General features: G+C 71.2%; 50 protein-coding genes and 1 pseudogene (1 of these 51 cut by a window edge). 18 read left to right on the top strand and 33 right to left on the bottom strand.

Features of this window, described 5'->3' with window-relative positions; all coding sequences use genetic code 11:
- The 6 genes from ACYVD5_RS07720 to ACYVD5_RS07695 all read right to left on the bottom strand — a co-directional run.
- A protein-coding gene (locus tag ACYVD5_RS07720; protein WP_461000239.1) for an SDR family NAD(P)-dependent oxidoreductase crosses the window boundary here: on the bottom strand, positions 1-825 show its 5' portion. 99 nt of this gene lie to the left of the window's left edge; 825 of the gene's 924 nt are visible here — the first part of the coding sequence; its start codon is at positions 823-825; its stop codon lies beyond the left edge, outside the window.
- A gap of 74 nt (positions 826-899) precedes the next feature.
- Complete coding sequence (locus tag ACYVD5_RS07715) at positions 900-1,469, bottom strand: TetR/AcrR family transcriptional regulator (protein ID WP_461000238.1); 570 nt, start codon at positions 1,467-1,469, stop codon at positions 900-902.
- Positions 1,470-1,618: 149 nt separating this feature from the next.
- The gene (locus tag ACYVD5_RS07710) at positions 1,619-1,843 is read right to left on the bottom strand and encodes a hypothetical protein (protein WP_461000237.1); all 225 of its coding nucleotides are present in this window, start codon (positions 1,841-1,843) and stop codon (positions 1,619-1,621) included.
- Between the two features lie 37 nt (positions 1,844-1,880).
- Entirely contained in the window at positions 1,881-3,224 is a 1,344-nt protein-coding gene (locus tag ACYVD5_RS07705) for a TRAP transporter large permease subunit (protein WP_461000236.1), read from the bottom strand.
- Between the two features lie 238 nt (positions 3,225-3,462).
- A complete protein-coding gene (locus ACYVD5_RS07700) occupies positions 3,463-4,377 on the bottom strand; it encodes an HpcH/HpaI aldolase/citrate lyase family protein (protein ID WP_461000235.1) in 915 nt (304 codons plus the stop codon).
- On the bottom strand, positions 4,374-5,561 hold the full coding sequence (locus ACYVD5_RS07695; RefSeq protein ID WP_461000234.1) for a CaiB/BaiF CoA transferase family protein: 1,188 nt from the start codon (positions 5,559-5,561) through the stop codon (positions 4,374-4,376). Before ACYVD5_RS07695 ends, ACYVD5_RS07700 begins: the two co-directional genes overlap by 4 nt.
- Positions 5,562-5,884: 323 nt before the next feature.
- On the opposite strand from ACYVD5_RS07695, the gene ACYVD5_RS07690 reads away from it, so the two are divergent.
- Positions 5,885-6,634, top strand: a complete 750-nt coding sequence (locus ACYVD5_RS07690) for a GntR family transcriptional regulator (protein WP_461000233.1) — start codon at positions 5,885-5,887, stop codon at positions 6,632-6,634.
- Positions 6,635-6,733: 99 nt separating this feature from the next.
- Here ACYVD5_RS07690 and ACYVD5_RS07685 read toward each other — a convergent pair whose 3' ends face one another.
- Positions 6,734-7,852, bottom strand: a complete 1,119-nt coding sequence (locus ACYVD5_RS07685) for an MFS transporter (RefSeq protein ID WP_461000232.1) — start codon at positions 7,850-7,852, stop codon at positions 6,734-6,736.
- Between the two features lie 176 nt (positions 7,853-8,028).
- Between ACYVD5_RS07685 and ACYVD5_RS07680 the strand changes: the two genes are divergently transcribed.
- Together ACYVD5_RS07680 and ACYVD5_RS07675 are read left to right on the top strand one after the other, a co-directional pair.
- A complete protein-coding gene (locus ACYVD5_RS07680) occupies positions 8,029-8,673 on the top strand; it encodes a TetR/AcrR family transcriptional regulator (protein ID WP_461000231.1) in 645 nt (214 codons plus the stop codon).
- A 395-nt stretch (positions 8,674-9,068) separates the two neighbouring features.
- A complete protein-coding gene (locus ACYVD5_RS07675; RefSeq protein ID WP_461000230.1) occupies positions 9,069-11,351 on the top strand; it encodes a S9 family peptidase in 2,283 nt (760 codons plus the stop codon).
- A 107-nt stretch (positions 11,352-11,458) separates the two neighbouring features.
- Here the strand turns inward: ACYVD5_RS07675 and ACYVD5_RS07670 are convergent, their stop codons facing one another.
- The 3 genes from ACYVD5_RS07670 to ACYVD5_RS07660 form a co-directional block, all read right to left on the bottom strand.
- Positions 11,459-13,387, bottom strand: coding sequence for a S9 family peptidase (locus ACYVD5_RS07670; protein ID WP_461000229.1), 1,929 nt, complete (start codon positions 13,385-13,387; stop codon positions 11,459-11,461).
- 63 nt (positions 13,388-13,450) lie between these two features.
- Positions 13,451-14,203, bottom strand: coding sequence for a MerR family transcriptional regulator (locus tag ACYVD5_RS07665; RefSeq protein WP_461000228.1), 753 nt, complete (start codon positions 14,201-14,203; stop codon positions 13,451-13,453).
- Complete coding sequence (locus tag ACYVD5_RS07660) at positions 14,190-15,410, bottom strand: MFS transporter (protein WP_461000227.1); 1,221 nt, start codon at positions 15,408-15,410, stop codon at positions 14,190-14,192. The genes ACYVD5_RS07665 and ACYVD5_RS07660 overlap by 14 nt, the downstream gene beginning before the upstream one ends.
- 294 nt (positions 15,411-15,704) lie before the next feature.
- Between ACYVD5_RS07660 and ACYVD5_RS07655 the strand changes: the two genes are divergently transcribed.
- Complete coding sequence (locus ACYVD5_RS07655; protein ID WP_461000226.1) at positions 15,705-17,276, top strand: IS701 family transposase; 1,572 nt, start codon at positions 15,705-15,707, stop codon at positions 17,274-17,276.
- A 152-nt stretch (positions 17,277-17,428) separates the two neighbouring features.
- Here the strand turns inward: ACYVD5_RS07655 and ACYVD5_RS07650 are convergent, their stop codons facing one another.
- Positions 17,429-17,743 (bottom strand): DUF397 domain-containing protein, encoded by a 315-nt coding sequence (locus ACYVD5_RS07650; protein WP_461000225.1) that lies wholly within the window; start codon positions 17,741-17,743, stop codon positions 17,429-17,431.
- Entirely contained in the window at positions 17,740-18,603 is an 864-nt protein-coding gene (locus tag ACYVD5_RS07645; protein ID WP_461000224.1) for a helix-turn-helix domain-containing protein, read from the bottom strand. The genes ACYVD5_RS07650 and ACYVD5_RS07645 overlap by 4 nt, the downstream gene beginning before the upstream one ends.
- Positions 18,604-18,831: 228 nt before the next feature.
- On the opposite strand from ACYVD5_RS07645, the gene ACYVD5_RS07640 reads away from it, so the two are divergent.
- Together ACYVD5_RS07640 and ACYVD5_RS07635 are read left to right on the top strand one after the other, a co-directional pair.
- The gene (locus ACYVD5_RS07640; RefSeq protein ID WP_461000223.1) at positions 18,832-19,386 is read left to right on the top strand and encodes an ATP-binding protein; all 555 of its coding nucleotides are present in this window, start codon (positions 18,832-18,834) and stop codon (positions 19,384-19,386) included.
- Positions 19,387-19,676: 290 nt separating this feature from the next.
- Positions 19,677-20,240, top strand: a complete 564-nt coding sequence (locus tag ACYVD5_RS07635) for a hypothetical protein (RefSeq protein WP_461000222.1) — start codon at positions 19,677-19,679, stop codon at positions 20,238-20,240.
- 84 nt (positions 20,241-20,324) lie between these two features.
- Here the strand turns inward: ACYVD5_RS07635 and ACYVD5_RS07630 are convergent, their stop codons facing one another.
- Positions 20,325-20,939: a TetR/AcrR family transcriptional regulator gene (locus ACYVD5_RS07630; RefSeq protein WP_461000221.1), complete on the bottom strand. Its 615-nt coding sequence runs from the start codon at positions 20,937-20,939 to the stop codon at positions 20,325-20,327.
- Between the two features lie 123 nt (positions 20,940-21,062).
- Between ACYVD5_RS07630 and ACYVD5_RS07625 the strand changes: the two genes are divergently transcribed.
- Complete coding sequence (locus tag ACYVD5_RS07625) at positions 21,063-22,271, top strand: amidohydrolase family protein (protein WP_461000220.1); 1,209 nt, start codon at positions 21,063-21,065, stop codon at positions 22,269-22,271.
- Between the two features lie 118 nt (positions 22,272-22,389).
- On the opposite strand, the gene ACYVD5_RS07620 is transcribed toward ACYVD5_RS07625, so the two are convergent.
- The 6 genes from ACYVD5_RS07620 to ACYVD5_RS07595 form a co-directional block, all read right to left on the bottom strand.
- Complete coding sequence (locus ACYVD5_RS07620) at positions 22,390-23,040, bottom strand: DUF6518 family protein (RefSeq protein ID WP_461000219.1); 651 nt, start codon at positions 23,038-23,040, stop codon at positions 22,390-22,392.
- Between the two features lie 79 nt (positions 23,041-23,119).
- Positions 23,120-24,490: a transporter gene (locus ACYVD5_RS07615; protein ID WP_461000218.1), complete on the bottom strand. Its 1,371-nt coding sequence runs from the start codon at positions 24,488-24,490 to the stop codon at positions 23,120-23,122.
- Positions 24,487-25,233, bottom strand: a complete 747-nt coding sequence (locus ACYVD5_RS07610) for a hypothetical protein (protein ID WP_461000217.1) — start codon at positions 25,231-25,233, stop codon at positions 24,487-24,489. Before ACYVD5_RS07610 ends, ACYVD5_RS07615 begins: the two co-directional genes overlap by 4 nt.
- Positions 25,230-27,491 carry a hydantoinase/oxoprolinase family protein gene (locus ACYVD5_RS07605; protein ID WP_461000216.1) on the bottom strand — a complete coding sequence of 754 codons (2,262 nt, stop codon included), beginning with the start codon at positions 27,489-27,491 and terminating at the stop codon, positions 25,230-25,232. The genes ACYVD5_RS07610 and ACYVD5_RS07605 overlap by 4 nt, the downstream gene beginning before the upstream one ends.
- Positions 27,492-27,588: 97 nt before the next feature.
- Entirely contained in the window at positions 27,589-29,211 is a 1,623-nt protein-coding gene (locus tag ACYVD5_RS07600; RefSeq protein ID WP_461000215.1) for an FAD-dependent oxidoreductase, read from the bottom strand.
- A 112-nt stretch (positions 29,212-29,323) separates the two neighbouring features.
- A complete protein-coding gene (locus tag ACYVD5_RS07595; protein WP_461000214.1) occupies positions 29,324-30,421 on the bottom strand; it encodes a LacI family DNA-binding transcriptional regulator in 1,098 nt (365 codons plus the stop codon).
- Between the two features lie 215 nt (positions 30,422-30,636).
- Here ACYVD5_RS07595 and ACYVD5_RS07590 point away from each other — a divergent pair, with 215 nt between their 5' ends.
- Entirely contained in the window at positions 30,637-31,710 is a 1,074-nt protein-coding gene (locus ACYVD5_RS07590) for a glycoside hydrolase family protein (protein WP_461000213.1), read from the top strand.
- Between the two features lie 287 nt (positions 31,711-31,997).
- Here the strand turns inward: ACYVD5_RS07590 and ACYVD5_RS07585 are convergent, their stop codons facing one another.
- Together ACYVD5_RS07585 and ACYVD5_RS07580 are read right to left on the bottom strand one after the other, a co-directional pair.
- The gene (locus tag ACYVD5_RS07585) at positions 31,998-32,231 is read right to left on the bottom strand and encodes a hypothetical protein (RefSeq protein ID WP_461000212.1); all 234 of its coding nucleotides are present in this window, start codon (positions 32,229-32,231) and stop codon (positions 31,998-32,000) included.
- Positions 32,232-32,355: 124 nt separating this feature from the next.
- Positions 32,356-33,291, bottom strand: a complete 936-nt coding sequence (locus ACYVD5_RS07580; RefSeq protein WP_461000211.1) for a DUF389 domain-containing protein — start codon at positions 33,289-33,291, stop codon at positions 32,356-32,358.
- 265 nt (positions 33,292-33,556) lie between these two features.
- On the opposite strand from ACYVD5_RS07580, the gene ACYVD5_RS07575 reads away from it, so the two are divergent.
- Positions 33,557-34,483: an AEC family transporter gene (locus ACYVD5_RS07575; RefSeq protein WP_461000210.1), complete on the top strand. Its 927-nt coding sequence runs from the start codon at positions 33,557-33,559 to the stop codon at positions 34,481-34,483.
- Positions 34,484-34,569: 86 nt separating this feature from the next.
- Here ACYVD5_RS07575 and ACYVD5_RS07570 read toward each other — a convergent pair whose 3' ends face one another.
- From ACYVD5_RS07570 to ACYVD5_RS07545, 6 genes are all read right to left on the bottom strand, one after another.
- Positions 34,570-34,872 (bottom strand): winged helix-turn-helix domain-containing protein, encoded by a 303-nt coding sequence (locus tag ACYVD5_RS07570; protein WP_461000209.1) that lies wholly within the window; start codon positions 34,870-34,872, stop codon positions 34,570-34,572.
- Positions 34,873-34,875: 3 nt separating this feature from the next.
- The gene (locus tag ACYVD5_RS07565) at positions 34,876-35,346 is read right to left on the bottom strand and encodes a hypothetical protein (protein ID WP_461000208.1); all 471 of its coding nucleotides are present in this window, start codon (positions 35,344-35,346) and stop codon (positions 34,876-34,878) included.
- A 158-nt stretch (positions 35,347-35,504) separates the two neighbouring features.
- Positions 35,505-35,981, bottom strand: coding sequence for a DUF5980 family protein (locus tag ACYVD5_RS07560; RefSeq protein ID WP_461000207.1), 477 nt, complete (start codon positions 35,979-35,981; stop codon positions 35,505-35,507).
- A 190-nt stretch (positions 35,982-36,171) separates the two neighbouring features.
- On the bottom strand, positions 36,172-37,635 hold the full coding sequence (locus tag ACYVD5_RS07555; RefSeq protein WP_461000344.1) for an endo-1,4-beta-xylanase: 1,464 nt from the start codon (positions 37,633-37,635) through the stop codon (positions 36,172-36,174).
- A 492-nt stretch (positions 37,636-38,127) separates the two neighbouring features.
- Positions 38,128-38,523 (bottom strand): VOC family protein, encoded by a 396-nt coding sequence (locus ACYVD5_RS07550; protein ID WP_461000206.1) that lies wholly within the window; start codon positions 38,521-38,523, stop codon positions 38,128-38,130.
- A gap of 199 nt (positions 38,524-38,722) precedes the next feature.
- Positions 38,723-39,433 (bottom strand): pyridoxine/pyridoxamine 5'-phosphate oxidase, encoded by a 711-nt coding sequence (locus ACYVD5_RS07545; protein WP_461000205.1) that lies wholly within the window; start codon positions 39,431-39,433, stop codon positions 38,723-38,725.
- Positions 39,434-39,967: 534 nt separating this feature from the next.
- Here ACYVD5_RS07545 and ACYVD5_RS07540 point away from each other — a divergent pair.
- Positions 39,968-40,585: a DUF1349 domain-containing protein gene (locus ACYVD5_RS07540; protein WP_461000204.1), complete on the top strand. Its 618-nt coding sequence runs from the start codon at positions 39,968-39,970 to the stop codon at positions 40,583-40,585.
- Between the two features lie 172 nt (positions 40,586-40,757).
- On the top strand, positions 40,758-41,726 hold the full coding sequence (locus ACYVD5_RS07535; protein WP_461000203.1) for a TIGR03557 family F420-dependent LLM class oxidoreductase: 969 nt from the start codon (positions 40,758-40,760) through the stop codon (positions 41,724-41,726).
- Positions 41,727-41,866: 140 nt separating this feature from the next.
- Here the strand turns inward: ACYVD5_RS07535 and ACYVD5_RS07530 are convergent, their stop codons facing one another.
- Positions 41,867-42,610 (bottom strand): phosphatase PAP2 family protein, encoded by a 744-nt coding sequence (locus ACYVD5_RS07530; protein WP_461000202.1) that lies wholly within the window; start codon positions 42,608-42,610, stop codon positions 41,867-41,869.
- Positions 42,611-43,306: 696 nt separating this feature from the next.
- On the opposite strand from ACYVD5_RS07530, the gene ACYVD5_RS07525 reads away from it, so the two are divergent.
- The 7 genes from ACYVD5_RS07525 to ACYVD5_RS07495 all read left to right on the top strand — a co-directional run bounded on the left by ACYVD5_RS07525 (position 43,307) and on the right by ACYVD5_RS07495 (position 51,532).
- Positions 43,307-43,984, top strand: a complete 678-nt coding sequence (locus tag ACYVD5_RS07525) for a GntR family transcriptional regulator (protein WP_461000201.1) — start codon at positions 43,307-43,309, stop codon at positions 43,982-43,984.
- A 368-nt stretch (positions 43,985-44,352) separates the two neighbouring features.
- Positions 44,353-45,483, top strand: coding sequence for a pyruvate dehydrogenase (acetyl-transferring) E1 component subunit alpha (gene pdhA, locus ACYVD5_RS07520; RefSeq protein ID WP_461000200.1), 1,131 nt, complete (start codon positions 44,353-44,355; stop codon positions 45,481-45,483).
- Positions 45,484-45,497: 14 nt separating this feature from the next.
- Positions 45,498-46,496: an alpha-ketoacid dehydrogenase subunit beta gene (locus tag ACYVD5_RS07515; RefSeq protein WP_461000199.1), complete on the top strand. Its 999-nt coding sequence runs from the start codon at positions 45,498-45,500 to the stop codon at positions 46,494-46,496.
- 14 nt (positions 46,497-46,510) lie between these two features.
- Positions 46,511-47,797, top strand: coding sequence for a dihydrolipoamide acetyltransferase family protein (locus tag ACYVD5_RS07510; RefSeq protein ID WP_461000198.1), 1,287 nt, complete (start codon positions 46,511-46,513; stop codon positions 47,795-47,797).
- Positions 47,798-48,284: 487 nt separating this feature from the next.
- Positions 48,285-48,803 (top strand): NUDIX hydrolase, encoded by a 519-nt coding sequence (locus ACYVD5_RS07505; RefSeq protein WP_461000197.1) that lies wholly within the window; start codon positions 48,285-48,287, stop codon positions 48,801-48,803.
- Positions 48,804-48,917: 114 nt separating this feature from the next.
- Positions 48,918-50,798, top strand: coding sequence for a S9 family peptidase (locus ACYVD5_RS07500; protein ID WP_461000196.1), 1,881 nt, complete (start codon positions 48,918-48,920; stop codon positions 50,796-50,798).
- A gap of 2 nt (positions 50,799-50,800) precedes the next feature.
- On the top strand, positions 50,801-51,532 hold the full coding sequence (locus tag ACYVD5_RS07495) for a GntR family transcriptional regulator (RefSeq protein WP_461000195.1): 732 nt from the start codon (positions 50,801-50,803) through the stop codon (positions 51,530-51,532).
- Between the two features lie 97 nt (positions 51,533-51,629).
- Here the strand turns inward: ACYVD5_RS07495 and ACYVD5_RS07490 are convergent, their stop codons facing one another.
- The 5 genes and pseudogenes from ACYVD5_RS07490 to ACYVD5_RS07470 all read right to left on the bottom strand — a co-directional run.
- Complete coding sequence (locus ACYVD5_RS07490; protein ID WP_461000194.1) at positions 51,630-52,688, bottom strand: aspartate-semialdehyde dehydrogenase; 1,059 nt, start codon at positions 52,686-52,688, stop codon at positions 51,630-51,632.
- Positions 52,685-53,956, bottom strand: coding sequence for an aspartate kinase (locus tag ACYVD5_RS07485; RefSeq protein ID WP_461000193.1), 1,272 nt, complete (start codon positions 53,954-53,956; stop codon positions 52,685-52,687). The genes ACYVD5_RS07490 and ACYVD5_RS07485 overlap by 4 nt, the downstream gene beginning before the upstream one ends.
- Before the next feature lie 248 nt (positions 53,957-54,204).
- On the bottom strand, positions 54,205-54,804 hold the full coding sequence (gene recR / locus ACYVD5_RS07480; protein ID WP_461000192.1) for a recombination mediator RecR: 600 nt from the start codon (positions 54,802-54,804) through the stop codon (positions 54,205-54,207).
- A gap of 201 nt (positions 54,805-55,005) precedes the next feature.
- Positions 55,006-55,374: a YbaB/EbfC family nucleoid-associated protein gene (locus ACYVD5_RS07475; protein ID WP_461000343.1), complete on the bottom strand. Its 369-nt coding sequence runs from the start codon at positions 55,372-55,374 to the stop codon at positions 55,006-55,008.
- A gap of 193 nt (positions 55,375-55,567) precedes the next feature.
- Positions 55,568-56,509: pseudogene (locus ACYVD5_RS07470) on the bottom strand (DNA polymerase III subunit gamma/tau); the annotation flags it as partial.

Genomic DNA, 56,509 nt, shown 5'->3' with positions numbered 1-56,509 from the left:
GCCCTCCTCGTCGAAGTAGCCGCCGGTCGTGTCCGACCCGTTCAGCACGGCGTCCGTGACGACCTGCGCGGCGCGTTGCGGGGTGCTCCAGAACCTGATGTACGGGGCGAGCGCCGCCAGGACGTACTTCGACAGCAGGCGCACGGCGAGGTTCGCGTCGCGCGAGAGGCCGGTGGCCGGGCTGTAGCCGGGTTCGACGGCGTTGAAACGCAGCCGCGGGGTCTCGCGCGCGAACGCCAGCACCGTCGCGAGGTTGCACTGTTTGGAGGTCGCGTAGGCGTCGGCGCCGGACATGGCCGAGCCGCCGGCCGCCCACTCGCCGCGCGCGCTCGCCGCGGCGGAAATGTATCGGGCGCCCCGGAATCCAGCGGTCACGGCGGGTTTGCGCTCGGGGTCCTCGACGGCGGAGCAGAGGAACACCACGTTGGCGCCGTCGGGCAGGTGCGGCAGGAGTTCCTCGGTGAACACGAACGGTCCGAGGTGGTTGGTGGCGAACGCCGTGTCCAGGCCCTGGGCGTTCTGCGTGGGGGAAGTCGGCATGACGCCCGCGTTGTTGACCAGGCCCGCGAGCGGCAGGCCGAGTGCGGTGATCTCGGCGGCCGCGCGCCGTACGCTCGCGAGATCCGACATGTCGCCCACGACCGGCACCGCACGCCGGCCCGCGCCTTCGATCGTCTGCTGCACCCGGTTGAGCTTTTCCCGGTTGCGGCCGACCAGGACGACCGTGCCGTGCTTCGCCAATTCCAGAGCCGTGCGGTAGCCGATGCCCGATGTCGGGCCGGTGATGATGTACGCCTTGCGCTCGTCCTGACTCGGGTGCGCCATGAGTGCTCCTTTATTGCCTGTCTAGTCAGTCATGAATTGCCAAAAAACAACCACCGCCGCTCGCCTGCCAAAGCTCAGCAGCCCAGCATCCGACACAGGGCACCGAGCCCGGCCTCGCGGTGTTCGGCGGCATTGCCGGGGTCCTTGATCATGAAGTCCATCGTCGTTTCGGCCAGCGAGTTCATCAGCTCGCTGACGAAATCCATCGGCACGTCCCGCATCGGCCCGCCGGCGCGCACCCGCTGCAGGATGCCCGCGATTTCCGACATCGCCTGATGCGCGGCGGCGCGGGTGTCCGCAGTGATGTCGTCGGAGACGTCCAGCAGGGCGAGTGCCCGCCGCTCGCGGGGGTTGGCGGTCGCCCACTGCATCCAGTTCGACCACATGAGGCCAAGCTGCTCGCGCGGCGGGGCATCGGCGGCGAACCCGGCCTGCGAGGCGGTGGCCATCCCGGTTTTCAGCTCCAGGTAGAGCTGGTTGAAGAGTTCGGACTTGGTGGCGAAGTAGGTGAACAGCGAGCCGTTCGAGATGCCCGCTTCCTTGGCGATGACCGCCGTTGGCGCACTGAGGCCCTGCGCGACGATGACGCGGGTGGCCGCTGCCATCAGCGCGTCCCGCTTGTCCTTGCTCTTCGGTCGGGCCATGGACCAAGCGTATGAATGAGTGCCCAGTCAGTCAAATAGTCCGAGGGCGGTACTTCCCCCGCACTGCACGCTTCCGCACCCCGCGCACCCGCCCCGCGGTGCTGCGGCGGGGCGGGTGCGCGGTTGTGCGGCGGGCTTCGGGTTCCCCGTTACTCGCCGGGCTGCCAACCCTCCACGTAGGAGCGGATGAACGCGATGACACCGGTGATACCGGCCGCCGCGTACACCACCGGGCCGACCGTCTCGGCCGCCGCGGTCACCAGGCCCGCGGAACCCGCGACCAGGCCGGCGGCCTGGACCGCGACCAGCGCCCCTCCGCCGAGCAGGAACGCCGCAAGTCCGACGCGGAAAACGTAGTCGAGTGCTCTGGTCATGGGCACACCTTTCGGATTCGTCGGGTGGGGGCCGCGCTCAAACCGGCACCGGCAGGAAGCCGATCGCGACCAGCGTGGTGATAAGCAGCGTCGGAACCACGTACCAGAGCAGCAGCGGCACAAAGGTCCGGGTCGGGTCGACACCGGCGATCCCGCTCGCGATGTAGATCGGCGCCGCGCCGGGCGGCGAGGCGCCCTCGGTCGAGGCGAACATCAGCACGGCCACCGCCGCGAGCGTCGGCGAGATCCCGGCACTGACCAGCGCGGTGAAAGCGACCGAACCCACCGCGACCATGGTCGCCGTCGAGGTCAGCGGGGCCGCGGCGGCGAGCACGATGACGCCCACGATCAGCGTCAGCACGAACGCGGGCGCGTCGATCCGGGACAGCTGGGTCGTCAGCTCCTCGCCCATGCCCAGTTCACCGAGGATGGTCGAGGCCGCGAAGGCGAAGAACAGCACGGCCCCGACGACCCCGTACTTGGGCCCGGCGTCGCCGAGCATCCGCCACCAGCCGCCCGCATTGCGCGGCAGCTTCTTGCGGCCCACGATCAGCGCCACCGCGATCACCAGCACCGGAATCCAGGTGATGATGCTGACGGCGTCCGCCGCACCGTCGCCGGCGTAGGCGTCCACCCAGGTGGCGACCGCGCCCGTGGTCAGCACCACTGGAACCGCGATTCCCAGAAAGATCAGCAGCGAGTGCCAGCCCTCGGAGAACGTGCGGCCCAGCGGCCGGATGTGTTCGGCGTCGACCGGGCCGATCTTGTAGCGGCGCACCAGCACCCAGGTCAGCACCAGCCGGTACAGCAGCAGCCACGCCCCGCCCGCGAACAGCGACAGGAACAGCGCCTCGGCCGAGATGAGCTGGCTGACCGCGCCCAGCCCGGTCAGGATGAACAGCGACGAGCTGGGCGGGAACGCGATCCCCAGGCCCGCGTTGCCTGCGACGACGGTGGCGGCCAGCCGCGGCTGGATGTTCGCGCGCATCATCCAGGGGATGGTGATGGAGCCGACCGCCGCCGCGTTGCCGGACCCCGAACCGGAGATCGTGCCGAACATCGCCGAGGCGACCGTCGACACATAGGCCGGGCCGCCGCGCCGCTTGCCGAGCACCGAGTTGAGCATATCGACCAGGCGATCCACCAGCCCGGTCCGGCTAAGCAGGAAGCCCATGAACACGAACGCGGAGGCGGCGAAGACGACCTCCTCGGTGGCCGCGGCCTTGATACCGGCCCACATCAGGGCGGGGGCCTGGGCACCGCCGAACAGGGCGACGACGATGAAACCGAGGATCATCGCCTCGCCGATGCCGCGCTTGACCACGACGTTCCACAGGATGATGACGCTGATGTAGGCGACGAACGCCCAGAGACCGAGCATGTCCCTACCTTCCTTCGCGCAACGGGCGGCGGCTCGGCCGGGGGGTCGGGCACGGCCTGCGCGAAGGGCCGGACGGCCCGCCGGAGCGGTCGGCCCGGCAGCGCCGGGGCTGTGACGGGAACGGGCGCGGGGGTGGTGGCTGCGGCATTGGTGACTCCTTGTCGCCGGGCCGGGGGATCGGGGACGCGCGGTCCCCGGGGATGGCGGGCGCGGGCGGCACCCGCGCATGGGCCCGCCCCTACTCGGGGGTGGGGCCGAGGTGATCGGCGAGCGCGATGGTGCGCAGCGCCGAGTCGACGACGGGTGCGTCGATGAACCGCCCGTCGGCGAGTGCGAGGGCTCCGGCTCCGTCGGCCGCGCCGGTTTCAGCGGCGGCGGCGATCTCGCGTGCCCGTTCGACCTCGGTCGCGGTAGGCGTGAACGCGCTGCGGATGACCGGGATCTGGCGGGGATGGATGGCGGTGCGCCCGAACATGCCCAGGTCGCGTCCCTCCCGGCAGGAGGCGCGCAGCCCTTCGGTGTCGGTGACATCGATGTAGGCGGACATCGCGGGCGCCGGCAGGCCCGCCGCGGCGGCGGCCACCACGGCCGCGGACCGCAGCCACGTGTAGGCGGCGTCGCCACGCAGGCCCAACTGGGCGGCGAGGTCGGCCTCGCCCAGCGCCAGCGCGCGGGTGCGCGGGTGCGCGGCGATGTCGGCGGCGTGCTGCATGCCCAGCGCCGATTCCAGCAGGCAGTGCACCTCGGTGCCGGGGTGCAGCCGCTGCGCGGCAAGGTCGACGTCGGCTGCCCCTTCGACCTTGGGCACGCGCACCGCATCGGGCACGGCGGCGCCGGGGTGGGCGGGTCCGGTGCCGACGGGGCGGGCGGGGCCGGTCAGCTCCGCCAGTACCTCCAGGTCGCGGGCGCCGTGCTCGCTCCGCGGCGGGTTGATGCGCACGTGCACCTGCGGCGAACCCGGCTCCGGTGCCCCCCGGTCCGCGAGGAAGCCGCGCACGTTGCGCCGCGCCGCGTCCTTGGAGCCGGCGAGCACGGCGTCCTCCAGGTCCAGGATGACGGCGCCGGCGCCGCTGGCCAGGGCCTTGGCGAACCGGTCCGGGCGGTCGCCGGGCACGTAGAGCCAGGTGACCACGGGTGCCTGCACGGTACTCACGCGATCACCCCCGACTCGCGCAGCCGCGCGAGGTCGGCGGGGGTGTAGCCGAGCCCGCCGAGGACCTCGTCGCTGTGCGCGCCCAGCGGCGGGCCGGCCCAGCGGATCTCGCCGGGGGTTTCCGACAACCGGAACGGCACGTTCTGCATGGCGACCTCACCGAGTTCGCCGTCGGGCAGCCGCACGATGGAGCCGAGCGCGGCGTACTGCGGGTCGTTGGCGATGTCGCGCACGTCGTAGACCGGCGCGACGGCGGCCTGCGCCTCCTCGAACGCCGCGACCACTTCGTCGGCGTCGCGTTCGGCGATCCACGCGCCCACCGCGGCGTCGAGCTCGTCGGCGTGCTCGGCGCGGCTGCGGCCGGTGGCGAACCAGGGTTCGTCGATGAACTCGGGGCGCCCGACCAGGCGCATCACCCGCTCCGCGATGCTCTGGGCGCTGGTGGAGATCGCCAGCCACCGGCCGTCGCGGGTGCGGTAGGTGTTGCGCGGCGAGTTGCTGGTGGAGCGGTTGCCCACCCGCTGCGGGACCGTGCCCAGCGCGTGGAACGCCGTGATCTGCGGGCCGAGGACGGTGAGGATGGGTTCGATGATCGCCAGGTCCACCACCTGGCCGCGGCCGGTCTGCTCGCGGGCCTGGATGGCGACCATCACCGCGTAGGAGACCGCGAGGGCGGCGATGCCGTCGGCCAGCGCCAGCGGCGGCAGGGTCGGCGGGCCGTCGGGCTCGCCGGTCATCGACGCGAAGCCGCTCATGGCCTCGGCGAGCGTACCGAACCCGGGCTGGCCGGACATCGGGCCGTCCTGCCCGAACCCGGTGACCCGGGCGATCACCAGCCGGGGGTTGATCTCCCAGAGGCGTTCCGGCGACAGGTTCCACCGCTCCAGCGTGCCCGGGCGGAAGTTCTCGATCAGCACGTCGGCCTCAGCCAGCAGCCGCAGCGCGACCTCCTGGCCTTCGGGAGTGGAGAAGTCGATCGCGGTCACGCGCTTGTTGCGGGACAGCAGCTTCCACCAGAGGCCGACACCGTCCTTGGCCTGGCCGTGCCCGCGCGAGGGGTCGCCGCGCTGCGGGTGCTCGACCTTGACGACATCGGCGCCGAAGTCACCGAGGTAGGTGGCCGCCATCGGCCCGGCGAACAGCGTCGCGGCGTCGACGACCCGGATGTTTCCCAGGGGTTTCATGGGCTGCATCTTATAAAATATGAGATATAGGTCAATAGCCGGTGTGATGCGCGGCTCGGGGGCGCGGGGCGCGCAGCGGGCCGCCGATCCGCCGGACGCGCCGTAGACTGGCGCCGTCGGCATCGGCCGGGAAGTTGGGGCGGGTACCGGGACCGGTACGGGAATCCGCACGGGCGCCGGGCGCCCGAGCCGTCCGGAGGACCGGTCGGATCCGGGTCGGGAACCGGGCGGAGATTGGCCGGACGTCGGTCGGGAACCGGTCGGGAACCGACCGAGGACCGGTCGGGGACCAGTCAGGGATCGCGCAGGGAGGAGACGGCCTTTTGGCTCGCGGCAGGACCGGCGGCCCGGCGCGGGAAACCACCAGCCGCCCGCCGGGCAGCAAGGCCGACTACGTCCACGAGGCGCTGCGCCAGGAGATCCTCACCGGTGCGCTGTCACCGGGAAGCGCCATCGGCCAGGAGGAGATCGCCGCCCGCCTCGGTGTCTCGATCACACCGGTCCGCGAGGCGCTGCGGCGCCTGGAGAGCGACGGCCTGATCTCCTACCGCGCCCACCACGGCGCGACCGTCTCCGAACTCGGCGCCGAGGCCGCCGAGGAGCTGTACCTGCTGCGCGCGGCCGTCGAAGGGCTGACCGCCAGACTGGCGGCCACCCGCATCACCGCCGAGCAGCTCGAATCGCTGCGCGAAATCCACGAACGGATGCTGTCCGCCGACCCCCACAGCCTCGCCCAGGACAGCAGGCTCTTCCACCAGACCATCGCCGACATCGGCGGCCCGGCGTTCCTCGCCTCGCACGTGCGGTCCATCCGGCAGAACAACCCGGTACCGCTGTCGGTGTCACTCTGGAACGACCCGGCCAACGCGCAGGTCTTCCTGGACGCCCACGCCCGCCTGCTCGACGCCCTCGCAAACGGCGACGCCGAGGCGGCCGAACACATCATGGCCGAGCACATCCAGGCCAGCGCCGTAGCCCGCACCACGGGAAACCCCGACCCGGACACCGACGGCGCCGGCAGCACCGGCACCCCAACCGAGCCGCAACGCCCGGCACCCACTGCCGACGTGTAAACCCTGGAGCCTGCCGATGTGCGATGGGGCTGCCCGGTGCTTGCTGGTGAACATCGGCCGGCAGCGGCGGGGCAGGGCCGATGCCGTGTGTTGGCGAGATCAGGACCGCGGTGCGGGAAAGGCGTGTCGCCGCCCCGAGGCCGCCAGGGTGAGTGCCGTAACAGACAGCGCAATCATGCTCACCGGTAGGGCGGTGGCTCCGACATTGTCCACCAGCAGCGCTCCGATGGCCCCTCCGCCGAATATGGCGAGGTTGAAGACTGTGGTGAGCATGGAGTTCGCCACGTCCATGCGTGCTTGGGCGGCGTCAGCCATGGCCGTCTGGAGCTGGGTGGCCGCCCCGCCGAACGCGATGCCCCAGATCAACAGCGCGAACGTTGTGGACGGAATGGTTCCCGGGAGGGCCAAGAGTACGAGTCCGACGACGATGAACAGGCTCGTACTGACCAAGACGAGGCGGCGTAGAGCACGGTCGATAAGAGCTCCGGTGATCCAGATGCCGAACAGGGCCGCGATGCCGAAGATGAACAACGCCACGTCTGGCCGCATGCCCACCCCGGAGCCCTCCAGATACGGGGCGATGTAGGTGTAGAGGAAGTTGTGCGCCAGCATCCAGGTAAAGACGACTCCGAGGATTACGGCGACCCCTGGGATCGCTATCACCTTGTGCGGGGCCATGCGCTGTGAGGTCTTGCTGCCTGAGGCGTTCGGAACGCTGATGACCACCAGGACGAGCACGATCACGGTGAACGCGGAGATGACGATGAACGCCCAGCGCCATCCCACCGCAGAGCCGAGCCAGGTTCCCAGAGGCGTGCCAATGGACAGGGCGACCGGTGTGCCTGTCATAGCGATGGCCAAGGCTCGGCCGGCTGCCTTCGGATCCGCGATACGACGGGCGTATCCAGCGAGCATGCCCCACAGCAGACCGGAGAACGCCCCGGCGATGAACCGGGCGATCAGGGCCACTGCCAGGGAAGGGGCCATGGCGGTGAGCGTGTTGGCCGCCAAGAATCCTGCGAGCCCGATGACGAGCAACGGCTTCCGTGAAACTCCCTGGGTGACGACGATGGCCGGTATCGCCGCAAGCACGGTCCCCAAGGCGTAGACGGAGACGAGCTGACCGGCGGAACCTGCTGAGACCCGGAAGGTATCCACAAACTGCGGCAGCAGACCCGCAGGGAGAGTTTCGGTCATGATCACGATGAACCCGGTCATGGCCATGAGGGTGAGGGCCAAGACCGGGAGACGGGGCGGCGGAGCTCCATCGGCGGATGACACGGTGGGAACCGGGGTGGACACAGGCGCTCCTTCCAAATATGGATCGTTCGATCTGATATTGAAGCAGCAGCCTCCGTGCGTCAAACTGGATCGAGCGATCCGAAAGGAGTCCTATGTCACCGGCAGGCAGGCCCCGCATCTTCGATGAGGAAGCAGTCCTGAACAGGGCCATGGAGGTGTTCTGGGAGCAGGGATACGAGGCGGCGACCCTCTCGCAACTCAAAGACGCCACCGGCCTGTCTTCGGCCAGCCTGTACGGGGCCTTCGGCTCCAAGGCCGGGCTGTTCGCTCGTGCTGTGCAGCACTACGTCCAAGGTCCGGGGCAGGTCACGGAAGTGGCGGGCGACGCTGAACTGCCGGCAGCCGAAGCTCTGGCTCAGATGCTTCATGCTTCGATCAGCATGCAGGCTGACCCCGCTCACCCGATCGGGTGCCTGGTCGCCTTGTCGGCGGTGGTGGGGGCCGAAACCCATGACGGAAAGACCGCTCGGGAAGCCGTCATGGCCCGCCGGCGGGATGACCGCGAACGCATCACCGCATGTGTCCGCCGGGGCATCTCAGATGGCAGCATCCTCCCCGAAGCCGGCGTGCTCGCTTCCGCTGCGCTCATTCACACGTTCCTGCTCGGCCTCTCCACTCAGTTGCGCGACGGCGTTGACACCGATCAGCTACACGCGGCGGCAGACTCCCTGGTTGACCAACTCAGGCCGAGCAGTCCTCCGCCGGAATCACCCACGACTGGTTCCACCGCGGCGTAGCGGCATCAGAGACAAGTTCTTGCGGTCGGGCGGGCCGCCGCCCGCCATCGACAAGTCCGCCGCTCGATACACGCGAGCGGATTCTTGCGGCTGCTGCTGCGATCATCGCCGAATACGCCATCACGGCGCGGCTGACCGTGCGGGTGGTGGCTGCCCGTGCCGGTGTGAGCATCGGGTCCATGCGCCTACGACTTCCAGCGGGCCTTCCCTGGGATCGATGCGCTCGCGGCGGCGGAAGAGGAAGCCCTTCAGGTGGCGGTATCCGCGGTCCTTCGGGTTGAGGGCAACGAAGCGTGAGCCGTGCCCGTGCCAGGGATCGTCATTCGGGTTGAGCCCGACGCGGCGTCATGGTGTGACGTGGTCGGCCTGGTCCCTTACAGGAGAAAGGCTCCGACATGACCGACCCTGCCGGGCTCACCCACCTCACCGACACCGACTATGCGCGCGCGGAACAGATGCTCGCGCCGTACCGCGACCGACTTGTCCCGCAGGCCGCGGTGGTACCGCAGTGGTCCGATGACGGTGCCCGGTTCCGGTACCGCTCCGGGACGCGGCACATCCTGGTCGACCCGGCGGCGGGCACCAGGCGCGACGCGTTCGACCACGAGCGGCTCGCCGCAGCGCTGTCGCAGGCGTCCGGGCGCGCGGCTGAGGCCGACGACCTGCCGCTCACCTCCGTGGAGTTCGAGGTCCCCGACCGGGATCCCGAAGTGATCCGTTTCTCGGCTTTCGGCGCGCGGTGGGAGTGGTCGGACCGCACCGGGAACTGCACGCAGGTAGCGGACGGCCCACCGGTGGGGCCGGGGGAGATCGTCTCGCCCGACCGGGCGTGGGTGGCGTTCCGGCGGGAAGGCAACGTGTGGGTGCGCAGCCGGGACGGGCAGCAGGAGTTCGCGCTCACCGACGACGCCGAGCCGCACTGGGACTACGGCGGGTTCACCGATGCGGCCACGAAGGTCAAGCTGCCCCTGCTGGGACTGGATTCCGTGCTGGTGGCGGCCTGGTCGCCCGACTCCACCCGGCTGGTCACCCACCGGATCGACCAGCGCGAACTGCCCGAGCAGATCCTGGTGGAGGCCGCCCCGTCCGGCGGCGGGCGGCCGGTGGCACACCGTATCCGCTACCCGATGCCCGGCGACGAAGCCCAGGCGACGGTGACGTGGCACATCCTCGATATCCGTACCGGGCGGCACGTAGCCGCGGCCGGCGAGCCGGAGGTATTGACCTCGCCCTACGCTCTGGACCGGCGGTGGTGGTCGGGCGAGAAGGGGGACGCCATCCACGTCCTGCACCAGTCCCGGGACGGGCGCACCCTCAAACTGCGCCGCCTCGACCCGGACACCGGTGCGATGACGACGCTGATCACCGAGACCGGCCGGACCCGGGTGGACCCCGCGCCGTACCTGCACGCCCCGCCCGCGGTGCGCATCCTGGACTCGGGGGAGATCCTGTGGTGGTCCCAGCGCGACGGCTGGGGCCACCTGTACCGCTACTCCTCCGACGGCGAACTGCTCGGACAGGTCACCGGGGGGCAGTGGTTGGTCCGCCGGGTCCTGCGCGTCGACGAGGAGCGCGGCCAGGTGTGGTTCCTGGCCGGCGGGCTGAACGAGGACCCCTACGTCCGCCAGATCTGCCGGGTGGACCTCGACGGCGGGGGTTTCGTGCGGATCACCGACGACGACCTCGACCACGACGCGGTCGGCCCGCCCCGCGGCGACTACATCTTCGACAGCGCTGCGACCGTCGCCCGCCCGCCCCGTACGAGGGTGCTCGGCGACGACGGCCAGGTGCTGGTCGAACTCGAGGCTCCGAACGCGACCGCGCTGGAGGCGGCCGACTGGAGCCCGCCCGAGCGGTTCCGGACGACGGCGGCGGACGGGCACACCCCGATCTACGGGCTGCTGTGGCGCCCGCACGGCTTCGACCCGGCGCGGCGCTACCCCGTCATCGACCACACCTACCCCGGCCCCAACATCAACCGGGCCTCACCGGCGTTCAACGACATGTTCACCGGGGAGCCCGAGGCGCTGGCCGCGCTCGGGTTCGCCGTCGTCGCGCTCGACGGCCGGGGCACCCCGATGCGCAGCAAGGCGTTCCTCGACCACTCCTACGGCGATCTGGGCATGGCCGCAGCGCTGGACGACCACATCGCCGCCATCCGCGAGCTCGGACGCCGCCATCCGTGGCTCGACACCGACCGGGTGGGGATCACCGGCCACTCCGGTGGCGGGTTCTTCACGGCCCGGGCCCTGCTGACCCGCCCCGGGTTCTACTCGGTGGGGGTCGCGCAGGCCGGCCCCCACGACTTCTCGATCTACCTGCCGTTCTGGGTCGAGCACTACCACGGAGAGATCACCGAGGAGAACCGCCGAGCGCTGATCAACACGCCGCACGCCGGCAACCTGCGCGGCAAGCTGCTGCTGATCGACGGCGAGCTCGACGACAACGTGCTGCCCTACCAGAGCATGCGCCTGGTCGACGCGCTCATCGACGCTGATGCCGACGTCGACATGCTCGTCGTCCCGGGCGTCGAGCACGGTTTCCAGGGCAGGCACCACTACGTCACGCGGCGCACCTGGGACTACCTCGTACGGCACCTGCACGGCACCGAGCCACCGACCTACCGGCTCGCACCGTTCCCCCCGATGCCCATCTGGGCCGTCCAGCCATCCGGCTAACCCTTGAGCAGCCGGCCGCGGTGGTTGATCGACTCCGGCCGTGCCATTCGGCGAGGCCCCTGACCGCAGGCGCTCCGCGCGCCCGCGGTCAGGGGCCGGGCGTCATGTCACAACGCCTCCGAGGAGCGCCCACCCAGGTGCTTGGCCAGGAAGCTCTCCAGCCTCCTGTACAGCTCGATTTTGCTCTCGGAGTTGATGAACCCGTGCCCCTCGGTCTCGTTGAGCAGGTACTCGACCTCGCGGCCGCGGTCGCGCAGGGCCTCGGCGACGCGATCGGAGTTGCGCCGGTGCACGCGGACGTCGTTGGTGCCGTGGATCAGCAGCACCGGGGCGGTGATGTCCTCGACCCGGCTGATCGGGGAGCGGGCGAGCATGTCCGCCCTCTGCTCGGGGATCCCGGGGTCGCCGATATGGCGGAGGTAGCTGTTCTCGACGGCACGGCGGGCGAAGGGGACCACCCCTTCGACAATGTCGACGAGGTCGGACATGCCCGTGTAGCTGATCGCCGCGGCGAACCGGTCGGGGGTGAAGGCGGCTCCGACCAGCGCGGCATAGCCGCCGTAGGAGCAACCGTAGATCCCGACCCGGTCCGGGTCGGTCAGGCCCCGGTCGATCGCCCAGTCGAGGGCGTCGATCAGATCGTCGTGCATGCGTCCGGCGAACTCGCCGATCCCCGCATCGACGTGGGCCTTCCCGTAGCCGGTGGAGCCGCGGAAGTTGACCTGGAGCACCGCGTACCCCCGGTTGGCGAGCAGCTGCACCTCCGGGTCGTAGCACCAGCTGTCGCGGTACCAGGGACCGCCGTGTACGAGCAGCACCGTCGGCAGGTTCCGCGGTTCGATGCCGACCGGAAGGGTGAGGTGGCTGGGCAGGGACAGACCGTCGCGGGCGGTGAGAGTCACGGGGGTGACCGGGGCCAGTTGCTCGGGGTCGAGATGCGGGAATGGGCGGAACAGGCGACGCGCCTTTCCGGAGGCGTGGTCGTAGAACCAGGTGACGCCCGGGTCGCGGTCGTGCGTGAACTCCACGACCCAGCGCTGTCCCGCCGTATCGGTGGAGACGTGTGAGAGGTCGCCGTCCGAGAGCTCGCTCAGGTGGGGCAGGATCTCGGCGAAGTGCGGATCAAGTGCGTGGATGACCTGGCGGTCGCCGAGGTACCGGACACCGAGCAGGTCGCCGGTGCCCGGATGCAGGATGAGCGACGAGGCGAACCGCGGGTCCACCTCCGGCCGGGGAGTGTCCAGATCGAACACCGGATGGCTGTCGACCTCCGTCTCCTCCCCGGTCTCCAGGTCGAGGCGCACCACCCGGGTGAGGTCCGAGCCGCGCGCGGACCCGATCCACAGCCCCCTGCCGTCCGCGGTGGGGATCGCGGGGTGGACACCGTAGAGGATGTCGGACCGGGGGAAGCGGGCGATCGTTCGCGTCTCGCCGCCGGTCCGCTCGGACAGCACGTGCTCGCCGCCCTCCTCGATCGTGAAGGCCAGCACCCGCCCCGCGACGCGCATCCAGCCGACCACGTCGCCGGAGTTCTCGGCGATGGGCGTGAGCTCCCCGCTCAGGAGGTCGAGCTCGAAGAAGTCGATCAGGTCGGCACGGCGCTTGTTGAGCTGCACGAACGCCGTTCCGGGCCGGTCCGGCGACAGCTGCGCGCTCATGAGGCGCACGCCCTCGTACGGGGTCAGGTCGACCGCGGGCTGTTCGGGCCGCGCCGGGTCGACGCGATGGAGATGCCAGTTCTCATCGCCGTCGGTGTCCTGCTGGAACAGGAGGTGGCGGCTGTCGGCGCTCCAGAAGAACCCGCCGATGTTGCGCCGTGTCTCGGAGGTGAGCCGCCGGGCGGCGGGGGTTGCCGAGCCGTCCTCAAGGTCGGGTGCGGACCAGTCCGAGTCGGCGTCGCGGAGGAACACGTTGAGCCGGCCGTGCCAGGGGGCGAGGTAGGCGATCCTCGTCCCGTCCGGCGAGAGCACGGCGCGGCTGCGGGTGGGCGGAGCGTAGAGATCCTCGACGGGGATCAGGGCGGGAACGGCGGTCATGGCGGCCTCCTCCTGGTCGGTGGGTGCGGAGGCCCCAGTCGACACCCTGACGCCGCGTCGGGCTCAAGTGTCGTGTGCGTCGCGCCGCTCCCGGGCGACGCGCTGCTGGAGGGTGCGTATCACGCGGTGCTGCACCGGGCGGAGGCTGCGCGCGCTGAGCTGGTCGAGCAGCGCGGAGGCGAGGGGGTCGAGGGACGGCACGGACTCCAGGGTCGTCACGAGCGGTCGGATGTGCTCGACCCAATCATCGAGCAGCGCCTCGACCTCGTGGTCCGGGGTGTCGGCATCCAGGGCGTAGAAGCGCGCGGTCAGCGCGGCGGAGGCCGCCCTGGCGTCCTCCGGAACATCGAGCAGGGCGGTCAGACTTGCCACGCCGTTCTCCCCGAACAGGTGAGCGATCAGGATGAGCTGCTCGCGCTCGTACCTGGCCATGTCCTCGGGCACGCCCGGATCGGGCGCCGCATGCCAGGCGGAGAGCTCCGGCGGCAGGTCGGGCGGGGCCCCGGTGTTGCGCAGCACGTCGATACTGGCGCGGCGGGCGGTGAGCCGCTCGATCTCGGCGGCGGCCTGGCGATCGAGCTGGTCGAGCAGCTCCTCGGCCACCGCGGGATCGTCCAGCACCTCGGGGAGGGCCGACAGCGGGACACCCAGCGCCGTCAGCCGCGTGATCCGCAAGAGGCGCACGAGGTGGCCGACGTCGTACTGCCGGTAGTCCCCTGATGTCCGCGGTGGCTCGGGCAGCAGCCCGATCTGGTGGTAGTGGCGCAGCGTGCGCACGGTGACGCCGGCCAGGGCGGCGAGTTCACTGCTGAGCATCGGGCATCTCCTTCACGTCCAGGTCGCGCAGGGCACCCATACCGATCACGGCCAGTAGCACCACGATCCACACCCCGGTGACGCCGGCCGCGGCCAGCAGTGGCGAGCCGAACTCTGCGAGCACACCTGCCAGCCCGATCCCCGCGGGCGCGGCAACCGTCAGCAGGGCCGTCTTCACGCTGAGCACCCGTCCGAGCAGAGCGCCCGGGACGTGCTGGACCTGCAGGACACCGGTGACCGCTCCGACCACGGAATTGCCGAGTCCCAGGGCTGCCGCCCCGGCGAACACTACCGCCGGGGAGTGGAGGGAGGCCATCAGCGCGAATCCCGCGGAGGTGGCGATGAACCCCGCCGCCAGCCATGTCCGCGACGGCAACCGGGCACCGACGGCGCTGTAGATCGTCGCTCCGACCAGCATTCCGGCCGCTAAGGCGGTGAGGACCAGGCCCAGCAGTTCGGGACGGGAGATGAGGTCGAAGTACACCGGCATCACCAGCCCCTGCAGTCCGCCGAGTGCGACGGCCAGACCAAGCACCAAGAAGGTCGTGCCCAGCAGGAACCGGCTTCTACCCAAGACCAGCAGGCCATCTGCGAGCTCCCGCATCACGGGCCGGCGCGCGGCGCGGGAAGAGCCGGCCTGCCCGAGGCGGCGCGGCAGCATCCGGGTCAGCACCGCTGCGAGCGCGGATGTCGCCGCCGTGATCCACAGCACGGCCATGGGGTCGACTGCGGCCAGCAGCACACCGGCGGCAGCGGGTCCGACCACCAACGCGACCGAGGTCAAGGTCTGGCGCACGCCCACCACGCGCCGCAGATCGAGACCGGCGTGCCGGGCCACCATCGGAGCGAGGACCTCGCGGGCCGTCATGCCGGGCACGTCCCCGAACGCGCCCAGGATGCCCAACACGATGAACCACACGAGGTCGAGACCCCACAGCATGTCCACGAGCGGTAGCGCCGCGATCGCCGCGGCGGAGATGGCATCCGAGACCACCGATGCCGTACGCCTGTTGATCCGGTCGATGACCACCCCGCCAAGGAGGCCGACCACGACGGAGGGGACCGCGGTCGCGGTCGCCAGGGCGGACATGCCCAGCGGGCTGCCCGTACTCTGCAAGACGATCAGCGGCAGCGCCACCGAGGCGATGCCGTTGCCGAGCAGGCTCAGCAGATGAGAGGCGTAGTAGGCAAGTGCGACGAGTGGCATGCGGCCAGCGAAAGCCCTGACGCCACGGCAGGGTCAAGCGCGCAGAGAACGGCTTGTGGCCCGGTGTTGCCCTCCCCGGGTCCCCTCCGGGGCAGGGTCGGCCCCCAGCCGCACTCCTGGTGCCGCGAAGTCGGTGGCGAGCATGCAGAAATGCCGGTCCCAGCTTTACTCGGCTTTCGTGGTTTTCGGGAGTCTGTCCAGGTGTGTCCTTGAGTGAGCGGTTTCTGGACACCAGAGCCGCCCGGCGGGCATAGAAAAGGGGAGCATCAACCAGTCCCGGCTAAAGGCTCGCTGATGCTCCCGAACCCGACGGTACCCCCATCGCTGCTGAAACTGCTGAACCACTTCTGGCCCTGCTTCACCCGCCCCACCTTCGCGGTGTTCGCCGCCCTGGTCACCGGCCTGATCGCCCACACCGGCACCCGCACGGTATGCGGCATGCTCACCGGCGCCGGCCTCGCGCGGACCTGGCCCCACGACCGCGCCCACGCCTTCTTCGCGCAACGCCGGTGGAGCCCGGACCGCCTGGGCGAGACAGCGGCCCGGCTGGTGGTGCGGACCTGCACCGCCCCCGGCGAGGCGCTGACCCTGGCGGTCGACGACACCCTCGTCAAACGCAGCGGGAGCACGGTTTCCGCACGGTTGCGCCAGCACGACGGAGCCGCACCCGGCCCCCGCAAGCTGGGCTGGGGCGTGTGCTTCGTCGTCACCGCCCTGGCCGTGCGCGCGGGCGGCCGCAACCGCGCCCTGGCACTGCCCACCCTGGCCCGCTGCTGGCGGCCCGCACCCGCCCCGGCCCCGCGGCTCTCGGCCTGCGCCCGCACCGCCTGCGCGCTCGAACGCGCCCGGCACCGCTACGACCAGGCCCGCCGCGGCCTGCACATGCGCCTGGAGGCCGAAGCCGCCCTACCCCGGGGCCACCGCCTGCCCGGAACCGACCCCAAACCCGCCCTGCACCGGCGCGTGGCCGCGCAGGAACGCGCACTCGCCGGCGCCCGCGCCGACCACGAGGCCGCGCTGGAAGGGGTGCTGGAACCCGCCGGGGACAGCCACCGGCCCACCAAGACCGAGACCGCGATCGCGCTCGGGGCCCGCCAGGCCCGCCTGTTCCCCGACCGCATGATCCACGTGGTGGCCGACGCCGCCTACCACAGTCCCGCCCTGCGGGCCTTGCCCCCCAATATGACCTGGACCTTCCGGTTGATGTCCTCGGCGGTCCTGGACGGTCCCGCCCCGCCTGCGGCTCCGGGAACCCCCACACGCCCGGGCCGGCCGGCCATCAGCGGGGCCCGGCTGGGAACGCCCGCCCACATCGCCGGCCGGGCCGCTTTCACCCCCACCCGGGTGCCCGGGCGCAGCATCGCCGCGATCGAGTGCCGGTGGGCGCGCTCGCTGGGCCGCACCCCGGTGCGGCTGCTGCTGGTGCGCCACGACGCGGGCACCCGGGCCTTGGACCTGGCGCTGTTGACCACCGATGTCACCAGCCCCGCCGAACAGGTCGTGGACCGCTACGCCGACCGGTGGCCCATCGAGACCTGTTTCCAAGACACCCGCGCCCACTTGGGGCTGGAGCAGGCCCGCAACCGCACCCGCGCCGCCGTCGAGCGCACCGTGCCGCTGCAACTGCTGTCCTACAGCCTCGTCGTGCTCTGGTACCACCGCCACGGCGACGCGGTCGCCGATGTCGCGGCCCGCCGCCGCGCCCATCCCTGGTATGCCTCCAAGACCGCTCCGGCCTTCGCGGACATGCTCGCGGCCCTGCAACGCGAGATCATCGATCATCGAATATCGGCCAGGGTGGGTGACCTGCGCGTCGTGCGGTTAATCCGCGAGATCGTCTACGACTTGCCCGCCATCGCCGCCTGAGCGGCATCCCACCGAAGCAGACATCCCACCCCAAACCACGAAAGCCGAGGGCGCCGGATCACGGCATTTCCGCATGGTCACCGGGATCACCCCCGCGGATGAGGCCGTGTCCGGGCGCGGGGTGGCGGGGGCGGGCGGGTGGGAGCGGGTGATCAGCCGGTCTTGACGGCGGTTAAGAAGGCGGTCCACTCGGCTGCGCTGAAGGAGAGATGGCCGGCGTCCGGGTACTTGGAGTCGCGAATCGCGGCACCGGTGGAGGACTCGGCGACGGCGACGCAGTTCTGGTCGTGGCCACTGTGGGTGCTGGTGTGGAAGTCGGTGGGGTGGTTGGCGACCTCGACGCAGTTTGGAGCTTGACCGCTGTGGGGGCTCTTGCGGAACGTCGTGGGGATGTGAGCGACCTCGACGCAGTTCACGCCTTGGCCGCTGTAACTGCTCTTCCGAAACCTCAGTGCTTCATCACTCATGAGATGCCCTCTAGGTAGGAGACCCGGTCCCTGATGAGTCGAGCGGACTCCGACGCGCTGATCGCTGAGCCCTGCACGTCTCCAAAAGTCACCGTATACACCTGTATCTCATCAGGAAGTTCCAGGTACAAAGCTTGGGCCAACATCTCGATGCAAACGATGGTCGGGTCAATGGGATTGGGGAAGTCCAATATGGTGAACGGTGCGGTCAGGGCTGCATGCGCACCGTTCGTGAGCGGCAAGACTTGGACGTCAATGTGTGGCATCTGCGCCATATGAAGAAGATATTCAAGCTGCCGGATCATGACGGCTGTACTTCCCACCGTGCGGTGAAGTACAGCCTCATCGATCACCGCACTCAGACGCACCGGCTCGAATCGTGTCAGGACTCCCCGCCGCTGCATGCGCGCTTCGACCCGGCGCTGTACTTCCCGTTCGTCGGTATACCGGCTACCCCTGAAGATCGCTTCCGTGTACTCGGGGATCTGCAGTAGACCAGGGAGCACCTGGGACTCATAACAACGCAACGAGGACGCTTCAGCCTCGAAGTCGGGCAAAGCTTCATTCTTGAAGACATCCTTGTACTTGGCCCACCATCCGCGGTCTTTTGCCTCACGGGCCAGTTGATGCAACGCATCACGCTTCGACTCAGCAGTGATCTTGTACAGGTCGAGCAGGGAATCCAGATCTGCAGCTTTAACAGACTGTGTCTCTGCGTTCTCGATCTTACTCAGCTTCCCTGCCGCCCACTTCATGTGCTGAACGACCTGCGGTGTAGTCAGGCCAGCCTTTTCGCGGGCATGTCTGAGCTCGGCCGACAGACGGCGACGGCGGATCGAGGGACTGTGTGGACGCTGCATCGCCATGAGTGTAGACCTAACCCCACGTATCCGGCACCTCACTCACTGGTCTTGCGAAAAGTGAGATTCACTATTACTGTGCGTGTCGTAGTGAACGACTTCTGCACTCACTTCCGCAAGAGTGCAGGTCACGCTACTGGGTGTCCGCCGTCATGTCCGCCGAACGGCCTCCCTTCCGCGGGCGCCTTTTCAGCCTCCCTATGCCTCGAACCCGCGAGGAGTGCTCTCATGCCCGCAATCGCTCCGGTCCCTCCCCTCCCCGAGGTGACCGTTCCGCTGCACCGCCTCATCCCGCCGCTGTACCGGCACTACTTCAACCGCCGTCCTGACCGGCCCAACTTCAAGTCGCGCCGCTACGACTTCCCCGGGCTGCCCGCCTTCTTGCCGCTGATGCGCGCCTTCCTGGACACCTGCGCCGCCGACCAGAACACCGACTTCCGGTTCGTGTTCACGCTGCTCGGGTCCGAACTCGTCGGCAACGCGCTGCGGCACTCGCAGTCGGGCGCCCCCGGCGGGACGTACGTGCTCGTCGTGCGGCGCAGCGCCGCCGGGCTGACGCTTGTCTGCCGCGACCAGGGGCGGCGGGACATCACCAACGCCGTCCCTGGCCGCCCCTTCGGTCCTGCACACAACCCCACTCCCGGCGATGAACGCGGGCGCGGGCTGGCGATCGTCGACGCGCTGGCGACCACCTGGGGCGACGACACACGGGCGGGGGGCCACCGCAACATTTGGCTCCATCTGGCCTTCGACCTCGATGGAAGCGCCTGGTCCGACCTCTGAGCCCGCCGGTGCCACTACCCCCTGGCACCTGCGTGAGCCCGAGGCCGGACCCCGGCGCCGGTAGGCGCCCGCCCCGCAACTACCGGAGGGGGCGGGGCGGGCGCCTCGCTGCCCGGTTCCGTGCTTGTGCCTGTACCGGTTTGTCGACTTATCCCTTGTCGACTTGTCTCTGTCGGCCCGTCTCTGCCGCCCGTCTCTGTCGGCCTCTCCACACATCGACCTGCGGCTTGTCGATTGGGCGACCTGTCCACACGACGACCCGCGCCCCGTGCACGCAAAGGAGTCCTCCCATGTCCGAACGCCTCGCCGACCGCCGGGTCAGCAGCGCTCCCCCGCCCGAACGCCGTCGGCGCCCCGGTAGGCGCCACCGCGCGGGCGCGCATCATGTGCCCGCGCCCCCGCGCCAGCGCCCGTACGTCAAGCTGGTCCCGTTCCACCGCGATGAACTGGCACCGCCGCTGCTGATGTCCGACCACGCACCGGCGGCCCGCCGCGCCGACGAGATCGCACCGGCCGACCGGCCCGCCGCGCGCCCCACCGACACCCCCGAGCCCTGGCCGCCCAGCCCTGCCCCGGCACCCGCACCCGCACCCGCACGACCCTGCCCGTGCCCGGCCTGCCCCGGCACCTGCGCGGAGTCCGGCTCCCGCGCCGGCGCCACCCACCGCGCAACGACCCGGGCCGACGCCCGCGCCGGCCTCCGGGACCATCCGCGTCCCCGCACCAGCGCCACCAGCGACGACGAAGACCGCACCGCCGCCCGGGAGGAGGGCCTGTTCCACTGCACCATCGGCGCAGTGGTCGCCATCGCCATCCTGTGCCACTTCGCCTACCTGCACGCCCTCATCGGCTGACACCCCACCGCCCCGTCCCGCCCCGGGCGGCCGGTGCGGCCGGCCGCACCGGCCGCCCGGCGGCAGGCGGCAGACGGCCCCGCTTCAACCCACGGGGGTAAGCGCGTCCTCCAACGCCGCACGCGCACCGCGCAGGGCGAGCCGGAGCTGGTCCGGGGTGCGGCGGACCTGGGCCAGCAGGAGGCCGCCCTGGATGGCGGCCATGGTGAGGTCGGCCAGCTCCGTCACATCCACGTCCGGGCGCAGTTCGCCCGACTCCTGCATCCGGCGCATGCCCGCGATAACGGGAGCCTCCCAGCGCGCAAAGGCGTCCACGAACGCCTGCCGAGTGAGGTCGTCCCAGCCGCTGAGCTGGCTGGCCAACGAGCCGATCGCGCAGCCGCCCACCGCGTCCTGCCGGGTCCCGTTGGCCACGATCGCGTCGAACCAGCGGTCGATGCCTGCCAGCGAGTCGACGTCCAGGAGCAGCGGTTCCTGCGCGGCCAGCACCTTGTCCACGGTGGAGTGCACAACGGACCGGACGAGATCTTCGCGGTCGTCGAAGTAGTGGTAGAGCTGGCTGCGCCCGACCCCCGCGGCGCGTTCGACATCGTCCAAGGTCACCGCCGCGACACCGCGCTGCTGGATGAGGTCGGCCGCCGAATCGAGGATGCGTTCCCGGGTCGCGCGGCCCCGCGCGGTGGTCGGTATGTGTCCCATAGAGCCCTCTCCGTGTTCTGTACTTCGCGGTACACAGACTCTGTACTCGCTGATACAGTTCTGCCGCGGAACTTCTGTACCGAACAATACATTCTGCTGCTCAGCTTACGGAGGAGAGGCACAGTGAGCCGGTTCGCTGTTACGAACACCCGGGTTTTCACCGGGACGGACGTGGCAGATGCCTCGGTGGTCGTGGTCGAAGACGGGACCATCACCGCGGTCGGCCACGAGGTCCCCGCAGATGCGGAAGTGGTCGACGGCGGCGGCGGGACCCTGCTGCCGGGGCTGATCGACGCCCACACCCACACCCACGAGGACGGGCTGCGCACGGCGCTGCGCTTCGGCGTGACGACCGAGCTGGACATGATGTCGGTGCCGGATGTCATCGCCCCGGTGCGCAAGCAGGTGCAGACCGAGTTCGACCTGGCCGACTTCCGCACCGCCTCGTGGGGGCTCGCCCACCCGGACGGGCACCCCCACCAGCTGCGGGGCGGCCTGGGTGATCCGGTGTGGCCCACCGCCACCGTCCCGAGCGAGGCGCCCGCCTTTGTCGAGGGGCGCCTGGCCGAGGGCGCGGCGTACATCAAGATCATGGTCGAGGACGGCGCCGCGTTCGGCACGCCGCTGCCCGTGGTGCCGCCCGAGGTGGTCGCCGCGACCGTCGAGGCCGCCCACGAACGCGGGGCGATGGCAGTGGTCCACACCTTCAGCGCCGCGGCCACCCGGGTGGCCGTCGAGGCGGGCGCGGACGGAGTCACCCATCTGCACTACGACGAGGCCATCAGCGACGACCTGATCGCCCGGATGCGCGAACAGGGCATGTTCGTCATCACCACCTTGGCCGTCACCGCCTCCGCCGCCTCCGCCGGCGCAGGCCCGCGCCTGGGCGCCGACCTGCGTGTGGCCTCGCGCCTGGATGCGGCATGGCGCGACAACCTCGGCCGGGAGCTCGGGTGGAACGCCCACTTGCCCACCGCACTGCGCTCGGTCGCACTGCTCCGCGCCGCCGGGGTCGAACTGCTGGCCGGCACCGACTCGGCCCACCTCGGTGTCCCGGGCATGGCGCACGGCGCCAGCCTGCACGGCGAACTGCGCCTGCTCGAAGCCGGCGGCCTGAGCCCGGCCGAGGCGCTCGCCGCGGCAACACGGCGCACCGCCGACCGGTTCGGCCTCACCGACCGCGGCCGGATCGAGCCGGGCGCGGCCGCCGACCTGGTACTCGTCGACGGCGACCCGACCGCGCAGCTCTCCGCGACCCTGAACACCCGCGCCATCTGGCGCCGCGGCCACCGCCTGGCACCGGCCGGATCGGCGGGCGAGGCCGGTACCTGAGCGCTGCCGCTGCCGTTCCCCCGGGTCGCTGTGGTCGATTCCCCTGCGAAGCCGGTACGGCACCTGAAATACGGCGTTCATGCCGCTGCCGTTCCCCCGGGTCCCGGGACCCGGCCGGTTACGGAACTCCGGCGAGCAGCAGGTACGGGACGCCCCAGTACGCGGCCACGAAGGCCGCGGCGGTAACGGCGGTGATCGCCGCGCTCAGCAGGACGGCGCGCGGGCCGGCGAATCGGCGCACGCAGGCCCAGGCGAGGAGGGCGAGACCCGCAGCGATCGAACCGGCCCAGTAGGCGGGCGGTGTCGTATCGGAGATGACGACCAACCCGTACACGCCTTCACCGACGAGCACGCCGCTCACAGCGCCCACTGCCCAGGGGGCGAGCCGGGTGCGCCGGCGGACGCCGTTGGCTCCCCAGCCCAGTACCGGCCCCACCACAACGGCCGCGGCCAGCCAGAATCCTGTCATCGGCACCGAGACGAAGTTGCCGGAGGCGAGGTTGTAGCCGAGGACCATAGCCGCCAGTGCCAGCGCCCCGGCCGCCGCGGCGGCCAACGGGCGCGGACTGAGCATGGCCAGCAGGAACGCGAGCACGCTCCACGATCCCGCCGAGTTGGCCAGCGGCGCGAGTGCGTCCGGCAGCGCCCCCTGTCCGTGGGAGGTCAGCCACCCGGCCAGCGCGCCGCCACCGACCGCCGCCGCCAGGGGTACCAAGCTCGACCGCAACGGGGACTCGGCGGTCGCTGCCGGCGCCGTGTCGGTGTCCATGGTTTCGGCTCCTCGTCCCAGCGTGGTTGCGGCCGCGCCGACCCGTTGCCCGGTCTACGGCTGCACACTCTAACGCCGGCTACAGCAGGTACAGCCACACCGTCAGGACCAGGCCCGCGATGGCGACCACCCAGGTGTAGGGGATGGTCGACAGCATGGAGCGTTCCGGGCGGACGCCCGCGTATTGGGCGCTCCAGACGGTTTGGGTGCTGGTGGGGTCGGAGACGCCGAGGACCTGGCCGTAGGACGCCATCAGTCCCAGGACCGCCGGGGGCGGGTAGATGCCGCCGGAGATCAGCACGCCCGCCACCCCGGCGCCCAGGCCGAAGATGTTCATCGGGCCGCGGTACAGGCACAGCGGCACCAGCACAGCGAAGACCGCGACGAACAGCAGCGGGTTGCTCGGGCTCATCGCGGTGACGACCGGGTTGAGCGCCTTGATCGCCCCCGGGAGGTTGACCGCGGCCAGCAGCATGCCGATCGCGATGAACAGCACGATGGGCGGCGCCGCCACGTCGAAGGAGCGGTACAGGGTGCGCAGCGCCGTCGACGCCATCTCGCGCCAGCGGACCGCGGTGAGCAGCGCGAACACCAGCCCGGCCAGCAGCGCCGGGACGATGGGGACCTCCAGGCCCAGCGCGAGCGCGATCGGCACGATGGGCGTGAGCAGCGCGTACCAGGGCGCGTCGCCGCGGCGCTCGCGGCGGCCGGCCGCGCGGGTGCGGACACCGGTGCGGCCCGAGCCGCCGCCGTCGCCGCCGCCCGGTTCCGCCGTGCCGCCGCTCTCGTCGCCCGCGCCGCCCGCCGGCACCCGCACCGCCCACGTGTGGCGGGCGCCGCGGCGGCGCATCTCGATCAGGATGTAGGCCAGGCCGCCGGCCACCGCGATCGGGAACATGCGCAGCTGGAAATGCTGCACCGTCGAAACCGGCACGCCGATCGCGTCGGAGAGGAACTGCCAGTTGATCAGCTCCAGCGGCAGGCCCGCCGCGATGCCCACCAGCACGGTGCCGGCCGCCACCACCGGCGGCACCCCGACCGCGATCATCGCCGGGATGCCCACCACACCGGCGAGCATCGCCGCCGGGGCCGAGCCGGTGATACTGCCGCACATGATCGCGACGACGAACACGCCGATCGCCACCACCGACGGCCGCTCCCCGCCGAACTCCACAATCTTGCGGACCAGCGTCGAAGCGATACCCGTCTCCGACATCAGCGTGCCCAGCCAGCAGCCCAGCAGGATCGCCACCATGGTGGAGGCCAGCATCGGGGCCCCCTCCTGCAGGACGGTGCCGGTGACGCTGTCCTTTTCACCCATCAGCGGCGCGCCCGAAATCAGGGCGATGGCGACGGACAGCAGGACGAGGGCGAACGCGGTGGGCAGCCGGCGGGTGAGCATCAAGCCGACGCCCACCGCCATCACCGCCAGGATTGCGACTGCGGTCATCTCGGACCTCCGGGAAAGGGGATGGACGCCGCTGCCGCCGCTGCGGGCGGGCCGGCGTGGGAGAGGGTCGCGGCGATGGCGGCCGTGAGCAGCAGCGGGCTGCGCCGCATCCTGCCGCGGCGCTGCGCGTAGGCGTGGGCGGCGATCTCGTCGGCGCCGACAACGTGGCCGCGGATCCGCAGCCGCCCCCAGGCCGCCGCGGTGTGGTCCAGCCGGCGCCGCAGCTCGCGGCCCGGGCTGCCGTGCAGCAACCGGTGCGCGGTCTCGTGGTACAGGGCCGCCGCGCGCACCGTCTCGGGCGGGAAGTCGGCCGCCCAGCCCGCAGCCGCAGCGACGCTGTGCGCGTAGTCCAGCGCGTCGGTGTAGAGCACGATCACGCTGCCGCGCGCCCGCCGGCGGTACTCCGCCAGCAGCACCTCATCGCGGCGCAGCCCGCCGGCGGACTCGGTGACCCGCGGCGGGTCCGCAGCACCGGCCGCTCCCACGGCTCCGGCGGTTTCACCGGCCGCAGCGGCCGCAGTACCTTCAGCGGCTCGTTCCGCATCCGCCATCTCCGCGCCGACCTCCAGCGCCGTGCGCGCCCAGGCGCGCAGCCGCTCGCCGGTGCGCCCCTCGTGCGTGGGTGCGGACGCGAGCAGCTCGGCGCCGAGTCCGGTGTCGTCCAGCGCGGCGAGCTCGGCGTAGCGCTCGGCGGGCGCAAAGCGGCGCGGTGCGGCCGTACCGCCGGGCGGCGGCGCGCTCACCGCCGCTCCTCCATGATCGCGACCAGCTCTTCGCCGGGCATGCGCCCGCTGGTCTCGGTGGCGGCCAGCGCGAGCAGGTGCCCCGCCTCCAGCACCCCGGAGAGGTCCACCAGCTTGGGCCCCAGCAGCAGCCACACGGCCGGCGCGCGGGAACCACCGTCGCCGTAGGCCGTACGTTCAGCCACCAGCTCCTTCAGCCGGGCATCCGCCGCACCCGCGGTCATGGTGTCGACGTGGGCGTCGGCGCTGTGCATCCGCACCACGCCCCCGGTGTCGACGACGCGCACGCGGGTGCGCTCGCGGGCGAAGCGGCGCGCCAGTCCGGTGGGGCGGCGGGTGTGGCCCAGCACCCGGTACTGGTCGGTGGCGGCGAGTTCGCGCACCTGCTCCGGCGGGACGCCCAGGCTGGCGGCGGCGGCGCTGCGGGCCTGCTCGGGGCCCGCGCTGTGCGCGCGGTCCTTGGTGCGCAGCTCGGTGGCGCCGGTGGCCACCGCGGAGACCAGGTTGCGCTGCGGATCGACGGTGACGTCCACCTCGACGGCGGCGGGGTCGGCGCCCTGGCGCAGCACGGCCTGCTCGGCCTCGGTGCGCACCGCCAGCACGTCGGAGTGCCCGGCGCCGGGGATGATGCGTTCCACCGACTCCCGCACCAGCGCCAGGGCCACACCCAACGGGCTGATGACCTCGCTGTGCGCGGCGATGCGGGCCTGCAGCCGCATGCGCGTGCCCAGGTACGGGGTGACCGTGGCGGCGCCGCCGCCCCCGCCCACCAGGTCGCACACGTCGCGGTCGAGCCCGTGGTCGGCGATGAGCCCGGCGACCGTTGACTCGATGCGGTCGGTGGCCCGCTGCAGGACGTCGCGGGCGGCGGATTCGGCGTCGGTGCCCAGCTCGCGGGCCAGCGGCTCCAGCGCGGCGCGGGCGGTCGCGGGGTCGGCGCGGGCGTAGTCGTCCGCGCCGACCAGGCCGGCCGCGTTGGCCGCGCAGGTGAGGGTGAGCGCGAACCGCCCGCCGGCGGCCTCGATGACCGCGTAGTCGGCCGGGTCGCCTTCGCGCGGGCTGACCCGGACGAGCTTGGCGCCGGCCAGGTCGTCGGCCGCGGCAAAGCTGGCGTAGGGCAGCCCGGCGATGTGCGCGCTGCGCGGCCCGACATCGGCGACCTTGGCCGCGCCGCTGCGCTGGGCCCCGAGCCGCACCAGCGACCCGCCGCCGATGCCGACGGTGCGCACGTCCAGCGCCGACAGGTAGGTCTCCTTGCCGCCCAGGCGCGCATGGCGGATCTGCACGCGGCCGCGGCGGATGACGCTGATGTCGGTCGAGGTGCCGCCGGTCTCCAGGAACACGCCCTCGCTGACCTTCTCGCCCATCAGCGCCCCGGCCACCCCGGCGGCCGGTCCCGAAAGCACCGTCAGCAGCGGCCGGTGCCGCATCTCGGCGAGCGACATGACGCCGCCGTCGCAGCGCATCACCATCAGCGGCGCGCTGACGCCGGCCTTGGTGATGCTGCGTTCGACCAGGTCGGCGGTCTCCAGCATCCGCGGCATCACCCCGGCGTTAAAGACGGCGGTGCGGGCGCGTTTGCCCAGGCCGTAAAGCTGGGTGATGTCGTGGGTGGCGGTTACGGGCATCTCCGCCTCGGCGGCCGCGGCGGCCACGGCGTCCTCGCCTTCGGGGTCGTCAACGCTGAACGGCTCGACGGCCACCAGCACGTCGGCGCCCTCTGCGCGCAGCCGCTCGACCGCGGCGCGCGCCTCGCCCGCCCGCTCGGGGTGCTTGAGCGCGGCGTAGTGGATGGGCAGGGGGCGGCCGGAGTCGAGCTTGAGCCGGCCCAGCGAACGCAGCCGGCCGGTCGCGAAGGCGTCGTAGCCGGTGCCGATACCGACGATCCCGACCGCGGCGACGTCGCCTTCCAACAGCGCGTTGGTGGCCTGGGTGGTGCCGTGGGCGAGGAAGGTGACGTCGTCGGCGCTGACTCCGAGGTCGGCGAGCAGGCGCTCCAGCGCCGCCATGATGCCGTGGGCGACGCCCTCGGTGTGGCCGTGGCTGGTGGGCACCTTGGCCTGACCGAGCAGTTCGAAGGTGTCGGCGCTGACGGCGACGGCGTCGGTGAAGGTACCGCCGACGTCGATGCCGATGCGCACGGAGGTACCGGCGGCACCGCTCGCTCCACTCGTATCGGTACTGCCGGGCGCTCCGGCGGGGGTACCGGAATCGGCCGCGTCGACCGGCTCAGCAGGGGGATGGGGTTCGGGCGTCATATCCGCACCTTTCGTAGGGCGGGGCAGGGAAGGTGGAGCGCGGGCACCGCGCACGGCGGCACCCGGCGCTCCGGAGGGCCCATTGGAGCCGTTGGGCCTAGTAGCCGCGCACGTCCGGCCAGCGCCGTTCGACCCCGGTGCGGTCCAGCAGCGCGCAGAACCGCTCCAGCAGGTCGTCCTTCTCGCGCACCGCGTGCGGCCGGGTGCCGTTGTCCAGGGAGAACGCGGCCAGGCGGCCGGCGGTCTCGCCGATGTTCCACTCGACGGGGTGCAGCCGGAAGCAGCCGTTGGTGATGTGGGTGGTGCCCGCGTTCTTGCCGGCGGGCAGCAGGTTGCGCATCCGCACCGGCAGCAGGGCGCCCAGCGGAATCTCAAAGGGCACGCTGGGGATGTCGATGTAGTTGTCGCCGCCGGTCGAGGGGTGCAGGTCGATGCGGTAGCTGCCGACGCCCACCGCGTCGTCGCGGCGGGTGATGCCGTAGGGGCCGACGATGTCCATGGCCACGTCCTGCTCGGTGACCGTGGTGACGGCCTTGATGCGGCGGGACTCGCGCACGTAGGCGGCCTTGGCCAGGCCGTGCTCGCCGCCGGTGACATCCGGGCGGGGCCGCAGGCCGGGAAAACCGGTGCCGCCGTCGGGCCGCGGCGCCTCGGTCTGCAGCCAGTACAGCACCGAAAGCGACAGCTGGCGGGCTTCCTCGTGGGCCTGGCGCACGGTTTCGGCGTCGGCGTGCCCGTCGATCTCCAGGGCGGGTTTGAGCCAGTAGTCGTTCAGCGGCCAGTTGGCCAGCGTGATGTCGGAGTCGAACGCTCCGGGCCGGTGCAGCTTGCGGGCGAGGATGCGGCGGAAGCCCCACAGCTCCTTGTCGCCGGCGTCGGCGCTCTGGTCGGCGGCAACGGCCAGCGGGTCGATGTCGGGGTTGGGCGCGAAGCGGCGGGTGACCGGTTCGAGCGTGCGCGGGTCGGGCGCGGTGAACCCCACCAGCGGTCCGGGCCAGAAGTCCGGGCGGTAGGAGCGCCAGAAACCGTAGGTGGCCGGGCGCTCGATGGTGTGGTCCTCGCCCTCGTGGTGCGAGACGGCGAAGCAGTAGGTAATGCCCTGCAGGTTGGCGGGGTCGGCGGTTTCGGGAGCGTGCGGCTCACCGAACTCGCCGCGGGCCTCGGCCCCGGTCGCGTACTCGGCGCCGGCCAGCGGCAGCAGGTCGCCGTTCTCGGTGGCGTCGAGCACGTAGGCCGCCTCGACGGTGTGCGTGCCGCCCTGCCCGTCGGCCAGGTCGACGGCGCGCACCTCGTCGCCGTCGGTGTGCGCGGCCACGGGCCGGTGGCCGGTGAGCAGGGTGATGCGTCCGGCCGCGCGGTGCGGGGCGAGCAGCTCCTCCAGCACCGCCAGCGCCACCCGCGGTTCGTGGCAGAGCTTGCTGACCCGCCCGGCCCCGGGGTTGAGCGTCGGCGACGCGGCGGCCTCAGCGCGCAGGGGGTAGGCGCGGCGGTAGTAGGCGCGGATGTCTTCGCGCACCTGCCGGTAGGCGCCGGTGCTGCCGAACTGCTCGATCCACGGGTTCTCGTCGGGCGGCACCGCCTGCGAGGTGAGCTGGCCGCCGATCCAGTCGGTCTCCTCGGTGAGGACGACCCGGCGGCCGGACCGGGCGGCGGCCAGGGCCGCGGCGACGCCGCCCAGTCCGCCTCCGACGACCAGGATCTCGGTGCTGCTCTGGGTCATTGCGGGCCTTTCGGGGTGGGATTGCGGTGGTCAGGGGGCGGGGGGCAGGGGTTCGGGGCGGCGGATCCGGCGGGGCCGCGGTGCGGACCGGACCGGCTCACCGGCTCAGGGATCAGCGGCTCGGTGGCGGCGGGCCGATGGTGGCGCCGGGCACGGCCTCGCAGGCCAGCAACCGGTGCTGCCGGGCATCCGGGGCGCCCTCGATGCGGTCGAGCAGCAGGCGCACGGCGTCGCGGCCCATCTCGCGCAGCGGCACCCGGAAACCGCTGATGGTGCCGGCAAGCGCGGGAGCCGCCTGGGCGGCCACGGCGTCCGAGGTGCCCAGCAGGGCCAGCGACAGGTCGCCGGGGCAGCTCAGGCCGGCGCGGGCGATAGCGGCGGTGAGCCCGGAAAGCGCCGCACCGGTGTCGGTCTCCTCGGTGATGACCGCGGTGACACCGTCGGCGCGCCAGCGCGCGAGCCGGGCGTCCACGTCGCCGCCGTCGGTGCGCTCGACCAAGCCGGCGGTCTCCAGTCCGGCGCTGCGCGCACCTTCGGCGACACCGCGCTCGCGGTCGGTGGAGGCGGGGGCGTCGTCGTTCTCGCGCAGGTAGCGGACGCGGCGGTGGCCCTGCGCGGCAATGCGCGCGGCGACCTCGGCCGACGCGCTGACGTAGTCGGCGCCGACGTAGCAGATGCCGGGCTCGTCGCGGCGGCCGATGTAGGCGAACGGGAACCCGTCCTCGCTCAGCCGGCGGATCGGGTCCTCGGGCACGTGGCGGCCGAAGAACAGGCAGCCGTCGGCGGCGCGGACCCGGCGCACCGCTGCGGCGTCGCGGGTGGTGGCGGCGGCCCGGCTGGCGCCGGTGAACAGGATCAGGTCCTGGCCCTGCGCGGCGGCCTCCTCCTCGACCCCCACGAGCACCGGGTAGTACGAGTGCGCCACGTCGGTGGGGAACGTCGTGCTGAACGTGTAGAGCCCGAGCATGCCGTTGCGCGCCGCGGCCAGGCGGGTGGCGATGGGGTCGGGGACATAGCCCAACTCCTCGGCGGCGTCCAGCACCCGCCGGCGCGTCTCGGGCGCCAGGACCACACCGGTGGCGGCGCCGCGCAGCACCAGCGAAACCGTCGCCTGGGAAACACCCGCCGCCCGGGCGATGTCGGACTGGCGGGGTTTCGCCCGGCCGGGCGGACGCGCTGGTGCCGGGGACTGCGGCACGGTGTCGGACACCGGTGATCTCCTCTGTTCGCAAGCTAATGCGGATTAGCTCACGACTTTGAGCTGTGCCACAGCACCGCGTCAAGGGTTTCCGGTCGGTTTCCTACCGAAAACGCAAAAGTTTCGTTAATACGTATTAGGTTCTTGACTGAGGCATCGGCGCTGGTCGAAGCTCGCACTCTCAACGGCCGGATGCGCCACCCCGGCGCATCCCGGAAGGGAGCCCCATGCCCGAGCCAAAGCCCGAGACACACGCTGCGACCGACGCCGCGCATGCCGCGCACCACCGCACCCCGGCAGGGATCGACCGGCGCACCCTGCTGCGCGGCGCCGCCGCGATCACGGCCGCCGGCGCCGCCGGCGGACTCGCCGCCGCACCCGCCGCGGCCTCCCCTGCCGCAAGGCCGCCGGCCACCGGGGTGCTGCCCGACTACACCTATGTGCGGGAGGCCCTGGACACCGCGAACCTGGCCTACAACCCCACCGGCGAGTTCATCTTCCCCTGCCTGCGCGGCACCGCAGGGCGGCTGCCCGATGCCCCCGGCCGCTTCCTGCTGTACTACGCCCCGCACGACGCGCCCGGCGGCATCTGCCTGGCCTACGCCGACACCCCCGAAGGCCCCTACACCGAGCACCCGGGCAACCCGATCGTCTCCCGCAACTGGGCCCCGCACTACTCGGTCAGCCACGTCTCCTCGCCGCACGTGCTGTGGAACACCCGGGAGCGCGAGATGTGGCTGTACTTCCACGGCGAGAACTCCACCACGCGGCTGGCGCGGTCCCGCAACGGCGTCGACTTCACCTACGAGGGCGAAGTCGTGACCACGGCGATGCTGCCCGAAGGCACCAAGGAGGCCTCCTACGCCCGCGTGTTCGAGCACCCGCTGCCCGACCGCGGATCCCGCTACGTGATGGTGTTCATGCGCAGCGACACCGCGACCGACCACCGCTCGATCGGTTGGGCTTGGTCGGAGGACGGCATCACCTTCGACGTCGACCCCGACCCGCTGATCGACCACGCCGCAGTGGGGGTGGAGAACCTGTCGGGACCGCACCTGGTCGAGCGCCGCGGGCGCACCTGCGTCGCGTACCACACCAGCGAGGGCGACATCCGGCTCACCGAGGTCGGCCGCGACTTCTCGCTCCGCCGCCACCTGGGCACCGTGCACGAGCCGATGGCCGGGGCGCCGGACAACGGCCGCTCGGCGGCGCCCTCCTACGGCTCGCACCGCGGAACGCAGTACATGCTGTACGAGGCCGGCCACCGGCTGGGCGCAACCATCGCGGTCGCGCGCGCCTGACCGGTCGCGGCAGGATCGGTGCACGAACGGGCCGCCGAGTCGGTGAGTCGGCAAACCGGCCGATCTGCGGGCCGGCAGGTCGGCAGACCGACGGGTCAACGGGTCGGCGGCTCGGCAAGTCGACAAACCGGCAGATCTGCAGGTCGCCAGACCGGCAGACCGCACGGCCCGGCGGAGCCGCAGGCCCGCCAAGCCCCGAACAACAAGCGGCCGCCGCCCAGGGCGGTCCCCGGCGGCGGCCGCGGACGTGTCGGGTGCCGCGCGGATTCACGGCGCGGCTGCGCCGGTCATCCGCCTTCGGCCTGAAGGCGCTGGACCAGCATGCGCTTGCCCTGGTCGCCGGCCTTCTGGTTGTTCTCCTGGATGCGGCGCAGCCAGGCGGCGACCTCCTGGTCGCCCTCCCGTTCGGCATCCTCGATGAAGGTCTGCAGCCGGTACACGTTCTCCAGGGACTGCTGCACCGCCCACACCAGGTTGTAGTTCTTGTCCTTCAGCGGGGTGGCCGGCGTCGTCGTTGCCATGGTTCTCCTCCCTCGAAGCGGAGTTCTCGGCCCATGGACCCGCTGCCCGAAGTTCCCGCAGCCATGTACGCCGACCGGCGCCCGTGGCGCTGCCGGCGCCGCCGGCTCGCGCGCCGGCGGGTGCTCAGCCCTTGCTGAGCGGGCGCCCGCTCTGCCCGGTGCGGTGCTCCCTGCGTGTACGCACGGCCAGCACGACGGTGGCGGCGACCATGATCCCGACGAGGTTGACGACGAGCTGCTCCAGCGACTGCACCGCCCGGCCCCAGTCGGTCAGGGTCGCCGCGACCACCGCGTAGGAGGCTGCGGGCACCGTGGTGACCGAGATGAACACGCCCACCAGCGCCGAGGACTTTGCCGAGAGCACGCTGAGCATGCCGGCGGTGCCCGCGAGCAGCGCGACGATCAGCGAGAACGGGCCGACGTCGTAGATGAAGTCGACCTGGCTCTGGTCGCTGAGGCCCGGTGCGGTGATGGCCACCAGCCCGGTCGACTCCAGCACCAGCATGAACACGCCGGTGATCGCCATGGCGGCGCCGAAACCGACCGCGGTCGTCAGCGCCGACTGGCGCACCAGGTCCCAACGGCGGCCGATCAGCCCCACGCCGAACGCCGCGAGCGGCCCGAAGTCGGGGGCGACGGCCATGGCGCCCACGACGGTCACCGGCGAGTTGGTCACCACGCCGACCGCCGCGATCATCAGCCCGAGGGTGAGAAAGGTGAGGTAGACCCAGTTGAGGTGCGAATCGTCGTCGGCGCGGGAGATCAACTCGTCCCAGACCACCGCCTCGTGGCCGTGGCCGGGAGCGTCGGCACGTGCGGTGTCGGCGGTGTCGGAGAGCGTGGTCTCCAGTGCCTCCAGCGTGATGGCGCCGTTGTGGTCGATATCGAGGGCCGCCAGCTCCAGCAGGACCGAGTCGACGCACTCGCGCGCGAGGTCGGCCTCGACCGCGTCCCCCGGCGGCTGCACCGCGGCACCCTCGAACACCACGACGTGGGCGACCCCGACTTCGTTCTTCAGCACGTCGAGCACGTCGTCGGTCCGCTCGTACGGTGAGATCACCCTCAGGTGCAGCAATGCCCGGCGCCCTTTCATACCTGTCGCAAACAGCGAAGCAACTACCTTAGAGCCTGGACACGGTTGGTATGCGCCGGTTTGGCGGGAATGGCCGCTGCCGGTAGCGCTTGCCGCCGCCGGTCCGGTGACCGGTGATGTGGCGGATCCCCCGCCGCGGATGTGACCCAGACCGTGGCGGCCCGCTGCCGGCCGCGGCTAGCCTCATCGCGGTTGGTGGGCGGGGTCGAGCCGCAAGCTGGGGGGACGCGCCGTGACCGGGGTCATGATCGGGTTCGGGGTGATCGCCAGCATCGTGGCCGTCGGCTACATGCTCGGCCGCCTGGACGTGCTCGGCGCCAACGGCCGCCAGGTGCTGACCACCCTGGCCTTCTACGTCGCCACTCCCGCTCTGTTGTTCGAGATCCTCTCGACCGCCGACCTGTCGGTGCTGGTCGATGCTCCCCTGCTGGTGAGCGCGCTGAGCACGCTGCTGGTCGGCGTCCTGTTCGTCGCCGTCGGGGCGCTGCGCCGCTGGGGCGCCGGCGCGACGGCCATGGGCGGACTGTGCGCGACCTACGTCAACGCCGGCAACCTGGGCATCCCCATCTCCGCCTACGTGCTGGGCGACGCCTCCCTTGTCGCGCCGGTGCTGCTGTTCCAGCTGATCGTGCTGGGCCCGATCGGCCTGACAGTGTTGGACCTGCGGAGCCGCGAGTCGGGTACCCGGGCGGGCCCGCTGCGCATCCTGGCCGCGCCGCTGCGCAACCCGGTGGTGATCGGATCCCTGGCCGGGGTTGCGGTCGCCGCGAGCGGGCTGACGGTACCCGACCCGCTGATGCAGCCGTTCGAGCTGGTGGGCTCGATGTCGGTGCCGGCGGTACTGCTGGCCTTCGGTATCTCGCTGTACGGCAGCCCGCTGCCGGGCCGCGGCCCGGAAAAGGGCGCGGTCGCACTCGCGGTGCTCCTGAAGTGCCTGGTCCACCCGGCAGCGGCCTATGCGCTGGGCACGTGGTGCTTCGGGCTGGAAGGCGCCGAACTGTTCGCGGTGGTGGTGATCGCCGCGCTGCCGACGGCGCAGAACATGTACACCTACGCCCTGCAGTACCGCGCCGCCGTGCAGATGACCCGCGAGACGGTACTGGTATCGACGTTCCTGACGTTGCCGGTGCTGGTGGGGATCGCGTTCCTGCTGGGCTGAACGCCGGTCCCGGTCGGATCGGCGCGGGGCGCGCCGGCCGTCCGGGGACCGGCGGGCCGCCGGTGTGCGGTGCCCGGCAGGGCCCGCTATTGGGATGGCCGGTGCCGCCGGCTCTGGTCGACGATCTGCTGCAGCGCGGCAAGGTGGTTCTCGATGGCCGCCCGCCCGGTGCCGGTCAGCCGCAGGGCCGTGCGCGGGAACTTGCCCGCATAGCCCTTGTGCACCTCGACATACTCGTGTTCCTCCAACTTCGCGATCTGTTTCGACAGCGCCGATTTCGAGAGTCCCGCGGTATCGCGCACGAACGAGAAATCGGCCCAGTCGCACGAGGCGAGTAGCGCGAGGATCTTCAACCGGGTGGCGTCGGCCAGCAGTTGGTCGATCTCCATGGCCTAGGCGCCGCTTCCGCGCCTGGTGATCCACCACTGCGCGAACCGCGGGCCGGCCAGGACGAGCACGAGACCGGCCAGCGCGCCCCCGATCGGGTAGGCCTCGCCGAACAGGTAAAGCACCACCCGGTTGACCACGACGGCCATCGCCAGCACACCGACCATCGTCGCCAGCGACAGCGTGCGGACCCGCCGGACCGCTTCGCCGGTCAGCTGCGCCCGCTTGCCGGTGAGACCGGCCCACCGGGGCGACCGGGCGAGCAGGAAGACCACCACCGCCACCACGAGCAGCGCCATGTTGAGCAGGTCCGACGACTCGGGGACCAGCCAAGCGAACACCGATGCGGCGAACACCGCACCTCCCGCCAGGGCCCAGCGCCAGCGCGGCTGCACCACCGCCGCGGTCGCATCGTGCGTTGCCGTACGCGCTTCCTGAAGGGCCCTGCTCGCATCGGACGGGTCGACATCCGCCATTATTCTCCTCCAAGCACCTAGTTTCCTTTAAGGAAACAGTAGCCGCCAAGGCAACACCGCGCAAGCCGGGTTGCGGCCGCGCGCGCACTTCCGGCCGCACGCAACGGAACGGGGCGCCCGGACCTGATGGCGGCCCGGACGCCCCGTTCAGCGGTGGTTCACCACTCCCAGCGGCAGGCGTTCTCGTTGGTGTAGCGCAGCAGCACCGGCACCGTCTGGGTCACCTCGCCGTCGGACGCCCATATCGTCGCGGTGTGGTCGCCGACCGGGGCGGGCCCGAACGACACGCCGACGAAGCCGGGGGGATTGGAGTCGTAGTCCCGGTCGGGCGGGTACACCTTTCCGCCGTGGGATTCGGACCCGGGAGGCATGTCCGTGACTCCCGTCGTGAGAGGTTCCGACCAGGTCCCGGATATCGGCGCCAAGACGTAGGTGTTGGGCCAACCCCGGTCGGCGTGCCTGATGCAGACACGCTGGTCGTAATCCTCCAGTTTCCATGTCGCTTCGGGGGCCGCCTTCGGCTCGGCCGGCGCCGGCTCCGAATCGGCCGCGGCCGGCGCCGCGCCGACCAGCGCCAGCCCGAATACGGCCGCCATACCGAGCACAAGGTTGGTTCCGCGTTGGATGGATCTCATCCGAACCTCCTGATGGGGGCGTTTTGAGGATTTCCGATTCGACCATCGCGAGCAATCTTACTCAAGAAACCGTTTACCCGGAAGGTTTTCCATTTAATTATCGGCACGCAAGACCATTTCACCCGGAATTCACTGAGTTCACCGATCCGGAGCCGAACCGGTGATCCGGAAACAGCCGCGTGACAAGCCACTAGTCCACAACACTGCAGGTCTGCCCATTGAGCGTGAACGCGTCCGGCTCAGCGGTGCCGCCGCTGTGCGAACCGTTGAAGCCGACCGCCACCGAACCGCCCGGCGGCACCGACGCGTTCCACTCGGCGTTGGACACCGTCACGGTCGACCCCGACTGCGACCAGTCGGCCGACCAACCGCTGGTGACCTGCTGGCCGCCGGGGAACTCCCATTGCAGCTCCCAGCCGTTCAGCGCGGAATCACCGTTGTTGGTAAAGGAGACCTCGCCGCTGAAACCCTCATTCCACTCGTTGGTCACCGAATACGAGACCTCGCAGGGGCCGGCCGGGTCCGGTGGATCGTCGTCACCGCCGCCGTCGTCCCCACCGCCGTCATCGCCGCCGCCGTCCTGGCCGGCCAAGACGTCGTGCACCGCGTCGTAAGCCGGTTTGGGCTGGTAGTTGTCGTTGAACAGCAGCGGGGCGCCCTGCCCCTCGAACGTGTCGGGCACCCAGGAGTACTGGTCGACGATGCCCCACACGGTGACCGCCACGCAGCCATCGACCGCCAGGCAGGCGTTCATCACCGTGCGGTAGTCCTGCGCCTGCTGCTGGAGCTCGCTCTGGCTCGCGGGCATCTCGATGCGCACATCCAGCTCGGTGACGGCCACCTTGATACCGAGGTCGGCAAAGCGCTGGATGTTCTGCTGCATGTCGCCGGGGACCTGGCCGTTGATCAAGTGGGCCTGGAGGCCGATCCCGTCGATCGGCACCCCCTGCGCCAGCAGGTCCTGGATCAGGTTGTAGTAAGCGTCGCTCTTGGCGTTGATGCCGTCGATGCTGTAGTCGTTCAGCCACAGCTCGGCACTGGGGTCGGCCTCAGCGGCCATGCGCAGCGCGTCGGCGACGAAGTCCGGGCCGAGCGTCCGGTAGAAGACCGAGTCCCGCCACGAGCCGTCGCCGAGGAAGATCTCGTTGGCGACGTCCCAATAAGCGATCTCGCCGGCGTAGCGGCCCGCGACCCGGTCGATGTGGTTCCGCATGACCGAGCGCAGTTCGCTCTCGCTGAAGTTGCCGTTTTCGACCCACGACGGGAGCTGGCTGTGCCACACCAGCGTGTGGCCGCGCACCTGCTGGTCATTGGCCTGGGCGAAGTCCATGAAGGCGTCGGCGCCGCTGAAGTCGAACTGGTTGCGCGACGGCTCGGTGGCGTCCCACTTCATGGCGTTCTCGGGGGTGGCGGCGTTGAACTCGGTGGCCGCCAGATCGGCGAACCGGGCGTCGTTCTGCAGGTGGCCGGCGCCCAGGGCCGCGCCGATCTCGAAGCCCTGCTGGGCGGCGTGGTCGCGGAGCGGGGAGTCGGCGGCGGCCGGTGCGGCGGGCGCCAGGACCGCCGCGCCGACCAGGGCCGCGGCCGCCGCGGCCGCCATCCGCCGGGCGGGGCCCGTGCGGTGGCGGCGCGGTGTTCCGCGGTTCCCGCGTATTGCGAGTCTCACTTCGGCACCTCCAGGTGTGCAGGACAGATGGGGGAATCTGCAGGTGGGAGCGCTCCCGCGTGCCGAACGTAACACCGGCCAACACAGCTCGTGAAGAAGACGTTACGGACTTCTCGCGGCCCGGAATCGGCATGCATCGCATACCAGGCAATACCTGATCGAGACCCCCAAAACTCGAAACTATCGGGAGCCAAGTGATTGTTATAGCCCGCCCGAAAGCCGGTGAATCTGCAGACCGTTAACGGCAGTCAGGGAAGTCCGCGTGAGAGAGGCCGCCACAGCCATCAATCTCAACGCAACGGGAATCCGATAGTTTCGAGATCGGTCCGCCCACCTGAACGCCAATAAGGACGCCTGGAACACACCGCAGAAGCGAGCCGCAACCTGCGGCGCCACCGGTTCGGTGGGCCTCAGGGGCGGCCGCCGATCAGGTCACCGGCGGCCGCCTACCCGGGTCGCCCTGCTACCCGCTCTGTGCCGCTACGCCGTCGCCGGCGGTTCCGCCGGGCGGCCGTCTTCGCCGGGGCCGCCCCACACCAGGCAGAACGGGTGGCCGGCGGGGTCGGTGTAGACGCGGAAGTAGGGCGCCTCGCCGACCTTGACCGCACCCAGGGCCAGCACCTTGGGCTCGGCCTCGCCGATGTCGTCGATCTCGACGTCGAGGTGGAGCTGCTGCGGGTAGGCGGGATCCGGCCAGCGGGGCGGCACGTGGTCGGGGGCGTGCTGGAAGCTCACCTGGGTGCCGCCGGGGCTCCCGATGTCGATCCAGTCGCCGTCGACACGGGTGATGGGCAGGCCGAGCAGTTCGGAGTAGAAACGCGCCAGCGTGTGCGGGTCGGCGGCATCGAGCACCACAGTCGACAGACGGCCGATCATCGGGGCCTCCTCATCGTGTCCGGATCTGCATAGCGCCATCGGCTACCCGGCCATCCTGCCCGTTCGGTGCCGCCCGCGGCATGTGCCGGCGCCGGCCGCCCGGGTGTCCCGGCCCGCAGTACCGGCGAGCCGCCGTACCGACAAATCGCCTTGCCGACGCGCCGCGGAGCGGCGGAGCCGCCGGCCGACGGGGCCGCATTCACGGACGCAGGAGCGTACGGCGCCAGCCGCCGTCCGGAGCCGCGGTATAGCGCAACCGGACGTGGTTGCGGTCCTTGTCGCCCTGCCAGAACTCGACGTGGTCGGGCCGCAGCGTGTACAGGGTCCACTCCGGCGCGACCAGCGAGGGGTCGCGGGCCACCCGCTCACGGGCCTCGGCCAGTTCGCGTTCGTGCTGCTCGACCGATTCCATCGGGGCGCTCTGGCCGCCCACCAGGGCTTCGGCCCGCGCCTCTGGAGAGCGGGCGAGGAAGTCGGCCGCGCTGGTGCGCGGGCTCTCGGGAGCCGCGGTGCCGCTGATGCGGACCTGGCGTGCAACGAGCGGCCAGTAGCAGGCCAGCGCCGCGTGCGGGTTGGCGGCGAGATCGAGGCCCTTGGGGCTGGCGGACCCGGTCGCAAAGGACCAGCCCGCGGGCCCGGCGTCCTTGAGAATCAGGAAGCGGGAGTCGACCCGGTTCGCGGCGTCGGACGTGGCCAGGTTCATCACGTGCGGCTCGGGAACGCCGGCCGCGAGCGCGTGGTCGAGCCACTGGGCGAACAGGTCGACCGGGTCGTCCGGCGCGGCACCGGGGTCGAATTCGGGGATCTCCCGGGCGAACACCGGGATGGCGCGCAGCCGGTCGCGCATCGGGCCGCCCACCGCAGAGCCCCCGGCCTCGGCCGTTTCCGCGCCGCTGGGATTTCGCTCCATCCGAACCGCCCTTTCCGCAGGACTCCCGTGTTCTGTGGACAGTGGCGATTCCCCGCCACCGCGCCCGCCGACCAGCATAGGCGCACCAGCGGGAATCCGCCGACGGCGCACTTTCGCCCTGCGCACACCGCGCCGATGTTTCGGACAGCCTCGGCGGCCGTATCCGCCAATGCACTTACCGGCATGCCGACCGTCCGGTCAGCTAGGCTGCAAGTGGCCTGGAATGTTCGCCACACTGCTGTTTCGTCCGGTTGCGCAGGGCTATCGGACAGCAGCGGCCGGGACCGGGCGTGCGGCGCGGCCACCGGGCCGGCACTAGGACCAGGACAAATGGCCTACATTTTTGGGAGCGCTCCCAAATAAACACAATAAATTCTAATTCGACTGCTGTCAACGAACCCTTGCGGCAATTGCTGGAAATCAGTATGTTCCTGCTGAACCGGTGAATTCACCGGCCGCGGACCGCCTATGTCCTGCCTCTCTTCCGCCGCCGCGGCGCGCGCCCCGCGGCCTCCCGCCCCAGGAGTAGTCCCCATGGCCGTTTCCGACTCCGGAACCGTCTCGATCGCGGCTTTTCCCGTCCCGCTGCGCTGGATCAACACGCCCGAGCACTACGAGATCGGCGGCTACGACCGACTGGCCATCAGCGCGGCGGGGGGCACCGACCTGTTCACCGACCCCGATGGCAGCGCCCGGCCCGCCAACGCCCCCGCGCTCGTCGGCGGCCTCAACGGCGACTTCTCCGTCAGCGCGCTGGTGCGCACCGGCCTGTCCGCCACCTTCGACGCCGCCGTGCTACTGCTGTACTCCGGGCCCGATTCCTGGGCGAAGCTCTGCCTGGAGCTGTCGCCGCAGGGGCGGCCCACCGTGGTCTCCGTGGTCAACCGGGGCGTCAGCGACGACTGCAACTCCTTCAGCGCCGATCCCGCGGCCGGCGACATCAGGCTGCGCATCAGCCGCCTCGGCTCGGCCTACGCCTTCCACGCGCGCCTGGGCGACGGCCCCTGGGACCTGGTGCGCTACTTCGCGCTGACCCCGCAGCCCGAGGTCGGCTTCCTCGCCCAGAGCCCGACGGGAACCGGCACCACCGCCGGGTTCGAGGAAATCGCCTACTCCGCCGAGCGCCCGGCCGACATCCGCGACGGCAGCTGAGCCCCCGCGGGGCCGCCGGGGCGCATGCCCGCTGGTCACCTCGGGTAGCGGCGCTGCGGTACCGACGTCGTTGGATCCGCGGGAGGGCGACGGCCGCGCAAAGCGGCGGCGGCCCCGGCCGAGTGGCCGGCCGTCTGCCGCCGGGTGCCGCTGTCCCCGGGGTGGAGGAAGCATGTTGATCGGCTACAAATTGTTCGCCGAGGGCTACTCGCCGCAGGAGATGGTGCGCCAGGCAGAGCGCGCCGAGGAGGTCGGCTTCGACTTCGTCGAGATCAGCGACCACTACCATCCGTGGCTGCAGAGCCACGGGCACTCCGGCTTCGCCTGGTCGATCCTGGCCGCCATCGCCGCGCGCACCCGGCGCATCGGCCTGGCCACCGGTGTCACCTGCCCGTTCATCCGCTACCACCCCGCCCTGGTCGCCCAGGCCGCGGCCACGACGGCGCTGCTGTCCGACGGCCGCTTCGTGCTGGGTATCGGAGCGGGCGAACAGCTCAACGAGCACGTGGTCGGCAAGCCGTGGCCCTCGGTCACCGAGCGCCACGAGATGCTGCGGGAGTCGCTGCAGATCATCCGGCTGCTGTGGCAGGGCGGCCACCGTTCGTTCGAGGGCAGACACCTGCGGCTGGTCGACGCCGAGGTGTACGACCTGCCCGAGACCCCGCCGCAGATCGCTGTCGCGATCAGCGGCAACTCGTCGGCGAGCGTGGCCGCCGAGCTGGGCGACGCCATCTTCGCCACCGAGCCCAAGCCCGAACTGGTGCGGGCCTACCGCGGTGCCGGCGGCAGCGGGCCGCGCTACGCCGAGGTGCCGCTGTCCTGGGCGAAAGACGAGGACGCGGCCCTGGAATCCGCGCACCGGATGTTCCGCTTCGGCGTGACCGGGTGGAAGGTGCAGGCCGAACTGCCCGATGTGGTGAACTTCGAGGCCGCGACCGCCTTTGTCCGCAAAGAGGACCTGCAGGCGGCGTTCGGCTACGGCCCCGAGCCCGAGCGCCACGTGGCCGCCGTCCAGCAGTTCGCCGACGCGGGGTTCGACCGGCTGGCGCTGGTCAACGCCGGCCCCGACCCCGACGGCTTCTTCGACTTCTATGCCAAGGAACTCAGCGGGCGCCTGCGCGAGATCGCACCCGCCGGGTGAGGGCGCCGTACACGGCACCGAGCATGCAATTATGCCGTGATTCCGCGTCGGATCTGGGCATTTCCGCATGCTCGAGGGGATCACCCCCGCAGAAGATGCCGGTGTCGGCCGCCCCGCGCCGCTGCGGGGCGGCCGGCGGCTCAGCGGCGTTCGGCCGACTCGGGCTGGGCCGGCCGCGCACCATCGTCGGAATCGCGGTCCTGGCCGCTCCACAGGTTGCGGCCGTACCAGGGCCACCAGTTGACGGTGCGCCCTTGGGGGATCATCCGGTCCAACCGGATGGTCAGCGCCAGCCCCAGGCCGCCGGCGGCCATGCCGGCGAGCAGGTCGGTGAACCAGTGGAAGTGCAGGTAAACCGACACGAAGATCTGCAGCAGCGAGATACCCACGATGCAGTAGCCGAGCCTGCGCACGATATGCGGCCGCGCCGCCCGGTAACGGATGATCAGGAACAGCACCAGGCCGTAGATCATGATGGCGTTGGCGCCGTGTCCCGACGGGAACGAGACCCCGTCGGCAAAGAACGCGGGGTCGCCGGTGCGCGGGTGGCTGCGCGTGAAGATCAGCTTCATCGACGCCACCAGCGACATCATGCCGAAAACGCCCACCGCCCCCAGGATGATCGGCCGCCAGGACCGGTGCCAGTAGGCGAGCTGCAGCGAAACCGCGCCCAATACCGGCAGCGCCACGAAACGCGAAGCGACCGTGTCGGGCCACAGGATCATGGGAATTCGGATCTGTTCCCACAGCGGCCGGGGTGCATTGTTGAGCAGATTGTCGATAGGGTGGAGCGGACCGGCTGAGAGCACTGTCATTATGATCAGCGCTACGGCCAGGAAGATCGCTGCCTTGTCCGAGGCCAGCCCCCACGCAATTTCGCTCACGCTCGGCCAGGTGACCTGGGGTGTGTTCGGTCTGCGCCCGGAGGCGGTGGTGTCAGTGGTCCGAGGAGCGGCGCCGAGCGCCCGTCGGGTTCGAAGACGAGGTATCGAGATCCCGGCTTGCAACGGCGGGTTCGACCGGATCCGCAGTGTATGCATCATGTGCTCAGTGCTGTCTCACGATTTGTGGGCTGGCCTGCGGCACGTTTGTGCTGTGGGGGGACGGGCTCGCCGCTCGGTAAGGGTCGGATAGGGACAGATGGGCGGGCCTTGCGAGGAAGCGGTGGTCAGAGCCTTCCCGAGGCCGAGATGCCCGGCACCTGCGCCGGGGTCCGCAAGTTCGGGGGCAGTACAGGGCGGCACCGCCACCCGGACGGCCGCGCCGCCGGGGCGGTACACACCGCCACGCTACCCAGCTTTCATGGAACATTTCCGACAGTCGAGCATAGCGCCCCGTAACTCGATGTGGCACGAACACTCGCTGGGAGCAACGCCCTCACCTCGGGATTTGCCTGCTGGTCAGAGCGCTAGCGGATACTGTTCATCCCTGCGCCGCCCTCTGCTGGACGTTCCGTTAGCCAAACTCGATCGAGGTCGGGCGCCGAGCGCTGCGTATGGCACGCTTCGTAGTGCCCTTGATTTCCAATTTGCACCGCCCGCGCGACGCCCTTGCCCGGGGCCCGAGCAGAAAGGCCGTCGATGGTCGACCTCCCGGAGCGGCCGGAGGAGTCCGCCCCCCTGGCCCGGAACCCGCTGCGGGAGCAGATCCGGCAGATGCTGGTCGAGGGTCTGCTCTCGGGGCGCTGGCAGCCGGGCGAACGCATCGTCGAGCGCCGTATCGCGACCGAGTTCAACGTCAGCCAGGCACCGGTGCGCGAGGCGCTGCGCGAGCTGGAGACCCTGCGGCTGATCGAATCGGTGCCGAACAAGGGCGCCCGGGTGCGCGACTTCGGTGTCGCCGACATGGCCGAGATCTACCCCGTGCGGGCGGGCCTGGAGCTGGTTGCGGCCGAGCTGGCCGCGCCGCGGCTGTCCGCTGATCCGCGGCCCCTGGAACGCGAGGTCGAGGCGCTTCAGCGCGCCACGGCCAAGGGCGATGTCGAGGCGCAGATAAAGCACAGCGTGGAGTTCCACCGCGAGATCGTCCGGGCGGCGCAGAACAGTGTCCTCTCTCACACTTGGGAGTCGCTGGGGGTCGAGGTGTGGACCCGGCTGTCGGTGCGCTGGCTGAACATGGAACTGCACGCCAAGGCGGTCGACCACGCCCAGATCACCGAGGCGTTCCGCACCGGCGACCCCGATGTCGGGCGGATGGTGCGCGAACACGTGCTGAACTACGTCAAGGCGGCGATGCGGACCTACGACCGCGCCGGCTGAGGCTTGCCGCCGATACACCCGCCGCCTGCCCGATTCGTCGCGGAACTCCCGTAAAGTCGTATTGATCGATCATCGATCAGTACGTAGAGTGTGCGCGACGCACATCACACGGTATGTGCGTCGAATGCGCTACGCGAGCCGACCGAAACGGGTGACCCGAGCCCGCAAGCGGGGAAGGGTGACACGGTAGGCGGGCGGACCGCGAGTCCTGCCACGACCAGCTAAACAGCCACTTGCGCGCCTCGCCGATTGAGCCCGGCGCCGGCGCACCCTCTCCCGGGCCCGGTTTCGGCCGCGCCCGGGTAGCGGCCGAAACCGGGCCTACAGGTCCCTACACGGCCGCCTCCGCACGTTAGAAAGGCACCAGCATGGCTGAAACGGCCAAGGCGAAAGGCGGCGGCACCGCCAGGAGCACAGGGGGCCGCCGGCGGAGCCGGAACACCGCCCCGGACAGTGCCGCCGCGAACAGCTCCGCGCCGGGCATCGCCGACGAACAGCCGGACGTGCTCCTCGACTACTACCGGCGGATGCTGCTGGTCCGCCGGTTCGAAGAGCGCACCGGCCAGGCCTACACCCAGGCCCGGATCGGGGGCTACTGCCACCTGAACCTGGGTGAGGAGGCCACGGTCGTGGGCCTCATGGAGTCCCTCCAGGAACGCGACTACCTCTACACCAACTACCGCGACCACGGCTATGCCATCCACAAGGGCATCAGCCCGCGGCGGGTCATGGCCGAGCTCTACGGCCGCTCCGACGGAGTGGCCAAGGGCTGGGGCGGGTCCATGCACATGTACGACACCGAAACCCGCATGCTGGGCGGCTACGGCATCGTCGGCGGCCAACTGCCGCTGGCCACCGGCGCGGCGATGGCCGTGTCCTACCGCGGCGGCGACGAGGTCGTCATGTGCCAAATGGGCGACGGCACCACCAACATCGGCGCCTGGCACGAATCGCTGAACATCGCGTCGCTGTGGAACCTGCCCATCGTCTACGTCATTATCAACAACTTCACCGGCATGGGCACCACGGTCGACCGCGCCTCGGCAGAGCCCGACCTGTACAAGCGCGGGTCCGCCTTCCGGATCGAGGGTGTGCGCGTCGACGGCCGCGACGTGCTGGCCGTCCGCGATGCGGCCGCCGACCTCGTCGAGAAGGCCCGCTCCGAGCAGCGGCCCTACATCCTTGAGGCGACCAGCTACCGCCTCAAGGGCCACTCGGTGGTCGACCCCGCCAAGTACCGCAGCGAGGAGCAGACCGCCGAAGCCCGGGCCAACGACCCGGTCTCCGCCTTCGAGGACGCCCTTGAGGAGGCCGGCGTACTCACCGAGGACAAAAAGAAGGAGATCGCCGACTCGGTCAAGGACGAGGTCGCCGACGCCGCGGACTTCGCGGAGAACAGCCCGCACCCCGAGGTCTCCACGCTGTTCGACTACACCTACGCCACCCCCGTGGCGAACGAGTCGCGCCGCATGCCCGCCGACCCGGTATTCGCCGAGTAGACAAGGACGGGTACATGTCTGTCATCACTTACCGCCAGGCCCTGCGCGACACGCTGCGGGCGGAGATGCACCGCGACGAGAACGTAATGCTTCTCGGCGAGGAGATCGGCGTCTTCGAGGGCTCCTACAAGATCACCGAAGGGCTGCTCAACGAGTTCGGCGAGCGCCGCGTGCGCGACACCCCGATCTCGGAGGAGGGCTTCGTCGGCGCCGCGGTGGGCGCGGCGATGATGGGGCTGCGCCCTGTCGTCGAGCTCATGACCATCAACTTCTCGCTGATCGCCATCGACCAGATCATCAACCACGCCGCCAAGGTGTACGGGATGTTCGGCGGCCAGACCAGCGTGCCGATGGTCATCCGCACCCCCGGCGGCGGCGGCCAGCAGCTCGGTGCGACCCACTCGCAGAACATCGAGCTGTTCTACGCGTTCATCCCCGGCCTGAAGGTCATCGCCCCCAGCTCCCCCGCCGACGCGGCCGCGATGCTGCGCGCCGCGGTCCGCGACGACGACCCGGTGCTGCTGCTGGAGAACCTGGGACTGTACAACTCCAAGGGCGAGGTCACCGAGGGCCAGGAGCCGGTCGCCGAGATCGGCCGCGCCGCGGTCACCCGCGAGGGCAGCGACATCACCCTCATCGGCTACTCGCGGATGGCGGCCGTGGGCCTGCAGGTCGCCGAGCAGCTCGCCGAGCAGGACATCAGCGTCGAGGTCGTCGACCTGCGCAGCCTGCGCCCCCTCGACCGGCAGACCATCGCCGACTCGGTGCGCAAGACCGGCTGCGCGGTGATCGCCGAAGACGACTGGCTGACCTACGGGATCGGCGCCGAGATCGCCGCTTCCATCCAGGAAGGCGCCTTCGACTACCTCGACGCCCCGGTGCGCCGGGTCGCGATGGCCGAGGTCCCGCTGCCCTACGCCAAGCCGCTGGAGACCGCCGCGCTTCCGTCGGCCGAGTCGATCACCACCGCCGTCAAGGAGACCCTGAGCGCTGTCGGCAAGCGAGTCGGGTGAAGGGGAACCACACGATGTCTGAGATCTACATGCCGCGCCTCTCCGACACCATGGAGGAAGGCGTAATCAGCTCCTGGGTCAAGAACGTCGGCGACAAGGTCGCATCGGGCGACGTCCTGGTCGAGATCGAGACCGACAAGGCCGTCATGGAGTATGAGGCCTACGAGGACGGCTACCTGGTCGGCCAGTCGGTGTCCGAGGGCGATACCGTCCCGATCGGCGCGGTCATCGGCCACATCGGCGAGACCCCCGACTCCAAGCCCGCCGAGCCCGCCTCCGGCGGTTCGGCGGCACCCGCTGCCGCCGAACCCGCCGAGACCGCGCCGCAGCAGCCCGCCGCCGAACCGCAGGCCCCGGCCGAACCCGCCGGCGGCGGCCCCGACGGCGGTGCGGGCACGCGCCCGCGCAGTTCCCCGCTGGCGCGCAGGCTCGCCCGCGAGTACGGGTTGGACATCGAGTCCATCAGCGGCTCCGGCCCCAAGGGCCGCATCGTGCGCGCCGACATCGAGGCCGCGGCCCAGCAGCGCTCGGTCGAGCCCGCAGCCGCCCCTGCGGCGGCACAGGCGCCCGCGGCGGCCGGTGCGCCCGGTCAGCAGCCGTTCGACGACGGCCGCGACTCCACCGAGCTGAGCGTGAGCAACGTGCGCAAGGTGATCGCGCGCCGCCTCACGCAGAGCAAGCAGGAAGCGCCGCACTTCTACCTGCGCCGCACGATCGACGCCGAAGGGCTCAAGGAGTTCCGGACGCAGATCAACGCACAGCTGGAGGGCACCGGCAACAAGGTCAGCTACAACGACCTGATCGTCAAGGCCTGCGCCACCACGCTGCACGCACACCCCGAGGTGAACACGTCGTGGGTGAACGAAAAGCTGCTGCAGCACGGCCGCGTCAACGTCGGCGTCGCGGTGGCGGTCGACGCCGGGCTCATCGTGCCGGTGCTGCACGACGCCGACAAGCTCCCGCTGTCGGAGATCGCCGAGCGCAGCCGCAAGCTCGCCGGGCGGGCGCGCGAGGGCAAGCTGAAGCCGCAGGAGATGAGCGGCGGCACCTTCAGCGTCAGCAACCTCGGAATGTACGGGATGGACAGCTTCTCGGCGGTCATCAACCCGCCCGAGGCCGCGATCCTGGCCGTGGGGGCGATGAAGCAGCAGGCGGTCGTCCGCGACGGCGAGGTCGTGGCGCGCAACACCATCTCGCTGGAACTGTCGGTTGACCACCGCGCCGTCGACGGCGCGGTCGGCGCGGCCTTCCTGAAGGACCTCGCCGAAGTGCTGGAGAACCCGATGCGGATCGTCATCTAGCCGGTCGGCCTGTTCGGTTGCCGCGCCCGTCCCCGCTGCTGCGGGGGCGGGCGCCGTTGTGTGCGGACGTTGGGGGCGTGCGCAGGACCGGCACGCAGCCTGCGCGGGAACGGTCAGCACGCAGCGAATCCGGCACCGCGAGCACGGTTCCACGTGAAACCTTGCAGGTGGGTGCCGGTGCAGGCCGGATGCGGCGCGGCCAAACCGGGCCGGGCGCACGGCGCGGGCCTGCCGGCGGATGGACCCGGAGGTGGCGGTGACGTCGGCGGATGCGCCAGGCTGGTGCTTCCCGCACACAGTCGGCGGCCGGCGGCCGGGCAGGCCCGGACCGCCAGGCGGCCGGCTGCGCGGCGGCATCGGGCGGCGGCGCCTCCCTCGGTTCGGCGCCCGGTGCCGGGGTGGCCGTGCCCGGCCACCCCGCGGTGTGCCGTCCACCGGGCGGCCGCCCAAGCCAGCCATCCCCCGGCGTCGACCAGGAGACTCCCGCATGACGACCTCCCCGCAGCCAGAGTCCGCATCCGCCCCGGTCATGACCGCGGCGGCCATCGCCCCCGGACCGGAGTGGACCCTCACCTTCGTCCTGCAGAACCGGGGCGTCTACGCGGGCCACTGGCTGCTTCCGGGCGGGCGGATCCAGCCCGGTGAAAGCCCGGAGCAGGCGGCGCGCCGCGAGGCGGCCGAAGAGACCGGGGTGAGTGCGGGTCCGATGGCACCGACCGGGATCTACGACATCCGCGGCCGCAGCGAGGACGGCGAGGACTACTGGTTCCGCATGCACGTCTACCGGGCGCTGCGGGCGTGCACGGTGCCCGAAGGGTTCGCGCCCGACCCGGCAGAGGTGGCGGGGATCTCCCAGGTGCACGCGCGCGACATCCTGCCGCACCCCACCGACATGGTCGTGCTCAACGACGCCGGCCTGTCCGACTACGACCCTGCGCTGGTGCGCCGGCTGCTGGCCGCCGACAGCGTGGAGATGGCGCCGGTGGACGCCGCCCTCTCCCCGTGAAGGTTCTGGGTGGGTGCCCGGGCGGCCGGTGCCGGCGGGGGTCCGGGCCCGCGAAGCCCGCCAACTGAACGATTCGCGCACATCAGGGCCGTCCCGGCTGCTTTACTGGAGGTCATGGGCGAGCGTTGGCAGGATCGGTTCAGCGCGGGCAGGGTCAGTCTCCCTTCGTGGGCGCGGCAGGCCCCGGACCGCTCGCTGTTTCGCAGCAACATCAGCGGCACCTGGGAACTCCACTCCTGGGACCGGACCACCGGCGAACAGCGGCAACTGACCAAGCGCAGCCACGGCACCGAACACGGTGTCCTCGACCCCAGCGGCCAATGGGTGTGGTGGTTCGACGACACCGACGGCGACGAGTTCGGCGTGTGGCGGCGCCGGCCCTTTGCCGGCGGGCCCGACGACACCCCGCTGCCCGGCCTCTCCCCCTCCTACATCGGCGGCCTGGCGCTGGGTAGCGACGGCTTCGCCGTGGTGGGGCGCTCCACCGACCACGGCTTCAGCGCGCACGCCGCGACCGCCGGCGGGACCGCCCGCACGGTCTACGCCCACCGGTCCGAAGGCTGGGTGGCCGATCTCTCCGACGACGGTTCGCTGCTGGCGCTGGCCCACAGCGAGCACGGCGACAGCCGGCACATGGCGGTGCGGGTGCTGCGGCCGGCCCCCGGCCCTGTTCCCGGCGCCGGATCCGCGGCGGCAGCAGCGGCGGCAGGCGCCGAGCCGGCGGAGCCGGCCGGGTCCGCGCCCGCTGCGGCGGCCGATGCGGCCGAGACCGTCGCCGACCTGTGGGACGGCCCCGGCCTCGACCTCGCGCCGGTGGCCTTCGAACCCGGCGGCCGCAGGCTGCTGGTGCTGCACGAGCGCCGGGGCCGCCGCGCGCCCCTGCTCTGGGACCCCGTCTCAGGCGCCCAGCAGGAGATCCGCACCGGCCTCGACGGCGAACTGTCGGCCGACTGGACACCCGATGCCGCCGCCCTGCTGATCACGCAGGAGACCCGGGGCCGCGTCCTGCTGCACCGCTACGACCTCGCATCGGGCGCGCTCACGCCGATCGGTACCGGCCCCGGCGTGGTCTCGGCCGCCACCGCCCGGCCCGACGGCACCGTCGAATACTCCTGGTCCAGTTCGCAGCACCCGCCCACCGTGCGCGACACCACCGGCGCCGTCGTGCTCGAAACCGCCGGCCCCAAGGCGCCGCCTTCGGTGCCCGTTCAGGACGCCCTCATCCCGGGCCCCGGCGGCAGCGTGCACGCGCTCGTCTCGGTCCCGCCCGAGGGCCGGCGGCCCTACCCGGCGGTCTTCGTCGTGCACGGCGGCCCCCAAGACCAGGACTACGACTCCTTCCTGCCCGATGTCGCCGCCTGGGTCGACCACGGCTTCGCGGTGGTGCGCGTCAACTACCGGGGCTCGACCGGCTACGGCGCGGCCTGGCGCGACGCACTTGAAGGGCGGGTGGGCACCACCGAACTGGAGGACATCACGGCAGTGCGCGACTGGGCGGTCGAGACCGGGCTGGCCGACCCCGGCCGGCTGCTCATCGAAGGCGGCTCGTGGGGCGGCTACCTGGCCCTGCTGGCGCTGGGCCGGCGCCCCGCCGACTGGAGCGGCGGCATCGCGGCCGTGCCCATCGCCGACTACGAGGCCGCCTACGCCGACGAAATGGAGGCGCTGCGCGCCTTCGACCGGTCGATGTTCGGCGGTTCGCCCGCCGAGGTCCCCGAGCTCTACCGCGCCTCCTCGCCCATCACCTACGCGGCCGACGTGCAGGCACCGGTGCTGGTCCTGGCCGGCGAGAACGACCCGCGGTGCCCGATCCGCCAGGTCGAGAACTACCTTGCCCGGCTCGCCGAGCTCGGCAAACCGCACGAGGTCTACCGCTTCGACTCCGGGCACGGCTCGTTCGTGGTCGACGAGCGGATCCGCCAGATGGCCGCCGAACTCGACTTCGCGTTGAGAGTCACCGGTCGGCGGGAAGGCGCACCTCCGGGAGTGTCGTAACCATGGGTGGGCAACCGCGCTACCTGTGGGTGGCCGACCTGCTGCGCCGCCCCATCCTCAACGGCGACCTCGAACCCGGCTCGCGGCTGCCGTCGCGCTCCCGGCTGTCCCGCACCTACGGGGTCAGCGAACAGGTCTCCCGGCACGCGCTGCGGCTACTGGTCAGCGAAGGGCTCGTCGAGGCCCGGCCAGGGTCGGGCTACTACGTGCGCACCGTGCCGGAGATCCACCGGTTCTCCCGCACCGACCGCTCCTCGGGTTCGGGGGTCGACCCGCTGCAGCGCGAAGACCTCGGCGCCCGGTCCGAGACCGTGTGCGGGCTGATCGCGCGGCGGCTGGGTGTCCGCGACGGCGCGCGCGTGTTCCGCACCCGCTGCCTGGGGATGGCCGACGACGCGCCGGTGGCGCTGCACACCGCCTGGGAGCCGGCGTCGCTCACCCAGGGCACGCTGCGTACGCCCGCCGACGCCGAGCCCGGCACCAGCGTGCTGCAGCGCCTCGGCGCCGCGGGCGTGGTCATCGACCGGGTCGTCGAGGAGGTGTGCGTGCGCCCGCTGCGCGAACCCGAGTCCAACCTGCTGCACCTGGCCCCCGGACTGCCCGTGCTAGTCGTCGAACGCACGCACTACCAGGGGCCGCGCCCGGTCGAGACCTCCGACCTGGTCGGGTCGATCGACCACTGCCGGCTGCTCTACCGGCTCAGCCTGGCGCGGCCGCCCAAGAAGGGGCGCTAACGCCGCTCGCCAGAGCCCCCGACACACCGGTGGCCGACCACTGCGCGGTTCGCGCTGCGGCCGGCCACCGGGTTGGTCAACGCACGGACCGCCCGGATCAGGCGCCGGTGAACTCTCCGGCCACGACCTCGGCGATCTGGGCGGTGTTCAGCGCGGCGCCCTTGCGCAGGTTGTCGCCGCACATGAACAGCTCCAGCGACTTCGGGTCGTCCAGCGAACGGCGGATCCGGCCCACCCAGGTGGGGTCGGTGCCCACCACGTCGGCGGGAGTCGGGTACTCGCCGCGGGCGGGGTCGTCCTGAACCACGATGCCCGGCGAGGAGGCGAGCACGTCGCGGGCACCGTCGGCGGTGACCTCACCGTCGAACGTGGCGTGCACCACCAGCGAGTGGGTGGTGACGACCGGCACCCGCACACACGTAGCCGAAACCGGGAGGTCGGGCGCGCCCAGGATCTTGCGGGACTCGTTGCGGACCTTCACCTCCTCGGAGGCGTAACCGTCCTCCTTCAGCGAGCCGGCCCACGGCACCACGTTCATCGCCAGCGGGGCCGGGAACGGGCCCAGCTCGCCCACCGCGGCCCGCACATCGCCGGCGCGGCTGCCCAGGGTGCGGTCGGTGGCCGCCTTCTCGATCTGGTCGTGCAGGGTGTCGATGCCCTCCTGGCCGGCGCCCGAAGCCGCCTGGTAGGAGGACACCACCATGCCGGCCAGCCCATAAGCCCGGTTCAGCGCGCCCATCGCCACGATCAGCGACAGGGTGGTGCAGTTGGGGTTGCTGATGATGCCGCGGGGGCGGTTGCGGGCCTGATCGGCGTTGACCTCCGGCACCACCAGCGGGACCTCGGGGTCCATGCGGAACGCGCCGGAGTTGTCGACCGCCACCGCGCCCCGTTCGGCGGCGACCGGCGCCCACTGCTTCGAGACCTCGTCGGGGACGTCGAACATGGCCACGTCGACCCCGTCGAAGACCTCGGGCGCCAGGGCCTGGACCTCGACCTCCTCACCGCGGACGGTGAGCCGCTTGCCCGCCGAACGCGGCGAGGCGACCAGGCGGATCTCGCCCCAGACGTTCTCGCGGGTCGAGAGGATGTCGAGCATCACGGTGCCGACGGCCCCGGTGGCACCGACGACGGCAAGAGTGGGGAGCTGGCTCATCGTCCGGTACCTCCGTAAACAACGGCTTCGACCTGGGCTGCGTCGAGTTCGAACTCGGAGTGCGCCGCCGCCACGGCCGTGTCGACCTGGTCCTGCTCGACGACCACGGAAATGCGGATCTCCGAGGTCGAGATCATCTCGATGTTGGTGCCCGACTTGGCCAGGGCGTCGAAGAAGCGCGCGGTGACGCCCGGGTAGGAGCGCATCCCCGCGCCGATCAGCGAGACCTTGCCGATCTGGTCGTCGTAGCGCAGCGACTCGAAACCGACCTTGTCCTGCACCTTCTTCAGAGCGGCCAGCGTGGTCTGGCCGGCGTCCATCGGCACGGTGAAGGAGATATCGGTGCGCGCGGTGGAGGCCGCCGACACGTTCTGCACGATCATGTCGATGTTGATCTCGGCGTCGGAGAGCACCGAGAAGATGGTCGCCGCCTCGCCGATCCGGTCGGGGACGCCCACGACCGTGATCTTGGCCTCGCTCCGGTCGTGTGCGACACCGGAGATGATCGGTTGTTCCATACCTTCGGATTCCTCAACTTCTGTGACGACCCAGGTACCGGGCTTCTGACTGAACGACGAGCGGACATGCAGCGGTATTCCGAACCGCCGGGCGTACTCCACGCAGCGCAAGTGCAGGATCTTGGTGCCGCAGGCGGCCATCTCCAGCATCTCCTCGTAGGAGATCTTGGGGATGCGCTGCGCGGTGGGCACGATCCGCGGGTCGGCGGTGAAAACGCCGTCGACGTCGCTGTAGATCTCGCAGGCGTCGGCGTTCAGCGCCGCGGCGAGGGCGACGGCCGTGGTGTCGGAGCCGCCGCGGCCCAGGGTGGTGATGTCCTTGCTGTCCTGCGAAACGCCCTGGAAGCCCGCGACGATGCAGATGGAGCCCTCGTCCAGCGCCTCCTGGATACGTCCGGGAGTGACATCGATGATCTTGGCGTTGCCGTGCAGAGCCGTGGTGATGACTCCGGCCTGCGAACCGGTGAACGAACGGGCCTCGTAGCCGAGGTTGCCGATCGCCATGGCGACCAGCGCCATGGACATGCGCTCGCCGGAGGTCATCAGCATGTCCAGCTCGCGGCCGGGAGGCAGCGGCGAGACCTGCTCGGCGAGGTCGAGTAGCTCGTCAGTGGTGTCGCCCATGGCCGAGACCACGACGACGACGTCGTAACCCGCCTTTTTCTGAGCGACGATCCGCTGTGCCACTCGCTTGATGGCTTCCGCGTCGGACACGGAAGACCCACCGTACTTTTGCACGATCAGAGCCACGGTCGTTGCTCCTGAGGGTTCGGGATCACGGTAATCAACTGAGAAGTGTAGTCAGCGAAATGTCGGAGACGCCGTCTCACCTGCGGGGGAGTCGGCGCTGGCAGGCCGCGGGCCGCAGAGCACCGGCGCGGGGACGTACCCGGTGGGCGGGCGAATACTCGTGTTTCCGGCAAGTTGCGCCGCCAGCTCGGCAAACGCCGCACCGCCGACCGGCCGTACCGGCCGGGCGCCCCGCTGCGGAATGTGAGCTAGAACTCCAAACTCCGCCGGCCTTCGAAGGCCCGGCCCAGAGTCACCTCGTCGGCGTACTCAAGGTCGCCGCCGACGGGCAGGCCGCTGGCCAGCCGGGTGACTTTCAGCCCCATGGGTTTGACCAACCGCGCCAGGTAGGTCGCGGTGGCCTCCCCTTCCAGGTTGGGGTCGGTGGCCAGGATCAGCTCGGTGATCTGGCCATCGGATAGGCGGGACATCAGCTCCTTGATGCGGAGGTCGTCGGGACCGACGCCTTCGATGGGGCTGATCGCGCCGCCCAGGACGTGGTAGCGGCCGCGGAACTCGCGGGTGCGCTCAATGGCCACGACGTCCTTGGGTTCCTCGACGACGCAGATGACGGCGGAGTCGCGCCGGGCATCGCGGCAGATGCGGCACTCGGACTCCTCGGAGACATTGCCGCACACGCCGCAGAACTGCACCCGGTCCTTGACCTCGACCAGCGCGCCGGCGAGGCGCTTGACATCGGCGGTCTCGGCGGCGAGCAGGTGGAAGGCGATGCGCTGCGCGCTTTTCGGACCGACGCCGGGCAGCCGCCCGAGCTCGTCGATCAGATTCTGAACCGCGCCTTCGTACATTTGCCACCCACGTGTCTCATCAGTACCCCTCCCACCGTAGCCCAGGCCGCGGTGCGCTGCCTCCACTGCATGGGGCGGCGGTGCGGCCGCCGGGGCCGACCGGCCCGGCAGGACCGCGGAGCTGCGGCATCCCCGCCTGCCGGCCGCGGTGGCGGGAAGGCGTCCGGTTCCGCCCGCGAGCGGCCCGCGGGCGGAACCGGATCAGAATCCCGGGAGCCCCGGCATGCCGCCGCCACCGGGAAGACCGCCGCCGGGCATGCCGCCGCCACCCATGCCTTCGGCGAGCGGGCCCATTTTCTCCTGCTGCAACTCCTCGACCGAGGACTCGGCGTCGCGGATGGCCGCCAGCACCATGTCCGCAACCGTCTGCGCGGTCTCGGCGGTGTCTTCGGTGTCGATGGCCTGGGGATCGATGCTGATCTCCTCGACCAGACCGCGGCCGTTCACCGTGACCTTGACCAGGCCCCCGCCAGAGGTGCCCTCGACCTTGGCCTCGTCGAGCTGCTGCTGGGCCTCCATCAGCTGCTGCTGCATCTGCTGGGCCTGCTGGAGGAGGGCCTCCATGTCCATTCCGCCGCCAGGGTTCACTGCATCTCTCCTTGCCTGCGCTGTCCGTGCTTGCGAGCGTATCCGCTTCGCGCGCTTCGGTTCGCGCGCCTTCCGGCACGGCCGGCGATGCGCCGGGACGGGTAATCGGCGGCACGCGGGCCCGCGCCCGCGAACCACCGCATGCGGCGGGCGCGTGCGGCCCGCGCAGCCGGGCTCATTCGGCGGAGTGGTCGATCTCGCTGATCATCTTGCCGCCGAGCTCGGACTCGACCAGCGCGAACCCGGAAGCCCCCTTGGCGCCGCCTGCGGATGCCTGCCCGTTGGTGCCCGGCTGCGCGCCCGGCGCGGCGGAGTGCGCCGTACCGCCGGAGCCGCCGGGCCCCGCGGGGTCGGGAGCCGGTGCCGGCTGCGCGGCGGCGGGTGGGGGCCCGCCCCCGGGCTCCGGCTCGGGAGGCGGGGCGTGGGCCGCGTCCTCGTAGGGATCGGGTGGCGGCTCCTGCTGGTGCGCCATTGCAGGCGGGCCGGGCGCGGGCGGCGGATCGGCGGCCGTTGCGCGCTGCTGGGCACCGGGGCCGGAGGCGGCCGATGCCTCGGCGCCGCCCGCTGCGGGCGCCGGTGCGCCCGGAGCCTGCGCAGGCTGCCGGTCCGCAGGCGCATCCCAGCCGGCGGGTTCGCCTGCCGGCGGCGCTGCCGGCGGGCGGGGCGGCGCGGGAGGCGCCGCCGCGGCCGGCCCCGAGCCGTTGGCGGGCACGGCCGCCACCCGGACCTCCATACCCAGAACCTGGCGGATGGCCTGGGCCACGACCTGGTCGCTGCCGCTGTTGGAGAAGCCCTTGGCGTCGTTGGCGCGGGTGAAACCCAGTTGGACGAGGTTGCCTTCGAGCCCTACCGGGCGGACATCGCTCCCGCTGAGCACACCCCAGGTGAACCGGCGGATGCCCTTGACGGCCTCGATGACCTGTCCCCACGCCGCCTGGAGGCTGCCGAGGTCGGCGCCACCGCCCGCGGCGGGTGCGCGCTGCGCCGCAGCAGGCGCAGGCGCGGGTGCGGCGGCCCCACCGCCGGGGTCGCCCCAGTCGTCGGGGGCCGGGGGCCGGGCATCCTGCCGCGCACCGGAATCGGCGGCCGGCGCCGCGGGAGCCGCCGGGGCGGGTTG

This window comes from Streptomonospora sediminis (assembly GCF_054778995.1).
Note: the sequence above shows the minus strand (reverse complement) of the source record. Positions and strands in the feature narration are given on the sequence as shown.

Coding starts and splice junctions, on each gene's coding strand:
- ACYVD5_RS07715 (WP_461000238.1), bottom strand. CDS start 1,469: ATGGCCCGACCGAAGAGCAAGGACAAGCGGGACGCGCTGATGGCAGCG.
- ACYVD5_RS07710 (WP_461000237.1), bottom strand. CDS start 1,843: ATGACCAGAGCACTCGACTACGTTTTCCGCGTCGGACTTGCGGCGTTC.
- ACYVD5_RS07705 (WP_461000236.1), bottom strand. CDS start 3,224: ATGCTCGGTCTCTGGGCGTTCGTCGCCTACATCAGCGTCATCATCCTG.
- ACYVD5_RS07695 (WP_461000234.1), bottom strand. CDS start 5,561: ATGAAACCCCTGGGAAACATCCGGGTCGTCGACGCCGCGACGCTGTTC.
- ACYVD5_RS07685 (WP_461000232.1), bottom strand. CDS start 7,852: ATGACCGGGTTCATCGTGATCATGACCGAAACTCTCCCTGCGGGTCTG.
- ACYVD5_RS07680 (WP_461000231.1), top strand. CDS start 8,029: ATGTCACCGGCAGGCAGGCCCCGCATCTTCGATGAGGAAGCAGTCCTG.
- ACYVD5_RS07675 (WP_461000230.1), top strand. CDS start 9,069: ATGACCGACCCTGCCGGGCTCACCCACCTCACCGACACCGACTATGCG.
- ACYVD5_RS07670 (WP_461000229.1), bottom strand. CDS start 13,387: ATGACCGCCGTTCCCGCCCTGATCCCCGTCGAGGATCTCTACGCTCCG.
- ACYVD5_RS07665 (WP_461000228.1), bottom strand. CDS start 14,203: ATGCTCAGCAGTGAACTCGCCGCCCTGGCCGGCGTCACCGTGCGCACG.
- ACYVD5_RS07660 (WP_461000227.1), bottom strand. CDS start 15,410: ATGCCACTCGTCGCACTTGCCTACTACGCCTCTCATCTGCTGAGCCTG.
- ACYVD5_RS07655 (WP_461000226.1), top strand. CDS start 15,705: ATGCTCCCGAACCCGACGGTACCCCCATCGCTGCTGAAACTGCTGAAC.
- ACYVD5_RS07650 (WP_461000225.1), bottom strand. CDS start 17,743: ATGAGTGATGAAGCACTGAGGTTTCGGAAGAGCAGTTACAGCGGCCAA.
- ACYVD5_RS07645 (WP_461000224.1), bottom strand. CDS start 18,603: ATGCAGCGTCCACACAGTCCCTCGATCCGCCGTCGCCGTCTGTCGGCC.
- ACYVD5_RS07640 (WP_461000223.1), top strand. CDS start 18,832: ATGCCCGCAATCGCTCCGGTCCCTCCCCTCCCCGAGGTGACCGTTCCG.
- ACYVD5_RS07635 (WP_461000222.1), top strand. CDS start 19,677: ATGTCCGAACGCCTCGCCGACCGCCGGGTCAGCAGCGCTCCCCCGCCC.
- ACYVD5_RS07630 (WP_461000221.1), bottom strand. CDS start 20,939: ATGGGACACATACCGACCACCGCGCGGGGCCGCGCGACCCGGGAACGC.
- ACYVD5_RS07620 (WP_461000219.1), bottom strand. CDS start 23,040: ATGGACACCGACACGGCGCCGGCAGCGACCGCCGAGTCCCCGTTGCGG.
- ACYVD5_RS07615 (WP_461000218.1), bottom strand. CDS start 24,490: ATGACCGCAGTCGCAATCCTGGCGGTGATGGCGGTGGGCGTCGGCTTG.
- ACYVD5_RS07605 (WP_461000216.1), bottom strand. CDS start 27,491: ATGACGCCCGAACCCCATCCCCCTGCTGAGCCGGTCGACGCGGCCGAT.
- ACYVD5_RS07600 (WP_461000215.1), bottom strand. CDS start 29,211: ATGACCCAGAGCAGCACCGAGATCCTGGTCGTCGGAGGCGGACTGGGC.
- ACYVD5_RS07590 (WP_461000213.1), top strand. CDS start 30,637: ATGCCCGAGCCAAAGCCCGAGACACACGCTGCGACCGACGCCGCGCAT.
- ACYVD5_RS07585 (WP_461000212.1), bottom strand. CDS start 32,231: ATGGCAACGACGACGCCGGCCACCCCGCTGAAGGACAAGAACTACAAC.
- ACYVD5_RS07570 (WP_461000209.1), bottom strand. CDS start 34,872: ATGGAGATCGACCAACTGCTGGCCGACGCCACCCGGTTGAAGATCCTC.
- ACYVD5_RS07565 (WP_461000208.1), bottom strand. CDS start 35,346: ATGGCGGATGTCGACCCGTCCGATGCGAGCAGGGCCCTTCAGGAAGCG.
- ACYVD5_RS07560 (WP_461000207.1), bottom strand. CDS start 35,981: ATGAGATCCATCCAACGCGGAACCAACCTTGTGCTCGGTATGGCGGCC.
- ACYVD5_RS07550 (WP_461000206.1), bottom strand. CDS start 38,523: ATGATCGGCCGTCTGTCGACTGTGGTGCTCGATGCCGCCGACCCGCAC.
- ACYVD5_RS07545 (WP_461000205.1), bottom strand. CDS start 39,433: ATGGAGCGAAATCCCAGCGGCGCGGAAACGGCCGAGGCCGGGGGCTCT.
- ACYVD5_RS07540 (WP_461000204.1), top strand. CDS start 39,968: ATGGCCGTTTCCGACTCCGGAACCGTCTCGATCGCGGCTTTTCCCGTC.
- ACYVD5_RS07535 (WP_461000203.1), top strand. CDS start 40,758: ATGTTGATCGGCTACAAATTGTTCGCCGAGGGCTACTCGCCGCAGGAG.
- ACYVD5_RS07525 (WP_461000201.1), top strand. CDS start 43,307: ATGGTCGACCTCCCGGAGCGGCCGGAGGAGTCCGCCCCCCTGGCCCGG.
- pdhA (WP_461000200.1), top strand. CDS start 44,353: ATGGCTGAAACGGCCAAGGCGAAAGGCGGCGGCACCGCCAGGAGCACA.
- ACYVD5_RS07515 (WP_461000199.1), top strand. CDS start 45,498: ATGTCTGTCATCACTTACCGCCAGGCCCTGCGCGACACGCTGCGGGCG.
- ACYVD5_RS07510 (WP_461000198.1), top strand. CDS start 46,511: ATGTCTGAGATCTACATGCCGCGCCTCTCCGACACCATGGAGGAAGGC.
- ACYVD5_RS07505 (WP_461000197.1), top strand. CDS start 48,285: ATGACGACCTCCCCGCAGCCAGAGTCCGCATCCGCCCCGGTCATGACC.
- ACYVD5_RS07500 (WP_461000196.1), top strand. CDS start 48,918: ATGGGCGAGCGTTGGCAGGATCGGTTCAGCGCGGGCAGGGTCAGTCTC.
- ACYVD5_RS07495 (WP_461000195.1), top strand. CDS start 50,801: ATGGGTGGGCAACCGCGCTACCTGTGGGTGGCCGACCTGCTGCGCCGC.
- ACYVD5_RS07490 (WP_461000194.1), bottom strand. CDS start 52,688: ATGAGCCAGCTCCCCACTCTTGCCGTCGTCGGTGCCACCGGGGCCGTC.
- recR (WP_461000192.1), bottom strand. CDS start 54,804: ATGTACGAAGGCGCGGTTCAGAATCTGATCGACGAGCTCGGGCGGCTG.
- ACYVD5_RS07475 (WP_461000343.1), bottom strand. CDS start 55,374: ATGGACATGGAGGCCCTCCTCCAGCAGGCCCAGCAGATGCAGCAGCAG.